This window comes from Seleniivibrio woodruffii (assembly GCF_029267515.1).
In the GTDB taxonomy this organism is placed as follows: Bacteria; Chrysiogenota; Deferribacteres; order Deferribacterales; family Geovibrionaceae; genus Seleniivibrio; species Seleniivibrio woodruffii_A.
Map to the genome: position 1 here is coordinate 57,049 of NZ_JAJUIS010000007.1, position 57,671 is coordinate 114,719.

Genomic DNA, 57,671 nt, shown 5'->3' on the forward strand with positions numbered 1-57,671 from the left:
ACCGGTATAATCACAGCCCGTCTTCTGGCGGAGAAAGCTAAACCTCAGGCTGATGTCGTTTGGGGACTTGCCGCTACAAGCCTTCTTGTGCTGGACAGCCAGAAGATGCTTGCTCCATATGCCCCCAAAGGTGTTGAAAAGGTTCTTCCCCAGTTCAAAGATAACAAAAAAGTTCCCGCATGGGTCGGTATCGACGCATGGATGACAGCTTTCACAGTGAACAAGCCTGAGCTTGCAAAACGTAACCTGCCCATCCCCGCCAGCTATTCCGACCTGCTTAAACCAGCATACAAAGGGCTTATCACAATGCCTAACCCCGCTTCATCCGGTACCGGCTATCTGACAGTAAACGCTTGGATGCAGATATATAAAGAGAAAAAAGCATGGGACTACATGGACAAACTTCACCAGAACATCGCCATGTACACTCACTCCGGCTCAAAACCTTCTAAAATGGCTGCGACAGGCGAATATCCCATCGGAATTTCCTTCGGCTACAGAGGCATAACAGAGATGAAAAAAGGTGCGCCCGTGGCGGTTGTTTTCCCCAAAGAGGGGTCCGGCTGGGATCTTGAGGCGAATGCACTCATGAAGAAAAAATCCATCAGCCCCGACGCGAAAAAATTCCTCGACTGGGCGATATCATCCGAAGCCATGAGCGAATACAACAAAAACTTTGCTATCATCACCGTTAAAAACAGCAATCCCGTTCCCGCAGGATACGTTGCGGAACCCCTCAGACAGATTATCAAAAACGACCTGCACTGGGCGGCACAGAACAGGGAGAGAATCCTTAAAGAATGGTCTGAAAGATACGACGCCAAGAGCGAACCCAAGAAATAACACTCCTACCGCGGGGAGGGTCTGAACGCCCTCTCCGCAACCCCCAAAAAACCGACGGAAAAAAATGGAAAACGAATATCTTAAAACCTGTAACATAACAAAATCGTTCGGCGGAAAAAGAGTGCTGAACGATGTTTCATTTACCGCAAAACGCGGTGAGTTTATCTGTCTGCTCGGTCCTTCAGGCTGCGGAAAGACAACCCTTCTGCGCATCATAGCGGGGCTTGAAAAATCCGACAGCGGCACTGTGTTCTTCCGCGGTGATGATTTCACTCCGGTTCCCGCATCCCGCAGAAACTTCGGCATTGTTTTTCAGTCATATGCGCTGTTCCCGAACCTGACAGTTACCCAGAACATAGCATACGGGCTTAAAACAAGGGACATAGGCAAAAAAGCGGCGGATGGAGTCGTTAACGAGATGCTTGAGATAACAGGACTCCACGGCGAAAAGGATAAATATCCCTTTCAGCTTTCCGGCGGTCAGCAGCAGCGGGTGGCTCTGGCACGGGCTTTGGCTCTTAAACCCGGTATACTCCTGCTGGATGAACCCCTCTCGGCACTTGACGCCAAGGTGCGCGAAAAGCTCCGCAAGGAGATACGCGCCATCCACGACAAAATGAATATAACCACTGTGATGGTCACACACGATCAGGAGGAGGCTATCACGGTTTCAGATAAGATAGCTGTCATGAACGGCGGAATAATCGAGCAGTTCGGCACGCCGGACGAGCTGTATTTCACCCCGAAAACCGAGTTCATAGCGGGATTTGTAGGTATGATGAACTTTCTGCATCTTGACGGCAGAAAGGTGGGCATCCGTCCCGAACAGATAAATGTGAGCACGTTCAGCGACGATGGCATAAACGCCGTCGTAAAGGATATTGAATTTCGCGGGTCATTTTTAAGACTTTTTCTGAAACTGGAGAACATAAAAACCGATTCACCGCTGGTGGTGGATGTCAGTTCGTGCGACCCCGCCATGAAGAGACTCAGGGCGGAGAGCCTTATAAAGGTGCAGATACCGGAATCTGCCATCAGTTTCTAGGGCGCTCCGATGAAGGCAAAAACCGTTACGTCGGTTCTAATAGGGCTGATAATACTCTATTTTCTGCTGTTCTTCTTCCTGCCGCTGGTAAGCATCGGCAGGCTTGCGTTCTATAACACGGACGGGGTTTTCATCGGGTTTAAAAACTTTGCTGAATATTTCACGTCACCCAACATGATATCGTCTTTTAAGAACTCTTTCGCTGTTTCAGGTATAGTTACTGTTGTCACTTTTCTGCTGGCGTTCTTTTATGCGTTCAGCATTTCCCGCATCCATATGCGGGGCAAGTACGTTCTGCGTTACATATCAATGATTTCACTGTTCACGCCGACCATGCTCCACGGTATCGCTCTGGTGTATCTTTTCGGGCGGCAGGGACTGGTTTCAAACCTGTTCATGTCGTGGCTTAACGCCAAGATGAATACGAATCACGTTTTCCCGTTCGAGATTTACGGCGCGGCAGGCATAATTATTTCCGAGGTGATATACACCTTTCCTCATGCGTATCTGATACTCTCCGTCTCTTTTGCCATGAGCGATTACAGGCTTTACGAAGCGGCGGAGACGATGGGCGCTGGCAAACTGCGTAAATTTTTCACTGTGACACTGCCGTCCGTCAAATACGGAACCATATCGGCGCTTACGACTATCTTTATACTGAGTTTCACCGATATGGGCGCGCCAAAGATTGTTGGCGGTCAGTACAACGTTATGGCGGTGGATATCTATAAACAGGTGATAGGTCAGCAGAATTTTTCCATGGGAGCGACTGTTGCCGTGCTTCTGCTGGTTCCGGCACTGATAGCGTTTTTCATCGACAGGCTCATCCAGCAACGGCAGGGGGCGACCTTTTCGTCAAAGTCAGTGCCCTATGTCATAAAGCGCAGTCTCTTCTCGGAACTGCTGGCGGCGGCTTACTGCTGGGGCATTGCGCTTCTGATACTGTTCGTTATCGGTACTTCGGTGTTTGTGTCGTTCATGAAGTTCTTTCCGTATGATATGACACTGACACTGAAACACTATATGTTTAAGTATGTTGCGGGTGACTTCTCGTCATATCTGAACAGTCTGAAGGTGGCTCTTGGAACGGCTGCGGTCGGAACGGCGGTGGCGTTTGCGGCGGCATACACAGCGGAGAAGACAAAAGCGAAGGACGTTTTCCGCAAGGTTCCCTATGCGCTGGCGATAACTACTCTGGCGGTGCCGGGGCTTGTTATAGGTCTGGCATACATACTCTTTTTCAACAGCCCTTCGAATCCGTTCTCGTTCATTTACGGCACCCTGACTATACTGGTGCTGGCAAACATAATCCACTTCATCGCGGTTCCTGTTATGTCCATAACAAGCTCGCTGAAAAAGCAGGACAGGGAGTATGACAACGTGGCGGAATCCATGGGCGTTGCGCCCGTTAAGACGCTTTTTCGCGTTACTCTGCCCCTGTCGCTGAACGCAGTGATGGAGACTTTTTTCTATTTCTTCGTGAACTCAATGGTGACGATATCGGCAGTGATATTCCTTTACGGGCAGGACACTAAACTTGCCACCATAGCCATCGTGAGCATGGACGATGCGGGGGACACAGCCGCCGCAGCCGCAATGGCGAGTCTGATACTCTTCACCAATATGGGTGTGAAAATAATCTATGACATAGCCGCGGGGATGATACGGAGAAAAACCGCCCGCTGGCAGACAATACAGAGGTAGATATGGATCTGAAAGCAGTTATCTTCGACTGGGCCGGAACCGCAGTGGACTACGGATGCTTCGCACCCGTTGCCGCCATGATGTCCGTTCTGGGGGAAGAGGGAATAACCGTTACGCCCGATCAGGTACGCCTGCACATGGGTATGAAAAAACGCGACCACATAGGTGAGCTGTTCCGTATGGAGGAGGTCGCCGCGCAGTTTGAAAAGGTACACGGGCACAGAGCTTCGGAAACGGAGATAGATGTTATTTACGAAAAGATAGACAGACGGCTCACCGACAGTCTGCCTGAATTTTCATCACCCATAGAAGGTTTCCTGAACGTCGTTTCGCAGATACGGGCGATGGGGCTTAAAATAGGTTCCACCACCGGATACACAAAGAGCATGATGGAGGTTGTGGCGGCGAACGCAGCGCGTCAGGGTTATGCGCCCGACCATATCGTCGCCTCCGATGAGGTGCCCGCGGGCAGACCCGCGCCGTGGATGTGCCATGAGAATATGCGGGTACTGAATGCCTTTCCAGCGTCCTTCTGCGTTAAGGTGGGGGATACTGTGGCGGACATCAAAGAGGGACTGAACGCCGGAATGTGGTCTGTGGGGCTTGTCATGGGCGGAAGCGAAATGGGGTTTTCTGAGGAAGAAGTACAATCCGCCGACCGCTATCTGCTGATGAAAAAAGCGTATGAAACAGCCGAAAGGCTTTATGAGGCGGGAGCGCATTACGTCGCTGTATTCAACAGTGAACTGCCCGCTGTATTTAAAAAGATAGACGCGCGGATCACCCGCGGCGAGACCCCTTCGGCTGCCGGCAGAAGTCTTGTCACCGAGGGCGAATCAAATACATCCGTTCTGCGCTCGTTCCGCAATGCGGAGCTTTCCGCTGAATCGGCGGAACTGGTGAAGAGGGACGACGCGGTATTCTTAGGTCAGGCGCTTTCGTCTCCCTGTCTGGATCTGGCAACTGAATGCAAAGGTTCCGGATTTACCCTGACAGGCGGCAGAAAAGTTCTGGATTTCCACGGAAACGGCGTACATCAGATAGGGTTCGGCAATGAACACGTTATCGAAGCGGTGGCAGAGCAGATGGATACCCTTTCCTTCTGTCCCAGAAGATACACCAATGAAAAGGCTGTTCTGCTGGCTGAAAAACTTACGGAGCTGACGGGGATGGAAAGGGTTCTTTTCGCTCCAGCCGCAACCCTTGCTGTCAGCAGTGCCATAAAACTTGCCATGAAGATCACGGGGAAAACGAAGATACTCTCAACATACGGCTCCTTTCACGGGGCGAGCCTCGACGCTCTCTCTGCGGCGGGTGATTCAGGATTTCTGAGCGGTATCAGAGGTTTTGACATAGGTGAAAATTTCCTTCCATACGACAGCTACAGGTGCATATTCGGCGACTGCTCCGCCTGCGGGCATAAGTGCCTTGAGCTGCTGGAAAAACGCATAAAAGAGAATAACAACGTTGCCGCCGTTATGCTTGAGGCGGTACGCTGTACCACCGTCCACGTTCCCGACAGGGCATATTTCGAAAAGCTGGACAATATCTGCCATAGATACGGCGTGCTGAAAATATTCGATGAGACCGCAGCCGGACTGGGAAGGTCGGGTAAATGGTTTTCATATCAGCATTTCGGCATAGAACCGGATATGGTTGTCGCCGGAAAAGGGCTTGGCGGCGGGGTTATGCCCCTTGCCTGTCTGATGGCACGAAAAGGTCTGGACGGTGCTCAGGATATCTCTATCGGTCATTACACCCATGAGAAAAATCCCGTTGCGTGTGTTGCCGGACTTGCGGCAATAGATTTTATGGAGAAAGAGGGTCTGCCGGAAGAGGCGGGCGCGAAAGGTGATAATTTCGGCACTGTGCTGAACGCACTGCACAAAAAATACTCACATGTGATAGGCGACGTGCGTCACCTTGGACTGATGGCGGCGGTTGAGATGGATAAAAACGTGAAAGAGCGGAATTTCATCGCGGAATATGTGATGTACGAATCGCTGAAAGCGGGACTGAGCTTCAAAGTGTCAGCAGGAAGTGTACTGACACTTTCACCGGCACTCACAATCACGGAAGGCGAACTGGGGCGGGCGGCTGAAATACTCGATTCCGCTCTGGCTCAGGTAAGGATATAGGAGAGGCATATGCACGGATTTGATAATAACTATCTTCTTTTAACCCCCGGTCCGCTCTCAACAACGCAGAGCGTCCGCGCAGCTATGATGTATGATGTCCCAACCAGAGACAAAGAGTATTTTGCAATGATTCAGGATATCCGCAGGGAGCTTGTTCAGCTTGCGGCGGGCGGCGATGAAAAATATACGGCGGTGCTTGTTCAGGGGTCAGGTACCTATGCGGTTGAGTCCATGCTGTGCAGCGCGGTGAGCGTCAACGACAGACTGCTCATAGCCGTAAATGGTGCATACGGGCAGCGCATGGCTGAGATAGCGAAAAAAGCCGGACTGACTTTTGAGACAGTAACCTTTGAAGAGGATGAACCCGTTGACGTTAAGGCGGTTTCGGATATGCTCTGGAAGGGTGATTTCACACATCTGGCGGTGATACATCTTGAGACCACAACGGGGATACTTAACCCCGTTAAGGAGCTTGGCAGGATATGTGCGGAATCGGGCACGGTTTTTATGGCAGACTGCATGAGCAGTTTCGGTTCGGTGGAATTTGATATGAGAGAATGCGGGATGTCCTTTATGGCGGCATCTTCAAATAAATGTCTTCAGGGCGTTCCGGGTATAGGGCTTGTGGTATGCCGAAGGGACGCAGTTGAAAAGTGCAGGGGAAACAGCAGGTCGGTTTCACTCGATCTTTACGACCAGTATGCGTTCATGGAATCGTCAAAAGGCGGGTTCCGGTTCACCAGCCCCACACATGTCATACTGGGACTTAAACAGGCATTGGCGGAACTTTCAGAGGAGGGCGGCATAGCTGCCCGCAGCGCCAGGTACAGGGAGAATCAGCGTATTCTCTCGGAAGGTGTTAAGGAACTCGGTTTTAAACTGTTTCTGTTGGAGGAAGTTCAGTCACCCGTGATAACGACAATAGAGTACCCGTCAGGCGGTTTCGATTTCGAGAGAATGTACGGGTATCTCAAGGACAACGGTTTTTATATCTATCCCGGCAAGCTGACGAAGAAAGAGACGTTCAGAATCGGCACTATAGGCAACGTTTTTCCCGACGATATCAGAAGACTTCTGGGGCTGATAGAGCATTGGCTTGAGGCATAAAAAAAGGCGGTCGCAATGACCGCCTTTATTGTTTTGTTTACGCTTCTGAGGGTGCAATATCTCTCAGGAGAATCTCGATTATCTCGGCGGCAGTGATGCCGTCTCTGCCGTCTTTAATGAAATCTCCTATCTTTTTCAGTGTGTCGCCGGCTGTGATGAGGTAATGCTCAATATAGCCGTTTTTGTAGATTGTGGGCAGACCGATGTTAGCCACCAGAGCGTTGCAGAGGCATTTTCTGCCGTCTGTCTCCTCTTTCAGTCCGCCTTTTGCGATGTATGCGTCAACAGGTTCAGCCGCGCAGCGGTATCCTATTGAACCGTCGGCTTTTTTATAGAGTGAGCGCAGGTAGCCGAGGTTGCATATTCTGGGTCTTTTAAGGTATGTTTCAAGTTCGGAAAGTGTATCCTGTATTCTTGCCACCTTGAAAGGGAATCCCGTGGGGGATGCCTTGGGGTCTGTGAAGACATCGGGGATGCGCTGGATTATAGCTTTTTTGATGCTGTCCACAAAGCCGGACTCTTTGCACATGGCGAAGATTGTTCCCACCTGAATACCCTGTGCACCGGCGGCTATGGCGGCTTTCAGTTTTCCGGGTTCGCCCCATGAACCGCCCAGCCAGAAGGGAACGCCGAGTGACTGCACTTTTTCCAGTTCAACCTCGTCCTTTTCCGTGTAGATGGGTTCGCCCTTTGCGTCGAGCTCCATTCCGCCTCTGGGGGGAGCGTTGTGTCCGCCTGCGGAGTTATGTTCTATGACAAGTCCGTCAACGGCCGGTTTTGTCTTTTTAACCATGGTTGTTGCCAGAATGTTTGACGACACTATGGCGTAGAATTTGGGTCTTGCAAGCTCTTTGAGATGTGCGCCCATTATCATTTTCGGGCTGAATGTTATTCTGTAGTCCTCGTCCTTATCCGCTCCTGCAACGTTGAGGCGCAGGCTTGCATCCTCGCCTTTTGCAAAGCTGTCCAGAACGGCGGGTATCTCTCTGGGTATCCCCGCACCCATGACGATGTAGTCAACTCCGGCGAGCATTGCACCGTATATAGAGCTGAGGTTGGGGAGGATAACTTTTTCCATCAGGTTTATGCCGATGGGGTTGCTGTGACCCTCTTTTGCGAGATACACCTCACAGAAGTTCGCAGCCACAGTGAGTTCCTGCAGCTCTCTGGAAGGTGTCATGGTGTACATCTCCACCTGTTTATATGGAGCGGACTCTTCTTTTCCGCCCTCAATGAAGTAAGTTTTTATGATTCTTTCCGCGATCTCTCTGACAGGGAACGCGGCAAGCGCTTTGCGCATCTGTCCGTCACTGTCTCCGTTCTGAAGTCTGCGTACCAAAATAACGTCCATCGCAGTGCCGGAGACAACCCCTATTTCACCGCTTTCCCCCACGGCTCTTGCCAGACGCCAGTCGGAAACACCTGCGCCCATGCCGCCCTGTAAAATTCTGTACTCTTTCATCCTTGCCTCATATGTTAAACGGCATCTGCCGCCGTACTATTTAACCCCATAACATTATCGTATAGTAACGGTACATGCAAGAGACTTATTGCCGATACTTTAAAAATAATTTGTTTTGCTTACTATTTCCCTTCTGTATTTTTGAATCTTTTGATATATAATGCAGTATCAACAGACGGAGAGTAATATGCAGGTTAATCTGGAAGAGAGCAACAACATCACCATCGAGCGGGAGGGAACTTCCGACAGCTTTATAATGTGTATTGATTCCAGAGTGACGGTGAAACTTTCCAAGTCAGAAATGAGGCTCATGCACGCGCTCATCGGTGCCCAGCTTCAGGATAATCCTAAAATGGGTAAAGACGCTTTAAAAAAAGTTATGTCCGACGCTCTTTCCGCCAACAAACCCAAGGTTCAGGAAGTTCTGAGAAGAATGAAGCAGGAGGACATCGCCTTTGTCGTTTGGTACATGGGCGATCTGCGCCTTGCACACGAAATTCTCTCCAATATGTCAAAACGCTCCGCGGAAGACGTTCAGGAAACTGTGCGCGAAGCTATCGAACGCCGCATCCGCAAGGAACGCTCAACAGGCAACACCGTATTTGAAAGCCAGATGAACGAATACGGGAAAAACGTTGTAACCTCTTTTCTCAAGCAGGTGTTCGACACGGACAATCTCGCAGTTTAACGAAGCGCAGCAGATTTAATAATATATATAAGCTCAGTCTTTTCCGCTTTGGAATAGCCTTCCCTGTCCAGAAATTCTGAAAATTTATCCAGTACGTTTCTGCACTTCTGAATTTTTCCATTCTGGGCATAGAACGAATAGGTCATTGCCACCATGTCCGTTTCATGGATGAATACGCTGAAAAAACGGTCGAACAGGGTCTCGGGACTGAATATCTCCGGCATGAAATAGTGCAGACTGTTCATCAGTTTCAGCATATTCATAAAGCTGACGTCCGTTTCTCTGCGTTTGCTCTCCACAGGCAGAACGTCTGTTATTCCGTCAAAAAATCTTCCTTTGAAAAGAGTTTCCGCCTCGGCAATGCTTATAGCCGCCGAAATGTATTCGCCGCGGGAATAGCTTTCTGAAGCAGTTTTTATCAGCAGGTTAAACCTTTCCGAATCGCATTTTATGTTGTGAATTTTGAGCATTCCGTTCTGCAGGGTAATATAGTTTTTCGGATCAATCCCGGAAAATGTGTCCGCCAGCAGTTTTCTGAAACGTGACAGCAGATTGTCCAGACTTCGCCGGGCGTTTTCCCTGCTGCTTTCCGACCACAGAAAAACCTGCATCTGTTCCTGATCTATGGTGAAGCCCGGACTGGAGAGAATTATGGCGAGCATAGTGCGGAACTGTACGCTTATGTCGGAGCAGTCCAGCGTATTCTGCCCGAAAGATATGGACAGGTTGTCCAGAGCTGTGATGTGCATCACAGGAATGGGGCGCGTGTTTTTGTCGAATGCAGTGTCCAGCTTCTGAAAGGCAAGATCAACTGAGAAAGCCGAAACGGACGGTTCGTTCGCCGTATATATGCAGGTGTTCAGCAGCACTTCTGGCATAAGTCCGCTCAGGTGGGTGTAACCTATCTTTTTCATCAGCTTTATGCAGAAGATGGCGTGTTCCCTTGCGCGCATTTTATCCCCTATGTTGTTGAACAGATAGGAAAGGTATGAATGTGCGCAGGCGGCTGCATTATCGTTGACAGGATTTTTTTCCTGATTCGCCGCTTTGGTCAGGTGGAGGATCGCCTTCTTGTGGTTGCCGATAAATGTGTATGCGGCTCCTGCGGCTGCTTCACCGAAAGCCGTGAAAAAGTTATTAACTTCGCAGCTTCTGGCTTTTAACGACGCTTCAGCTACGGAAGCTGCGTTTTCGTCACATTCGTATGCAAGTATCATTGCCTTAAACCCAAGAAGAAGTGCCGCCATGTGTTCCGGAAGGTTTTTGATATTACTGTCTGTGAGTCTGCTGAGAATTATTTCAGCCAGTTCCGTATCGCCTCTGGAAAAAGCATATTCCAGTTCGCATATGTCCGCAAAGGCAGTGAGTCTGAAGCTGTGTTCCATATGAAGACGGTATTTTCTCTGCACAAGATTCATTATCAGGTGCATAAGATGGAACTGACCGGTCATGGCGAGAAAATGGTTGAGAAGGTTGAGCATGGACAGTTTAAGAAATCCTTCCTGCTTAACTGTTATTATCTTCTGAAAAGTTATGTTGCAGTATTTTTCAGCCAGTTTTTTTTCACAGGCGGTCATGTGTGCGGAGATAAAAAGGGAATAAAGGTGCAGTTTGAAACTTTCGGCATTGTATTTTTCAGCCAGAGCAAGCGATCGGCTGAGATATTCAGCCGCGAGCTGTCCGCTTTTGAAATTGAAGCATCCAAGCCCGTATGCGGCGCAGACGATCATCTTCATGGGATCTTCCAACTCGTCACAGGTTTCTGTCATCATAGACTTTATTCTGACGAAATATTTTTCAGCCTCAGTCAGATTACCCTCTATGGCCGAATAATAGCTTAAAAGCCCGCAGGCGGATATTATTGTTCCTGCTCTGTTACCGTACATTGTGAATGTGTCCAGCGTATGAAAAAAGATGTCTCTCGTCTTTTCCGGAGCAACAGCCAGAAGAAGCTGACCGAAAGCCAGAGGTATCCATGCCCTGTTTCTGAAAACGTCTGCGGGCACAGTGGAAAAGATATCGGCAAGATGTCTCTTTGTTTCGATGAGGATTATTGCAGGAAAGTTTTTTTGAAGATATTCCTCAAGTTTGTCAAAATTTTCAGCAGATATCATATATTCGATTACCGCTGGGAGGTTCTGTCTTTCCGCTTCATATCCGGCTGCCAGTTCATAAAATGAATGGCGCTCAAATACCGACAGGCGCGTTACGGCTTCGTTTTTCAGCCATTCGCGGAACAGCCTGTTGAATCTGAACAGGTCGTTCCTTTTTTTTATGACCAGCACGGTTTCCTCGTGCAGTTTCTGCATCAGCTTTCCGGCAGATCCGGTGGAATCCGCCAGACTGAGAAGCTGTGTGCTGAAAGACGGCAGCAGTGAAAGTTTCTGCAGGAGATGGTATTCTTCCGGTGAAAGTTTTTTTACCGCTGCGCTGAATATCCCTTCGCAAGCCTCCATGGCAAAAGCAGTTGCCGAGAAGGTGTCCTCCTCTGTTTTTGCCATGGAGCAGATCACAGCCTCAGCGTACGATATGATCCCCTCGGTGATTTCGTATATCCTTTCCAGCGAGCGGAAGGTTGCTGTGTCCTGCAGGCAGGCGACAGACAGTTCTTTAAATTCTTCCTGTGTAAGTTTCAGATAGCTTTCGTCTATGATGTAAGTTTCCCTGTTTAGACGTGCGTATTCTGCCGGAAATCCGTTGGTTTTGTGCGTACAGACAGCAAAAGACAGACTTCCTCCGGCAAGCTGCAAAGCGGACATCAGAGCGAGGTAGGTTACGCTTTTTATTTTTAATATGTGGATGTCGTCAATGATAATAAGTGTTCTGATTCTGGAGTTTTTTTTGTACGCTCTCAGAAGAAATGACAGAAGGTTTCCGACCTCAAGCGGGGTGATGCCTGTCTTTTCAGCCTGTTCCATGTGTTCTGAAACGAAATCGGGCTGTGACTGACGCATTGCCTTGTAAAGATTCCGGCAAAAATATTCAGGGGTTTTGTCTTTTTGGGTAATCTGGTAATATACTGTTCTTTCGAAATATTTTGCTCCGATACTCAATGCGAACCCGGTCTTTCCGGTTCCTTCGCCCGCTGTCAGCAGAAAGATATTTTTTGTCTGCATGTGCGGAGACAGTGCGGCAAGTTTTGAAACTCTGTTTAAAATAATGTTTGCTGCCGGTTTATTTTCATTCATATAATACTAGTAACAAAAGAATATAGAGGTGACAAGGTATTTATTTAAGATTTATTTAAGATGTGTGTGGTATCTTTAATTAAGATAATATCCGGCGTAATTGCAGGTACTCCGGAAAAGGCTCAAAGAGCCTGTTATCCCTGAATTCAACTCCTATCTTGTTTCCATTTGAAATCCCCTCCGTAACACCCCTTCGGAGGGGTTTTTCTATGTCCGCCTTGACATATTCCGATTTATCGTTCAGAATCATCATGCAGTCTGACAAGGGTGCAGGCAGAAAAAGGGAAACCGGTTGAAATCCGGTGCTGTCCCGCAGCTGTAAACCTGACGAAACCCCGAACTATTGTCACTGTGCCCATGGCACGGGAAGGCAGGGGGATTAGGACGACGGTGAGCCAGAACACCTTCTTTGCCTATGAACTTTACGAGGATAGAGGAACCCCGTTCCACGTTCAAGAACACCCTGTACAGTTGAATAATATTTTCGGAGGCGTTGATGCGTACATTCATTGTGTCCGTAATCATGCTCCTGCTGGCTGTTTCAGGTGCTTTTGCAGCGGAGATGAATATGGAAAAAGAGAAAACGAAAGAGAAAAGCGCGGTTGTTATTGCCGCATTCGGAACCACCTATGAATCCGCACTGGATTCTCTTCTTAAAATCGAAAAGGATGTTAAGGCGGTCGTGGGCAAAGAAGTTCCCGTTCGTATGGCATTCACATCGAACATAATCAGAAAAATATGGCACGAAAGAAAGAACGACCCGACCTATAAGGCGGAACACAAAGAGGTTCCAGAATATCTTTACAATGTGAAGAACGTCCTTGGGACAATGGCGGATCTGCAGAACGAAGGATACCGCAATATCGTCGTTCAGCCCACCTATCTCACCTCCGGCGAGGAATACAGCGACCTTAAAGCATACGTTGAGGGTCTCGACGGCATCAAAACACTTAAAGACAAGTGGAAACCATTTAACAGACTCGCTGTCGGAAAACCCATAACAGGTGACTACGATTATCACGAGGACCTTAAAGCCTTCGCAGAGTCCCTTAAAAAAGACGTTGATCTTGCGGCATCATCCTCATCCGCACTGGTTTATATGGGACACGGCAACGAACATCTTTCAACAGGTATATACTATGAACTGGAAAAACTTCTGAACGAAACGTATCCCAAAACAAAAATTTATGTGGGTACGGTGGAAGGTCATCCCGATCTGGGCGACGTTGTGAATAAACTGAAAGCAGATAAAGTTAAAAAGATAACTCTGAAACCCCTTATGGTTGTCGCAGGCGACCATGCCAACAACGACATGGCAGGGGACGAAGAGGACTCTTGGAAAATCATCTTCACCAAAGCGGGAATCAAGGTTGCGCCCGTTCTGGAGGGGCTGGGCGAAAACCCCGCGGTCAGAAAAATTGTTGTGGACAATATGCTGAAAGCTGCGGCTGAAGCAGATATAAAGCTGAAATAACAGCCTGTTTTGCAGACATAGCGCCGGAGTGCCCTCACACTCCGGCGTATTACAAAGAGACGGAAATGAAAAGTGAACTTATTATAATAGGTGCCGGGCTGGGGGCGAAATCAATCACTCTGGAGGGGCTTGAAGCGCTGAAAAGTGCGGACAGCGTCCTTTATGACAGGCTGATACACCCTGCCGTTCTGGAGATGATACCCGAAAATGCTGAAAGCGTCAGCGTCGGCAAGGATCCTTATAACAAACACTGCATCAGGCAGGAAGACATAAATACGGCTATCGCTGAACACCTGAAACGCCACAGACGTGTTGTGAGGCTTAAAGGCGGCGACAGCACTCTGTTTGCCCGTTCTCTGGAAGAGACTGAAACTGCGGAAGCCTGCGGGGCTTCATCTCGGATAATCCCCGGTGTAACGTCTGCCTCCACACTTGCGGCGAAGATTTCAAAAGCTCTCACCGACAGGCGAAAGGTGTCAGGCTGTGTTTTTATAACAGGACATTCGAAGAACGGGGACTGCCCGTACAGCTTTAAGGCGCTTGCGGAACTTGGGTTGACAATTGTTGTCTATATGGGTGTTAAAAACGGCGGGTATATAGCAGAACAGCTTATTTCAAACGGAATGAACGGGGGCACTCAGGTTGTTATCGGCAGCAAACTTGAATCAGACGGCGAGCGGCTTTGCATAACCACACTCGCGTCTCTGGGCGACGTGCTGGCAACGGGCGAATATGACCACCCCGCAACCATCATCATTGGTGACGTTTCCGGCTAGAGCATATTGCATAAAGGAATAAGAGACTGCTTCACCCTTTTGGGGCTCGCAGAGACGTGATTCTTGCTCTGTCTTCGCTGGAAGCACTAGCCGAAGGCGAATGGGTTCATTTTTAATTATTTGACGAATAAAGCGACGACACGATCTCGTTTTCACTTGATTTTAGTATGTATTTATAGAGAAAAACGCTCTAACCGCAGCACGCGGCGCAGTATTGTTTTTCGATGTTGCCAAGGTATCTTTCGCATTGTTTGGTGACGTCGTATCCGAGCAGCACTCCGAGTATGAAATCCTCTTTTTCATCGAAGCTGTTGAGAGGCTTGTCCCCGAAGCTCTTTATGATGCTTATGCACGGGCAGTCGCCGAAAAAGAAGTTAACTCGACCCTCTTTTGCGGGCGTTTCGTGCCAGTTTATACCGCTTTTTTTCAGCTTCATGCGGCAGACCTCAGACTCTTCTATACGCGCAGTGTAAAGCACAAGACGGCGTATTCCTTTTTTGTATTCATAAAGAAGATGTGAAAAGAGTCTGTTCTCCCCGTTGCTCATCAGTTGGCTCTCCTTGATTCGGCATGAAGCAGGCATCCCTTGCAGTCATCCTTGCAGCCCATAGCTTCTTTTATGATGCAGCTTACTGATTCGGGGCTTGTTCTGTCGGTGCAGATGAACGGAATGTCGTGTCTGCGGCATATGTTCTTTGCCTTGTTTATCATGTTGTGGCTGGAAAGTGTTGTAAGAAAGACCACGCAGTTGGTGCATTTGATACTGTTTTCAAACGAGTTGCTCATTTCGTTGAAGACCTTTGCCTTGCATCCTATCTGCTTACATGCAGCCAGATATTCGTTTTCTCTTCTCTGAAGACCGCCTATTATACAGACTTTCATATGCATCTCCTTGCCTGACGAATAATGATATTGATACTTAATATCAATAAGGGGCAAAAGTCAACAGGAATTTTCTATTTATTTTGTCTCTTTTGCAGATTAGTATATTCCATGACAATTTCACCAGAGGGAAGTATGCTGGAATTAATAAAGAGAACAAGATCTTACAGACGTTTTGATAATTCGCGCAGACTGGACGGAAAGTTTATGTCTGAGCTTATTGATGCTGCTCGGCTGGCGCAGAGCGCTGCGAACGCGCAGCCTTTGAGATACGTTACTGTATGCGGTGAAGAGATGTGCGCGAAGATATATCCGGAGCTTCGCTGGGCGGGCAGGCTGAAAGACTGGGACGGTCCGGCGGAGTCCGAACGCCCCGCTGCATACGTTGCCGTCTACGCGGATACTCAGGCACCAGCAGTTGCAAATCCTGTTGTGGATTCCGGTATAGCCATGCAGAACATGTGTCTTTATGCAATGGAAAAGGGCGTTGGAAGCTGCATGATAGGCAACTGTATGAAAAAGGAGATTAACGCGCTTCTGGGCGTTGGCGAAAGGTATAATCTGCTGTGGGTCGTCGCGTTCGGCTATCCTGTGGAAAACGTAGTTCTGACGGATTGCACAGGGGACGTTGCTTATTACCGTGATGCCGAAGGGAACCACTTTGTGCCGAAATATAAGAGTGAGGATGTTTTGCTGGGCAGCCTTTGATGGTTGCCTTTGAAAGGCAAAGGGGAAATGAAGCGGACGTCAGACGTATACCCGTCTCTGCGAGGAGCGCAGCGACGCGGCAGTCTGTGCTGTTCAGACCGTTTCTGGCATAAGCTCTCGCGATGACGACTATGGGTTTCAGGATGGAACAAAAAGCGCCGTTATTGTGACAACTCTTTCAGTGCCAGACGGAAGAGTTCGTCGAACGCCGCATCCGGTTTATATACTTTGCCGACTGCTTTCCGGCAGTCGTTGACTGAATATCCGAGGTTTGTAAGCGCACTTACCAGATCTTCCGTCCCGCCTGCCGTCTGCGAGCCTTCCGGCTGCGTGGCAAGCTGTCCGAACTTGTCTTTCAACTCAACTATTATTCTTTCCGCTGATTTTCTGCCTATTCCGGGGATGGTGGCAATGAGTGATATATCGTTCTGAACGACTGCATTCATAAACTTTCTGGCTTCCATAGCGGAGAGTATCCCCAGAGCTATTTTGGGTCCTATCTTTGAAATCGTATTCAAAAGCAGAAACAGCTTTTTCTCTTCAATGGTTGCAAACCCATAGAGCGCAACAGCGTCCTCGCGCATCACGAAATGGGTGAAAAGTCCTGCTTTTTCACCGGTTTGGGGCAGTGTGCGGTATGTTGCGGCTGAGATTGATATCTCGAAAGCAACGGTGCCTGTGTCTATGACCGCCGTTGCGGGGAGTTTTTCAACAAGTATGCCTTTAACGCTGTATATCATGATACGAACCTCCCCGTAAGGTTGAGACCGAGACATATTCCGCAGGCAAGTGCGTCGGTTGCGTCCATGGGGACGTTGCCTATCTTTCGTCCGAGAAGTATCTCCACCATATGCTTAACCTGCGATTTGTCGGCTTTGCCGTAGCCGACCACCGCCTTTTTTATCTGCAGTGCGGTGAACTCCCGCACTTCAAGTCCGCTTGAAAGAAGTGTTGCTATTATTGCTCCGCGTGTTTGTCCCAGTAGCATCGCACTCTTAACGTTCACCGAATAGAAAACGTCTTCCACCGCGGAATATGAGGGTTTGAACTCGTCTACAGCCTCACGCACACCGGAACATATTACCGCAAGTCTCTGAGGAAGGGTTTCTTTAGAGTCGGTGCGTACAATTCTGTGGGCGACATATTCTACCTTTCCGGGCCATACCTGCACAATGCCTATACCGGTGCAGTTCAGTCCGGGGTCAACCCCCATGACGATTTCAGGCATTATTCTTCCATTGCCGCCATAGTTGCTTCGTCCGCGTCGAAGTTGGAGAATACCTCCTGAACGTCGTCGAGGTCTTCAAGCGCGTCTGTTATGTTAAAAAGTTTTCTGAGGTCTTCTGCGCCGAGCGTAATCGTGTTCTTAGGCTTCATCGTTACCTCAGAGTAGTTTATCTCGTATTTTTTCTCTTCAAGGGCGGTTTTGACGGCGAAGTATGAACCCACTTCGGTGACAACCTGAAAAACGTCACCTTCGTCTTTAACGTCCTCAGCCCCGAGTTCAAGAGCCAGTTCGAAGAGCGTTTCCTCGTCAGCTTTGTCTTTCGGTATCTCAATTATACCTTTTGATTCGAATATCCATGCCACGCATCCTGCTTCGCCCATGTTTCCGCCTTTTTTGTTCATGGTGCTGCGCACTTCCGCAACTGTGCGGTTTCTGTTGTCTGTAAGGGCTTTAATAAGGATGGCAACGCCGCCGGGTCCGTAGCCTTCGTATGTAATCTCTTCGTATGCGCTATCGTTACCTTCTCCTGTACCTTTTTTAATGGCACGGTCAACGTTGTCTTTGGGAAGGTTACATTCTTTCGCTTTGTCAAGCGCCAGACGCAGACGGGAGTTCATAACCGGGTCTGCTCCGCCCTCCTTAACGGCAACGGCTATCTCTTTTGCAACTTTTGTGAAAGCCTTACCTTTTTTTGCGTCCTGTGCTGCTTTGCGGTGCTTAATGTTTGCCCACTTGCTATGTCCTGCCATCTGATCCTCCGGTATATCTAAGTAAATTTGTGTTATTTGATTTTTTGGGAAAAGAATTATAACCAAAAAAGTGCGGATAAGTATATTTGAAAATGGAATGGAAAGCAACAAAAAGGCGGAAACCCGAAGATTTCCGCCTTAAAGAGTTTATTTCGTCGTTTTGAACCGCTGGATGAGCCCCTGAAGCTCGGAAGCGAGCTGGCTGAGCTGTTCCACAGCCCTTGCCGTTTCCTGCGAAGCGTTGGAGTTTTCTCCGGTTACATGGGAGATGTTCTCAATGCTGTGCGCCATCATCTCGGTTGCCGAAGCCTGTTCGTCCGTTGCGCGGGCTATCATGCTGACCTCGTTTGAAACATTTTCAACATTGTTCATGATGACATCCAGCGCGGCTTTGGCTTCCTCAGCCTTTTTGGTTCCGTTCTCAACCTGCATAACGCCTTCGTGCATACCGGCAACAGCTCCGCCTGTGTCAGCCTGAATTGACTGAATCATATCAGCTATTTCCTGCGTTGCCTTGACAGTCTTTTCTGCAAGTTTTCGAACCTCGTCTGCAACAACAGCGAATCCGCGTCCGTGTTCGCCGGCTCTTGCGGCTTCAATGGCTGCGTTGAGCGCCAGAAGGTTTGTCTGGTCTGCGATGTCGTCGATAACCTGAATTATCTGACCTATCTGCTCGCTGCTTTCGCCCAGTTTCCGGACTGTAACGGCTGATTCGGAAACGGTTTCCGCAATCTGTTCCATCATGTTTCTGGTTTCTTCCACCAGAGTGTGACCTTTTGAAACGGATGCACTCGCCTCTTCGGCGCTTTTTGAAACGTTCGCCGCGTTGTGTGCAACCTCGACAACGGTGGAGCTTACCTCTTCAACCGCAGATGCTGTGGCTGCAACCTGTTCGGACTGCTCTACAGCTCCTCTGGCTATGGTTTCCGCATTGCTGGAAAGCTCTGCGGATGTGGATGCTATTGATGAGATGGAATCCGTGACAACCATCAGTGCGTCGTTAACGTCTGCCGTCATTTTGTTGGTTGCTTTTTCAAGTTCGCCGACTTCATCGTCGCTCGATATTTTCATGCGTACTGTAAAGTCGCCGGCAGCTATCTGGTTAAGCGCAGTGCTTACCCCCTGAAGCCTGTTGAAGATATAGCGCGAGTTTATGAGATAAAGTATTATCAGTATCACTATAGTGACGGGAAGAAATACGAGGAACGATACGAAAAGGTTTTTATATATGGCCGAGTAAACGGGTGCTGTGGGGAGATAAACTTCGAAAGCCCCGTGGAGTTCTCCCGCTTTCCAGTTTTCCATTTTAACGCCGGTGGGGTCAAGCCCCTCGCTGTTGCCCCAGAGAGCCTGCGATGTCGCAGGATCTCCGTGGCATTTTAAGCAAACCTGTGTAAGCCTGATGGCTTTGTAGTATCTTAACTGTTTGTTCTCTTTATCGTGGTAAACAAATTCCGGACCGGACCCTTTTCCTGTGTCCAGCTTGTCAAGTTCTTTCAGCGCCATAAGGTCTGTTGCGTCCGGTTCGTTAACAGGGTTTCTGGGGGAAATCTTGGGTACTTTGAATTTAAGTCCCGCTTCCTCCGACTTCAGTTCCATAGCCTTCATAGACCCAACAATGGGTACTGTCAGCAGAAGCCTGTTAATATCGTGTTCAAGTTCGTCCGTCTTGTAAATATCCGCTGCTGATGCCAGCCCCATAAACTCCCTGACACCTTCAGCAGCAAGCACGAAACTCCTTGCCTTGGCAACCTCAGCTTTGAACATATTGTTCTGCAGCATGAAGAAGTTGACTGTAAATAAAACAGCCATTCCGGCAAAAACCGTAATCGCTACGTATAGCAAAATCTTGACTTTTAGTTTCATTAATTCACCATAAATTGAAATTTTTTCACATGAATAAAAGTATTATATATATTTACTCATATTTAACAAGTGTTTTATATCCCTTCTGCTATTCTGGGAGCCAGTTTAGATTCCTTTCTGGTGATGTATTTGTTAAGTGCATCAAGATATGCTTTTGCACTTGCAACGACAACATCGGTATCCGCTCCCCTTCCTTTGATAGAGTATCCGCACTGTTCGAATTCGGCTGAGAGTGTAACCTCGCCCTGTGCGTCCTTTCCTTCAGTAAGAGCCTTGATGTTGTAACTTTTCAGCCTGCCTGGAACTCCCGCGATCCTTTCGATGGCTTTCATAACCGCGTCTACAGGACCGTCACCGATGGACGCATCTGTAATGAACTCGTGGGAGGCGGTTTTCAGCCTTACTGTCGCCGTGGGGATGGCTGTGTTCCCGCTGAACATGTTAATTCTATCCAGATCGAAATGTTTCGTTGTCTGGGCAGACTGGTTGAGAACGATGTTCTCAATGTCTTCATCAAAGACCTCTTTCTTTTTATCGGCTAAAACTTTGAAAGCATCAAATGCAGTTTGCATAGCTTCGTCGTCCAGTTCGAAACCAAGAGCTTTCAGCCTCTGAACGAAGGCGTGGCGACCGGAGTGTTTGCCCAGAACAAGGCTGTTTTCGGGATAGCCGACACTTTCGGGTGTCATTATTTCGTAGGTTATTCTGTTTTTCAATACTCCGTCCTGATGTATGCCCGCTTCGTGTGCGAATGCGTTCTTGCCGACGATTGCTTTATTGGGCTGAACGTGTACGCCGGTGATGGCTGTAAGCATTTTGCTGGAACGGTATATCTCCTTAGTGTTGAGACCGAATTCAACATCGTTGAAGATATCTTTTCTGACTGTCATAGCCATGATAACTTCCTCAAGAGATGTGTTGCCCGCGCGTTCTCCGATGCCGTTGACGGTACATTCAACCTGAGATGCGCCCGCCTTGATGGCTGCCAGAGAGTTTGCGGCACCCAGACCGAGGTCGTTGTGGCAGTGTACGCTTATGCGTGCCTTATCGACGTTGGGCACTTTGTTCATTATGGTGCTGATTATTTTGTCGAACTCCATAGGTACAGTGTAGCCAACTGTGTCGGGTATGTTAACGGTTTTTGCTCCCGCAGCTATAACAGCCTCAACAACGCGGCACAGATAGTCCAGATCGCTTCTTGTTGCGTCTTCTGCGCTGAATTCCACGTCTTCGCAGAGGTTCCTTGCGAATTTAACCGCGTCAACGGCTATTTCCAGAGCTTCTTCCCTGCTTTTTTTAAGTTTGTACTGAAGGTGGATGTCGCTTGTTGCTATGAAAGTATGTATGCGGGGACGTACAGCTCCTTTCAGAGCGTCCCAGCCCACTTCGATATCTTTTTTATTTGCGCGGCAGAGACCTGCCACGCCGCAGTTTTTGATGACGGCGGCAACACGGCTTACGGCTTCGAAGTCGCCGGGGGAGGAGATGGGGAAGCCGGCTTCCATCACGTCCACGCCCATTTTTTCAAGCTGCAGCGCCATCTGGATTTTCTCTTCGGTGTTCATGGAGAATCCGGGTGCCTGCTCTCCGTCTCTCAGTGTGGTGTCGAATACGATGATTTTTCTCTTTGACATTGTTCTTTCTCCTTATTTTTAAAAATTAATCTTTTTAACTATGTCTCTGCGCGGTGCACAGAGACGCGGCAGTTTCATATCCGGATCACGTCGTCGCCTATGCTCCTTGCGATGACGTCCAATCGTCTGTTATCTTCCTTTTAGTCCTGATAGCATCTGTTGTTCCTCCTTCCCTGCAAAATCGAAAAAAAAAGCCCCAACCCCGTAAGGGCTGAGGCTTTGGTTTAACATAGATGTGAAATCACACTTCCGTACCGAAAGGTTCCTCAGAGCTACCCGCGGGGTGTCTTAGTCGTTTATACGCAAATAGCAGCAGTCCGCTGAATGCGTAGCCGACGGACAGAACGAATAGGGATAGTTCGGGGATAAGCCCGATAACGAATATCGCCAGAACGAACATGACCAGTACGTTGTATGATTTTTGCTGGAACAGGGTTTTTCCGCTGTAATATTTCACGTTGCTCACCATCAGGAACGCAAGAATGTATATGGTGAATGTGAACCAAACGGGGAGGGTGATATCCTCAGGATTCCCGATGTATTCCTTAACGAAAAGCACACTGGATGCAACCACGCCGGCAGCGGCCGGAATAGGCAGTCCTATGAAATATCTTGGGTCGATCTTTTTTGTCATTACATTGAAACGGGCAAGGCGCAGAGCACCGCAGGCGACGAAAAGGAAAGCCGCCATCCAGCCGAGCCTGCCGTAAGGTTCCAGAGCCCATTTATAAACGAGGATACCCGGTGCAACGCCGAAGGACACGAGGTCGCTCAGTGAGTCGAGCTGTATCCCGAAATCGCTGGTGGCGTTCATCAGTCTTGCTATTTTGCCGTCTATACCGTCGAATACGAAAGCGACAAGGGTTGCGCTGGCCGCAAGGGTATATTGTCCGTTAAGGGATGCGATTATGGAGTAGAATCCGCAGAAAAGCCCCATGATTGTCACGAGGTTTGGCAGAACATAGTTTTTGTTCTGAACAGCGCTGTTCATGTCTTTTAAGCACCTGTATATTTGGCGAGAACAGACTCGCCTGCTTTGACAATATCGCCGTTTTTGAGTGAAATGTCAAATCCTTTCGGAACGAAAACCTCAAGGCGGGAGGAGAATTTGATTATCCCCAGCCTGTCGCCGATGGGCAGTGTTTCGCCCTCTTTTGCATAGCATACGGTTCTGCGTGCGATGAGTCCGGCAATCTGTTTAACGGTAATATTACCGTATTCGCTCTCTATTTCTATTATATTCTGTTCGTTTTCATACGATGCGTCGGGTCTGTCCGCCGGTAGAAACTTTCCCTCAACATGTTTAACGGAAAGTATCTTTCCTGTGATGGGCATACGGTTGACGTGCACGTTGAACACGTTCATGAATATGCTTATTTTTGTGACAGGCTCACCGTTGTGTTCCGACTGGAACACTTCTATAACCTTGCCGTCGGCAGGGGACACCAGAACGTCTTTAAACGGCGGGATGCTGCGCTCCGGATCACGGAAGAACCAGATGCAGAAGGCACAGAAAAGCCCCACGATAAATATTATCAGCTTGACCGGGAATATCACCAGTACAAGAAAAACAGCAAGCGCGCCAAGAACAAAAGGAAATCCCTCTTTAGCTATCAACCTTTTCACCTCAGAATTTTGCTATAAAATACCGCGGTCTTGTACCGTTTGCAAGAAATACATTTAAATGAAGATGCAAAAGTTTGGTATATCAGTGGAAATCTGTTATCCTAAAGTCTGTTTCAGCTCTATCTGACGTTTGAAAACGTACTTTATGATAAGGTTGCGGTCTGATTCCTTAGTAAAGTCGAAACGGAAGCTAACCTCTGTGCGTTCCTGTATTCTCTTTACGCGGATTGCCGTGCATGGGGCGCTGTCGAGCTCCGGCACGGCTTCGGACATATCCAGAAGAAACTGCTGGTGGTTTTCCATCCATGATGAGGTTATCAGCTTTCCGCCGCCGCCCGAAACGTCCATTATCATGCAGTCCACGCTTTTGTGAGGTATCTTCATGTTTTTGTCCGGCACGGCGGAGTAGAACATTTTCACCTTGCCCTTGATGCGTGTGTCCACGCGGTAGAACTCACGGAGTTGGTTTCTTGTTATGGATTTAGGTTTTTCAACGGTGACAAGAGTTACTCTGCCCTGTGATTTTCTTCCGGTCACAGTGGTTTCAAAGCGGAAACGCCCGCTGGTGTTAACAAATTCTATATGGGCTATTGTTCCGGGAACCATCGGAACCGGCACACCGTCCGCCGAAGGCTGAGAGATGTGTATGTTGCTGTTGTCAAAGTCTTCAACGCGGGAGTCGTAAACGCCCTGATAGCTTGCGTTTTTGACAGTGACAGTGATTCTGGTATTTACCGGCATATGGTCTTCTATATTTTTAATATCCTCTTTTTTCATTCCGTCATTCTCCGCAAAAACAAAATCCAGACCGTTTCCGTCTTGGCTTCTATGGTTATTTATATAGTCCGACATTTTATTGAGCACAAGGCTAAACATTTTTTACACTCCGTGGTGAATTCGCTGGTATATAATATAAATCGCACGGTGCACACGAATATTTAGCGGAAAAAACGATAGCGTTTAAAATCCTTTTCTAAAATGAGTGATTGAGTTATATTGTGCTTGTTCCGATAATTATTATACCCTGCAAGGGGATTCGGGTTATTTTTTTAGGAGTTATTAATGGAATGGGATATCACGGCAGACCAGATTAACGACGGAGAGCTGACTTTCAGCCTTACGGAGTTCACAAATAAGATGTTTAAGATGGTCAGCGCCGAGGTCAAAGAGTCTGAAACCGCGCCGGCAGGTGCGGAAAATCAGACCGAACCTCTTGAAAATTATTTTGTTCAGTATTACGTTTGTTTTTATAACTACATGCTCTGTCTGGCAACGGACAGATCCCGCTGGGGATTCGTTTCCCACACAAAGCGCCTGATGATAGATCAGGATATTAAAAAGCGGTTCATGGATAAAAAATATCTTATCCTGCTGGCGGAGGAACAGAAGGAGACTGTGGATATTTTTAAGGCTGTGCTGAAAAGATTCGTTTCCGACCTCATTGAGGCGGGCGTCAGCACAAACAGGCTGCCGCAGATGATTTATATGCAGCAGCTAAACTCTTTCTCGTCTATCCTGCCCAGTATTATGAAAAATGAAAAAGCAAGAAAAATGCTTGTGCGCATCGAGTTTCACAACAGCTTTTTCGGGAGTCTGAAGAGCCTTTTTAAACTTCCCATAGGTGGATGATGGCAAAAGAAAGAAACAGTGACATACGTCTTCTCAAACTGGTCAACAAGGTAACGGAGACCAGAAAGATAACAATGGGGTACATGCTTTATGCCCTTGAGATTGTGAGAACCAATACTGAGGTCACGTACAGCATCACGTTTATCCCCATAGCGAAGACAGGACCCGAAGGGAATGCGGAAAACCTTCCCGAAAACGAACTGCCTTCGGAGATCATGAACGGGCTTGAAAACGAATTTAAAAAGGACAACAGGCTTACTGCTGTTGCCGACCTTCTGACACGCACCATCCGGTTTCCCCATATCAATAAGTTCAAGCTGTCGAGTTCATACCGCGGATATGGTCTGGGAACCTATGCCATGAACGAACTTGCCGGACTTCTGCGCGGCAGTTTTCCCGATTTCGGTGTGGAATCCGTATATTTCTATTTCGATTCTAAACGCGAGGACGACGACAGAGGCGCTTTCTTCTCTTTTATGGAGAAATTCGGCTTCACTTTCAGTTTTGATGACGAAAACAACAACAAAGGACTTCTCAATATGGAAAAGGCTGAGATGCTGCGCATAAATCCGAAAAAGGATAAATGCGTCGAGCTGGAACTCGCCCCTTTCATCCGCACACTGTTCAGAGAGCGCGATGAGTTTCGTCAGGAACTTGGCAGGCTGAAAGCGGAATATAAAAAGAACAATACGTTCATGAACAGATTCGAGAAGGATCAGGCTATTAAATTTCTTACAAACGTTATTATAGCGTTGGTTCTTATAATCCTTATGCTCCTCTTTATATAATCGCAGGTGATGCACTTCGTTCTGCGGCGTCAGTCCAAACTTGCCCGCAACACGCACAAATCAGTGCGCTTTTGCTTGTCGCGTTTGAACTTCCTTGCATAACTCGTGCCTGACCCGCGATATGTTCCATTAAGTCGCATTAAAGCGTCAGCACAACCTCGGAACTGCTTGGTTCTGAACGGCAGCCATTTCTGTCTTCGCGAGGAGTGCAACGACGCGGCGATCTGCTCCCCTTAGGCATCAATATTTGTACTGAAAATTCTATGGAGTTCAGATTGCTTGGTCAACCTGCGTTTTCCTCGCAAAGACGTCATCCTTTATGAGATATGCTCTGAATAACAGCGTTGCACCCTCTGTTTTCGCGGGTAGCGCCAGCCATCACCGGCATATATACCAAAAAAAATCCCCCGTTTGCGGCGGGGGATTCTGTATATTAAATCTCATATTTTTCAGTTTTAATCGCTTAAAACTTTTTTAGCTGCCTCAATGATGGCTCTGGGGTCGAAACCGATTCTGAATGCTCCCCAGTGTTTCCCGTTCACTATCACCGGCATACTGATGTCGTTAATGACCTCTCCCGTATCTCTGGAATAGGTCTGTATGAGGAACGACTGGGTGTTTTTCGCAGCGCGCAGACCGGTGTGGTCGTTGAATATACGCTTGTCTCTGCTGTGCGCCGTGTCCGCTTCCTTGTTGCCTGTGGGCTTTGCGGAATATTTTCTGTTGTGCGTGGGTGCATAGCCGTTCACGTCAACGCAGAGTGCGAAGATTATGCCTGACTGTTCAGTGAGCACCTTATCGTAAAGGGGCTGGAACAGGGACTCAACCTTGGAATCGTATTTTGTTGTGTATTTGGCAGGGAAAACTCCCGGTATCTGTTTGTATTGCTTGTCAAAAACATCAACGCCTTTGTCAGCAAGGTCTTTAAGTACCTCTTCGAACCTTGTTTTATAGGTTTCGCCGAGGTGCAGTATCTTTTCCATCTCGCCCATGCCTATCTTGAACTTCGCCACGTTGTCCTGTATGTCCTCAATGTGGGAATTCAGGGTGAGGGTGTTCTTGTGGGACTCCTGCATCATGTGATCGACAAGATACGCCGCGTCCTTAATGGCGGTGATGTTGGTATGTATCAGAACGTTATTGTCGGTAAAGCTGTCCAGAGAACCTGTTATCTCCTGAATACCGTGACCTGTCTGTTCAAAATCGTGCACCATAGTTGCAAAGTTGGTGGATGTCTTGTCCACTACGCTTTTTGTTTCGTTTATATACTGATTGATTTTGTTTGTCTGGTCTGAGGTGTGTCTGACTTCGCCTATCATCTGGTTTATGTTGGAGGATATCTCTTCCGTTGCGGATTTAACGCGCTCGGCGAGCTTGCGCACTTCGTCGGCAACAACAGCAAACCCTCTTCCGGCTTCGCCCGCTCTTGCCGCCTCGATTGCGGCGTTCAGAGCCAGAAGGTTCGTCTGGTCTGAAATATCTTCAATAAGAGAAACTATCTCTCTGATAGTTTCGGAGTTTTTGGTCAGATTGCCTACCGTCTGCTGGAACTCGCCAAGCATCCCGCTGATGGCGTCCATGTTGCAGGTCAGCGCCTCCATCTCGTTTTTGGAGTTGACAGCCTTTGCTATGTTGTCTTCCGCAGCCTGACTGATGCTTGTTGAGTGACCGCGGACAGTTTCCACAGCCTCTGTTGAGCGGGAGCTGACTTCGAATATACGCTCGGAGAGCTCCGTCTGGTTGTTAACCTCTACGAACGTTCTGTTGGTGTTGTGTACAACCTGCGCCGATTCAACGCCAATGCTGATGCTTATCATCCTGATTTTCAGAATTAGCTTGCGCAGTTTCAGCATGAACATGTTGTACCCTTCGGCAAGGTCGCGCATCTCGTCATATGTCAGAAGCGGCATGTCCGTTGAAAGGTCGTTGCCGCCCATTCCCATCTCATTGAAAAGCTGCGCCATCCTGCGGATGGGATGCACTATGAGAACGTAGAAGAAACCGAGTATGAAAAAGAGAGCGAGTATGGTCAGCAGCATAAAGAACAGAGATGTGAAATAGCCATGTGAGCAGGCGTCCAGAATCTGCTGTTTCAGTCCGGGTTCAATATCCATGGCGGTGATTTTTGCTATTATGTTGTTTTTATACGACATAAAGGAAAAAATGGCTATCGCCTGAATGGATGTGACAAACAGTATGTTGCCGAGAAGTTTCCGGGCAAGAGTATTGAAAAATGATTTTTCGAGACTTTTGTATATTTGCATAAACATGTATTACCCCACAAAACAATGAACAGTTTTGCAAAACATGGACATAATTTAGCACATTAGTTAACTTTTGCAACCACAAAAAGTCCCGCGACCGAAAATAAAACTTGTTCGTAAGATTCTGTTATAAATGGAATTTTAGCCCTTTTGTTTCCTTTATTTTTGTATATATATTTTGTAATTCATCAAAATCAATTACTTCCACAGTTATTGAAATTGATGTGTAAGTACCTTTTGTACTTATGTTTTCTGTTATCATAGCTGTTTCGTGCCGCGTAAAGATTTCTTTGATATCTTTCTTGAAATCTTCTGTATTTTCGCCCATAGCTTTAAAGGTAAAAATAGTCGGAAATTCAATCATTTCTTTCATCGTATCACTCATTATTATTAGCCTCCAGTATCAGTACCATGCCCTGAACCGCAACTACCTTTGCGGAATCGTTTTTATTGAAATTAAACGTACTTTTAGCTTTCCAGAGTTCACCATGAATAAAAATATGTCCGGCGCCATTGTCCCAATCCGTTATTATTCCGGTCTCTCCGGTCATTCCTTCACGTCCGGTGACGGTCTTCTTGTGGAAGTCTTTAAGCAAAAGTCTGCCCAGAATTATGAAAATTGCCGCAATGGTTCCGATGACTCCGAAGATCAGCCAGAAAGATACTCCAATGCCCATGTTGCCCTCTCTTGAAAACATAAGATACATGCCGAAACCCATGCTGACCACCGCTCCCAGAGTCAGCAGCCCGAAGCTGGGCACGAAAATTTCCGCTATAAGAAGTCCCAGACCCGCCAGAATGAGCAGCAGCGCAAGTGAGTTTACGGGGATTATGTTTATTCCGGCAAGAAAAAGCACCAGCGCAGCTATGCCGACGCCTGCGAAGATGAATGTTCCCGGCATCTTGAACTCAAGGAAAATCGCCGCTATGCCTATAAAAAGAAGGAGAATCAGAATATTCGGGTCGCTGAGAAAGAATGCTGTCTTCTGCATGGGCGTGGGGTTCAGTGTGGTTATATCCCCCGCCTGAAAGCCCAGCTTCGCCGCCGCCAGTTTTGCAACCTCTGCATTTGTGTTTGCTATTGCGTCTATCAGTCCCTTTTCCAGAGCCTCTTTTGCGGTGTAGCTCACCGACTGTGTTACTGTTTCAACAGCCGCGTCCGCGTTTCTGCCCCGTTTTTCCGCAATGGACTTTATGAATGCCACTGTGTCGTTTTCTATTTTCTGTGCCATGTCCCCCTGAATATCCTTGCCGGATATGTCAACAGGGTGCGCCGCACCTATGTTGCTGCCCTCCGCCATCGCCGCATAGCCCGCCGACAGCGTTATGAACGTGCCGGCGGAACCCGCCCTTGCGCCCTGCGGCGCCACAAAGACAATCACGGGTGTTTCGGTCTCAAGAAACATCTGGACTATTTTTCTGGTTGAATCCAGCAGTCCTCCGGGGGTGTCCAGCCGGACAAGCAGAACAGCGTCTTCATCCGTCGCTTTTTTAAGTGCCTGTTTCAGGTAGTTGTGGGTATACCCGCTTATGATGCCGTTCACCTCGCAGACGAGTATCTGTTTTGCATGTGCCGTGGTGAAAACGAACAGTGCCGCGAAGAGGATAAGCAGTTTTTTCATGTCACTTCCCGTCGGTTTTTTTCAGGCGGAAAAAGCTGACCCCAAGCTCCGGAACAAACTTTCTGTAATATTTTGTCGGGAGATAGTCGTCCAGCCTGTCTATATACACAGTATTATATACGCTTTTTAATTCTTTAACAGGTTTGAGATTCTCCGCAATTTCAAGTGCGTAGTCTATCTGGTCTGTCGCCATGCAGAGGGTGCCGCCGGGTTTAAGTTTTTTAGTTAGCAGCTCTATGAACTCTGTCTTGAGCAGTCTGCGTTTCAGATGTTTTTTCTTTGGCCACGGATCAGGGAAGTTAACGTAGAAGTTGTCAACGCAGTTGTCTTCAAGAATTGACACTATAAAGGTCGCGTCGAAATGGATCAGCCTGATATTGTTGTTTTTAACCTGACGCGCTTTTGTTATGGCGCGGTTGAAGATGCGTTTCATTACCTCAAAGCCGAGGTAGTTCTGCTCCGGAGACGCCTTTGCATATTCTGAAAGGAATTCGCCGTTGCCTATGCCTATCTCGACGTTGAAAGGTTTGTCGGTATCGAAAAAATCCTTTGGCGACAGCCTTTCATATGCGGCATATTCGCCGCCGTGGCTGAATTTCTGTATTTTTTCCACCTGCGGGTAGAGGCTTTCGGAGTAAATAAACAGGTCGTTTTGAAAATTTAGCTGGATTTTAATCCTGTCTTCTGTCATTGTGTTCTTCCTTTGTAATAATTCATATAAAAAAATGCTTGTTTGAATACGGAAGTTATGCTAGCATTTTAAGCTCTCGAAATCAAGGAGGTAGGTACGATGGCCAGAAGATGTGAAATCTGCGGTAAAGGCCCCATGTTCGGTCACCAGATCAGCCACGCTCATAATGTATCAAGAAGGGTTTTCTATCCCAATGTACATAAAATCAGAGTCGTTGTGGACGGTGAAGTCGTGCGCAAAACTGTCTGCACGAAATGCATGAAAGCGGGCAAAGTTCAGAAAGCGTAAGTTTCTGACCTGCCTCAAGCGGTCCTTTTAAAATCAGAATTAACCATGAAAGCCTGCATCAGCAGGCTTTTTTGCGTTGCTGTGATCTCAGATTTATTGAAAATGATATCTTCCATAAAAACAGGTTAAGCTATCTGCTGTTTATCTTTGACAATCAAACATGATAATGATATTCATAATCAATTGTTGATTGCCTGCCATTTTTCGCAGTTGTGCGGCAAGGGCGGTTGCTGTTAAAATAATAAAATGCTTATTTTGGTCTTTTGGATATTAATGGTGTGATTGCTTTGACAATCGTCGATTCCAAGGCTAAAATGTAGCAATAAACATTCATTTTATATTATTGGTTTGAAAATGGGGGAGTGGCACCGGGTTTCCGGTCTGTGTTTTGCTGTAAACCTGTTTCAAATCGACATATTTTTAATTTCAGTCGATGCAGGGGGACGGTTGATGATTTCATTTACTACTGTTGCTGTTTTTGAGTTTGTTCATGTTCTGGGTTTTATCCTGATAGGCGATATCCTTTTTATGAACGAGCCGCGGATGAGGCTTGCTTATTACATCGTAATGGGCATCTACATAATGGTTCTGGCTTTTCTTTCCATAATAAACAGAGGCGACGGACCGGAGATAAGTGCTTGGGAATCCATTGCGAAGATGGACAGGGTGCTGTTTGATTTCAGCAAAAACAATACTGTAACCTATCTCGGCATATACGTTGTACTGTTCGGTTCATGTCTTTTTGTCGGCAAATTCGTTATAAAGTCAATCGGACTGTATTTTCCGGCATAGGAGAGTTTATGGATTGGTATTTTAAGGTATGGCGCGACTGGCAGAATTTCAGCGGCAGGGCGACAAGAACTGAATACTGGATGTTTACGCTGTTCAACGTCGTTATTATAGCGCTCATCACCATGATAGGTGTTTTCATCGACACGGACATAATTGATTTCGTATATTCAATCGCCGTGTTCATACCCGCTCTGGCAGTCACGGTGCGCAGGCTGCACGACACAGGGCGCTCCGGCTGGTGGCTTCTGCTGTTTCTCATTCCTGTGATAGGTTTCATAGTTCTGCTGGTTTTTTACTGTCAGGACAGCAAACCGGACAACCAGTACGGAAGAAACCCGAATGCTCAGGCGGAACCCTCCGAATACTGACCACTTGCGGTATTTTTGTTTAGAATGTAATATCCCTCTATGATAAAACGTCTTGCTTTATTCATCAGTATCCTTGTGGCTCTGGTTCTGCTCATTACAACGGGCATCTATTTTTCCCAGTCAAAAAGCCTTATAACCGAAGATATGAACGCTCAGGCGGATATCATTCTGCGCCTTAAAAAGAACGGTATCGACGATTTCCTCGTGCGTATGCGTTACCTTATGCTGGCGCTGGCGGAGAACTCCGCTCTGAAGGAATATTTCGAGGGCAGAACCGACAGGGAGTCCATAGAAGAGCTGTTTACAGTCTATACGGAGCGGATGAGCGACATTCAGGCGATGCGTCTTGTGGATTTGCAGGGCAATATTGTCGTGTTCTGGCGTGAGGGTGAACTCGTTTCCGCAAAGCCGGACTATAAACCTATATACGTGGGCGACAAGGAGTTTTTTAACCTTGTGAGCCGGAACCCGAAACGTGAGCCTGTTTTCTCTGATTTCGAGCGGGGGCACCTGCCGGACGCAGTGTCCTTTTGCCCCTCAATGATACGCAGTATGCTTCCTATTTTTGAGGGCGACAGGGTTATAGGCTACCTGATAGTTAATTTCTGGGGCAAAAAACTTGGGGAAACTGCAAGCCAGCTCGACGCGAAGCGCGGCTATTCCTTTATCGTGGAGATAAACGGCAGGGAGAAGGAGCGCAACGGCGTTTTCATTTTCCACCCCGACCATAAATACGAATTCGCAAACCAGTTCGGCACCGAATATTTCTTCGACACAGTTTACGGCAGGGATAATTTCAAAACCCTCTTGTCTGGGGAACAAAATATGATCCCCATGAAAGAGGGCTTCATGTTCTTTTCAACCTATTACCCGTATGAGGACAAACGGCAGGCATGGAAAATATGCACCGTTATGTATAAAGATTATTTTTTCCAGTCGCTCACAGCGCTGCGTCATGAGTTCATAGCGGTTATGCTGTTCTGTATAATACTCAGTATACTGACCGCCGCTGTTTTCAGCAAATATTTCATGAAACCGTTCGCGGAGATTAAAAAGGCAGTGCAGGCGTATAGCCGCGGCGATTTTGATTATCCGCTGGATGGGGAGTACACCGGCGAAATAGATGAGATAGCAAAGAGTATCCGCTCCATGGCGGACAGCCTTAAAATTTACATCGAAGATCTCAAAAACACACAGATGCGGATGGAACTGATGAACCGCCTTTCGGCTCTCGGCGTTATGGCGGGGGGGATAGCACACGAGCTTAACACTCCCCTCAACTCCATCATAATCCTAACTAAGCTGCTCCAGCAGGAGACGGGGGAGAGCGAAGACCTCGCCACCATAGAGCACGAGGCGCGCCGATGTGTGGATATAATAGATAACCTGAAAAAACTGGCACCGGATAAAGAGGGAAATTCCGAGCCTCTCCCCGTATATCTTAAAGAAGTCATTGAAAAGACACTGAAATATATAAACACCGACGCTCTTATAGAGACCGACCTCGACGATGTTGTGGTGTCCGGTTTCCCCACTCTTTTGCAGCAGATGGTGCTTAATCTTGTGCAGAACGGGCTGGACGCTCTGGGCGAAAACGGCAGGATACGCGTTACGCTGAAACGTTCCGGCGGGCTGGCGTTGCTGTCAGTTGCCGACAATGGATGCGGCATACCGGAGAGTGAAATAGACAGGATATTCGACCCGTTCCACACAACCAAAGCACCGAACAGAGGAATGGGGCTGGGGCTGTCGCTGGTGCACAAAATTGTCAAGAAACATGGCGGGCAGATAACCGTTGAGAGCGAAGAGGGCAGAGGAACGGAGTTTAACATCAGGCTGGAGATAAGGGATGAAAGTAGTTCTCATTGAAGACGACGCGGTTCTTAACCGCACGCTGAAAAGGGTGATTGAAAAGAGCTATACCGTGATGTCGTTCGTGTCGCCGTCAATGGCTGTGGAATATATAGCCCAAAGCGGTGCCGACGTTGTTGTATCCGACATTCGGATGCCCGAAATGACTGGGTTTGACGTGCTGGAAAAGCTGAAATCAGTCAGCCCCGAAACGATTCTTATACTGATGACGGGGCAGAGCAGTATCGACGAATCGGTGAAAGCCATAAAGTCCGGCGCGTTCGACTATATCCCGAAACCTGTGGATACCGAACTGCTTATTTACAAACTTGACCTCGTTAACGAAAAGCTGGCGCTCAAGGCGCTGGCGGACACAGCTGTGCGCAAGAGCGGAATGGTGGGCGTATCAGCGAAGATGGAAGCTGTGCTTAACACTGCGGCGAGGGTTGCGAAAACCGATACCAACGTTTTGATAACGGGAGAGACCGGAACCGGAAAAGAGGTTCTGGCGCGGTTCATCCACGAAAACAGCGAGCGGAGCAGAAGACCGTTTGCAGCCATAAACTGCTGCAATTTACAGCACCATCTGTTCGAAAGTGAGCTTTTCGGACATAAAAAGGGAGCTTTCACTGGTGCAGACAGCGACCGGAAAGGGATAATCCAGTCCGCATACGGCGGCTCGCTCTTTCTGGACGAGATAGGGGAAATGCCCCTCGATTTGCAGCCTAAGTTTCTGCGGTTTCTGGAAACTAAGAGCTTTTATCCTGTTGGATGTCCCGTTCAGGAGCAGGCGGACGTGCGCATCATAGCCGCCACGAACAGAGACCTTGCGCTTCTCTCCGAGAGAGGGGGGTTCAGGCAGGATCTTTTCTATAGGCTGAACGTTATAAATATAGAGCTTCCGCCTCTGCGTGAGCGCCGCGAGGACATTATGCCCCTCGCGCATCACTTCATGGAAAAATACAAACACATCAACACACACATCAAAGCAATAGATGAGTCGGCGGTGCAGTGCCTGCAAAGCTACGATTATCCGGGAAATATCAGGGAGCTTTCCAACATCATCGAACGCGCCATGATACTTGAACAGGGTGAGCTTCTTGGCTGCGAATCGCTGAACCTCGGCTGCCCCATTGAGGCGGATACGCTGAGTCTTGATGCTGTTATGAAGCGCCACATCCTCAAGGTTCTGGACATCGCCGGAGGCAACCGCCAGAAAGCGGCGGAGATTCTGGGCGTTGACACATCGACCGTCTACCGCAAGCTGAAAGACTACGGCATAGGCTGATACTTTCCTACACTTCCGTATAGGTTATTTTTCCCGGTTTTAGAGGGATAATTAAACATAATTATTTTTCTCGATTGGGGGCTCTATGCGAAGAGTATTTTTTGTGTTAATCGCGATTTTGCTTCTATGTGGGTGCGGAGACGGTTCATCATCAGATAATGAATTAAGCTCCGAGGTGACATACAGCGGAGCAGATGTTTCCGCCGTGGCTGACAGCAGAGGGAAAATTACAGTAACCAGCACTGTGCTTGGCATAGTTTACGAGATAGCGGTTCTGGACGATGACGGGCAGTCCGTCAGCGGCATAGAACTGACATACAGCGAAAGCGGCGGCAAGTCTGTGGTCTATATAACAGACAGCAGCGGGAAGTATGCCGACGTTATAATGATAGGTACACCATCCGAACTGTCGGCACAGTTTCCGCGAAGCAAAAAAACATCATACCGCTCAGAAAGTGCGACATCCTATAATTTAGGTGTAACCCTGAAACAGAAAGGCGGATTGCCGACCGGATTTACGTCAGATGCAGCAAACCTTAACAGTGCCTTTTTCGGCACATCGGAACGCACAGGCACAGGCTGGTCAACAGTCTGCGCGATATCATCTGAAATATCGGATACCCTTTCCTCCATAGACGGTTCAAAAATACTCCTTTTCAGCGGTCTGACAGCTGACAGCAGTTTATATATGAAAACAGGCAGTTCATGGAGCGGAGATGCGCTCACTGCCGCCATTACGCAGAAACTTGCGGAAGTTTTCGGCATGTCGTTTTCAAATGCGTTTCTGGCAAGCTATCAGATTACCTGTTACGCCCCTGACGGCGGTATCGGCGGAATAGGCGCAGTATGCGAGATAACCAAAAGCAACGATGTCTGCCAGTCAACGCCCGGCGGCGGTGAAACCAACACGGCACCTGTGATAAACGGCACACCTTCCACCACTGTAACGGCAGGCACAAACTACAGTTTTATCCCTTCGGCGGCGGACGCGGACGGGGATACGCTTACATATTCAATAGAGAACAAGCCGTCATGGGCAAGTTTTGATACGTCAACAGGAGCCCTCATAGGAACAACCACTGCCGGAGTGTTTTCAGATATAGTCATAAGCGTTACGGACGGGACGGATACAGCCAGCCTTGCTTCGTTTACGATTACGGTGTCGGAGCAGACTACATCCAACAATGCACCTGTGATAAACGGCACACCATCCACCACTGCCATGTCAGGTACAAGCTACAGTTTTGTTCCTTCGGCGGCGGATGCAGACGGGGATACTCTTACATATTCAATTTCCAACAAACCTTCGTGGGCAAGTTTTAACACTTCAACGGGAGCACTCACAGGAACAACAACTGCCGGAGTGTTTTCAGGTATTGTCATAAGCGTCACTGACGGAACGGATACAGCCAGCCTTGCTTCGTTTACGATAACGGTGTCGGAGCAGACTACATCCAATACAGCACCTGTGATAAACGGCACACCATCCACCACTGCCATGTCAGGTACAAGCTACAGTTTTGTTCCTTCGGCGGCGGATGCGGACGGGGATTCGCTTACCTTTTCAGTCTCCAACAAGCCTTCGTGGGCAAGTTTCAACACTTCAACGGGAGCACTCACGGGTACGACAACTGCCGGAGTGTTTTCTAATATAGTCATAAGTGTTACGGACGGCACCAATACAGTCAGCCTTACTGCGTTCACCATAACGGTGGAATCTGTTGTGAACAATGTGCCTAAAATATCCGGTACACCGTCAACAGGGCTGTATGTCAACCAGACATACGACTTCACGCCCTCGGCATCGGATGCGGACGGCGATGATCTGAGTTACTCAATAAGCAACAAACCCTCGTGGGCTGTTTTTAATGCGACAACAGGCAGGCTTTCAGGAACAGCCACAGTGGGAACGTTCAGCAATATAGTTATCTCCGTTTCCGACGGTCAGACATCAGCATCTCTGTCATCTTTTACGATTACGGTTTCCAACCGTGCGCCGGTGATAACGGGAACACCCCAGACAACAGCCGGCCTCGGCAGTGCATACAGCTTTAAGCCTGCGGCTTATGACCTTGATGGTCAGACCCTCAGCTTCAGCATTACAAACCGCCCCGGCTGGGCTGCGTTTGACGAGGCAACAGGTGAGCTTTCTGGAACGACCACAGCGGGCATATACACGGACATAGTGATAAGCGTTTCAGACGGAATAGAGACTGTTTCTCTGCCTTCATTCAGCATATCCATAGCGAGTGCGAACCATGCACCCACCATCACCGGAACGCCGACAACTTCGCTTTACGTCAAAACAGCCTACAGTTTTACGCCGACAGCGGACGATGACGATGGCGACACACTGACATTCGGTGTGTTGAACAAGCCAGACTGGGCATCTTTTAGTACATCAACGGGAGAGCTTTCCGGCACGCCGACAGAAAACGATGTTTATCACGGGATAGTCATCTACGTTTCAGACGGTAAGTCCACCACCTATCTGGAATCTTTCGACATAACAGTAAATAACCATGCGCCGACAATAAGCGGCACTATGCCCAGATATAGATGGAACATCTATCTGCCGTTTACATCTGTGTTCACCGCTTCCGATGCAGATGGGGATACTCTCACGTTCAGCCTTCAGAATCAGCCGTCAGGCATGGTGATTAACCAGACAACTGGTCAGCTTTCATTTTTCGGTTCTACGGTTGGAACGTTTGAGAACATAATGGTTACGGTCTCCGACGGCAGAACGGGCGGCGTTGCTACCATAGGACCGTTCACTGTGGACGTGCTTAGCTGGGGATACACCAAAACAGGTGCGGTATCTTCGTATATCGACTTTGACGATAAGTATTACGATCAGGGTTTTGAGCCCGATTTTACAAGGGACGACGCAACAGATATCGTTACCGATAAACTGAACGGCGTTATGTGGCAGGATGATGCGTCAGTTAACGTTCTTTCGCTCTCAGATGCCAGCACCTATTGCAGCAACCTTGTTCTGGGCGGTTATGACGACTGGTATTTGCCGGACATGTGGACTTTCAATTCTATAATGGATTATGGCAGGTCTCCGGCGTTTGTCAGTATATTCCAGAATCTTGATGTTGCGGCAACCTACTGGACAACGAGTCAGTATACTTTTTACGCAATCCTTTTTTCTGGTAACGGTAGGATTACAAATGTTAATTCATTTATACTTCCTGCCCCTGTGAATCCTGTAAAATGCTGCAGATATACGCAGATCATTTATGGTTTTCCGGTCTTTAAACGAGACCATAACACAAAAATAGTGGATGCAAAGGGTTCTATGCTCCAGTGGGACGACGACACCACCGCAGCAACCAGCACCGCAGCGTGGAGCGATGCAGTTACCTATTGCGAGAACAAGACACTCAACGGTCTGACGGACTGGCGGCTTCCTAATATAAAAGAGATGATGTCGATTCTTGAAGTTTCCTTTGAACTTAGCAGCGAGTTTGTGAATGTCGCCTCCGCTCCTTACTGGACTTCCACGACGGATGCTGGTGACTCAAGCAAAGCCTGGTATCTCAATGCCAGCGACGGAACATCCGCAACAACCGCAAAGACAGACAATCTGAACATCAGATGTGTTCGGGGCGGTTTTTCAGAGTAAGCTATCTAAATTCAGGCGGTGCGGATCAGTTCCGTGCCGCCATTTTTGCATTTTACACATCAGCTTATTAAATTTTTTGCAATTTGCAAAAACCGGAACGAAAACAAAGCGTTTCAGACGTTATTTTTCGGCACATATGTTGCAGTCAAACATTCAACTATGGAGGTGTACAATGCGTTTTGCATTAATCTTTATTTTAGCGGCTCTCTTTGCCGTTCCCGCGTTCGCCTTTGATGCCGATTCTTCCTGCGTCAAGTGCCACGGAAACAAAGAGATGATAACCAAACTCGGCTTCCCCCAGATGTACCTTGACCCCACGGAAGTGGACAAAGAGGTAAACATGGGCGGAATAGCCTGCGAATCCTGCCACCTTGGCAACGCAGCGGCAATGGACAAGGACGAGGCACACAAAGGTATGCCCAGACCTTTCTATGCGGCTGTGGGTCCGAAATATAAATATCAGGCTGTCGGCAGAGAGATTACCAACTTTGCCCCCATCCAGCCAAAAGGCAGCGACAGAACAAAACTTCTGAACGCTAAACCAGACCCCAAAAAAGCTGAAGAAATGGGCGTTAAACAGCTCGTTCAGCTTAACTATCACGACCACGACCCCAAAACAATGGCATACAGCCCCGAAATCGCTATGAAAACCTGCGGGCAGTGCCACGAAAACGAGGTCAAAGACTATAACAAAGCCGGGATGGGTCTCCAGAAAACCCAGAGAGGCTTTACCCACTGGTCATCCGACAAACCCGGACCCCAGAACTGCGGTCCATGGTTCGGTGACAACTATGAAGAGCTGAAAGGCGAATGTGCGAGGGGGGAGGGCTTTACAAAAGCCATGTCCGCAGGTCTTGACAGAGGCTGCAACAAATGCCACGCCAGCTGTGCAGACTGCCACTATGAAGGTCACAAGGCTTCAAAAGCCCGCCACACATTCACCAAAAAGCCTGAAACGCTCACCTGCTATGGCGGCGGACGAGGCACAATATGCCACGCCGGTCCCATGGACAGAAGACGCGGCGCAGGATATATGCGTCAGGAATTTGCGTTCCCTGTGAACGAACTGCATGACGACATCCACTTTGCAAAAGGCATCCAGTGTACAGACTGCCACGAGTCAAAAAACCACTCATACGGTCACATAGGCTCCGCATCCGCAAGGAAATCATGCCAGAAATGCCACACTGAGATATATGATGCCGCTCAGAAAAGCGAACACGGCAACGTAGACTGTTCATCATGTCACGTTAAGGCTGTGGGCGCGTATCAGTACACATTCTGGGGTCCCGGCAAATCCGAAGGTATGCCTAACCTTTATACAAAATATAAAGAATACTACGGAACAAGAGACCTGCCCACTATCGTTAAACAGCCTGTAACTGGACTCTGGATACCTCTGAAACCCTATCCTATGGGTACAATGAACATCGCGAAAAAACCGAAAGTTACGAACAAACTGCTGCTCCGCGATATCCCTAAAACAACCGTTAAGGGCAACACGTCCATCGGACAGCCCGAAACTTTCGATGTTGAGCGTAAAGCGGACGAGGTGAACGATATGTACATCATCACCGGTCTGTACGGCGGTTACAAAGTTAACGATAAAATGCTCGCTTGGGTTCAGATGGACAAAATGTCCCACTCCATCGGCGAAGCGAGAGACTGCGCAAGCTGTCACTCTTCACACGAGCAGAAAGCAACCTCATGGTATACTTTCGACCTGCCAAACGCTGTTAAGAAGCCGTTCAGCGGTTCATACACTATGGTTGCAGGCAAAAAAGGCATCAAATTTGAGAATATGACAAACTCAGAAATAGTTCCCGCAGACGGCGTTGACGTTGAGGACTTCGCTCCTTTCCTTAAAAACCCCGAAGCATGGAACGTTAAGGGTATCGACTTCGAACTCAAATTTGACGACAAAAAATACGCTAAAGGCTTCGGCGACTATCAGAAACTTTATGCTGAGCTGCACAACAGGATTTCCAGCGAGAAAGACCCTGCGAAACTTGAGCAGCTTAAAAAAATCAAAGCCGTTCTTCCCCACAACGTGGCATATGCGGCAGAGATGCTGAAAAATATGAAATAAGGCATAATTAGCCTCATGCCTTTAAGGGTCTTTCACTTAGAAAGACCCTTTTTTCGTACTGAAATTGCTACCTCCTTTGTTAAAGGAGGGTTGGGGTGGATTTACATTACTGCTGAAATTAGCAAAAAACGCTTGCAAAATAAGCAGGATGGAGTATTCTTTTTTACTCTTCCGCAGATAAATCCGAACTGCGGTGGGGGTGTGAGTAAGGGTTCATGATGAACCCTGCTTGCGTAAGCATAGCTGAGGCTTTTGCCGAAGCGAAGCGTTGGCAGAAAATCCTAGGACTGGATTTTCTGCAAAACTTTACGGGATGTAGCGCAGCTTGGTAGCGCACTGGTTTCGGGTTCCAGGGGTCGGAAGTTCAAATCTTCTCATCCCGATTTGAAAAAGAGGGTGTCGGCTTTATGCCGATACCCTCTTTTTTTGTGTTGGATGGAAGATTTGGCGAACTTGTTTCGCCATCAATCTTCTCATTTTAATCCGATATGTCTAAAATTATATCTGAAATCGACATGTTGGCTTGACTTGTTTATCGAATCAACATATCTTTTGAATATGTCGAAAATCGATATGAAAATAAACATATTGGTGTAATATGTCGAATCATCCTGAAAAACCGTACAATGATATTCATCTGTTGCCGCCGAAAACTGAGATAGAGACTAAGGCTGTGCTGAAGCTGGCTATCGAGGCGAACAAGGCTCTGGCTGAGCTGAATTTCGCAACGAAGATGTTACCAGATCCGACAGTTCTGATAAACACCATACCTTTACAGGAAGCCAAAGCAAGCTCTGAGATTGAGAATATCGTTACGACTTCGGATGAGCTTTTCAGAGCATCGTTCACGGATAATGCCGATGTGGATTCGGCTACTAAAGAGACATTGCGGTATCGGCAGGCATTGAAAGCGGGATGTGAAATGTTGACCGCAAAACCTATCACGACCAATATGATTTGCGAAATATGCTCAATAATCAAGAATACTGAAATGAATGTCCGCAAGGTTTCGGGAACACAGATTAAGAATGTGGCTACGGACGAGGTTTTATATACCCCGCCAGAAGGCGAAAAGGTTATCAGGGATTTGCTTTCCAACTGGGAAAGATTTCTGAATGAGAATACTGATTTTGACCCGCTTGTGAAAATGGCGGTTCTGCATTACCAGTTTGAGGCGATACATCCGTTTCTGGACGGCAACGGAAGGACGGGCAGGATTCTGAATATGCTGTATCTGATTCAGGAGGGGCTTCTTGCTTATCCTGTGCTTTATCTCAGCGGATATATTATCAGAAACAAGGCTGACTATTACAGGCTTATCCGTGGCGTTACGGCGGATGAAAACTGGCAGGACTGGATTATTTATATCCTGCAAGGTATCCGTGAGGCATCGCTTGAGACTGTCCAGCGGATAGAGAGCATTTCTGCTCTGATGAAACAGACTTATGAGGATATTAAGCGTCTTGTACCGAATGTTCCCGCAAAAGAGATGAACGACCTGATTTTTACCCAACCATATTGCAGGGTTAAAAATATTGTTGATGCCGGCATCGCCAAACGCCAGACAGCAATGATATACTTAAAAAACCTTGAGGACGCAGGCATCCTCGAATCTGTCAAGACTGGCAGAGAGGTTTTGTTTGTGAATAAGAAGTTTTTAAATTTCCTAATAAACTAGCAATTACTTTAGCCATAAATAACAGTTCTTACTCCATTCGAAGTAATTGTGTCCGTTGATCTTGCAAAGCTCTAATCAATTTAAATGGTTTAAAGTCATTATTTTTTAATTCTCGATCTATGTAAGTTATCGCCTTATTAATTATGAATCTTGAATCTGCGTTTTTATATCTATGATAAAATTTAAGAGCGTGTCTGGCATAAGTAGTAACATGGTATGTTTTACTATTATCATTATTTAAACATTTTTCTAGTTCATCAAATGAACTTAGCAAAGAGTTAATAACGGTATCATGGGAGTCTTCTTTTTTATCTATATTTCTATCAAAGAGGTAGGTTGCATGGGTGTTTCTAATTGAAAAGACTCTTCCATTAGAATCGTTGTATGCTTCTTCTATTAAACGCCATGCATCATCGACCATGTTTTTACGATACAAGTAAATTGCATATTGATGTTTAATAAAAAAATCATTGTTTTTAAGAATTTGTTCATCGTAGAAATTTTTACCTTCTCGCCAATCTTGAAAAGCTATACACATGATATCAGCATCCCATGCTTTTCTCTTGAACATTTTGAAATTAGGGATAAGTCTTTGATTAATATTGTTATGGAATCTTCTAATAACTTTACTAAGAACGTTAGGATCAATTATTGTAATAGACATTTCTGAAAATATTTTACTTCTTAGTGAAAAATAATCCTGACTATCATCATCATCATAATAGTTCTCATCATCAACGAGTGATCTTAGATTTTTAGCATATTTATATATTTGTTTGTAATCACATTCGTTATAATAATATGCTAGTAGCATTTCAAAAGAGCATGAAATACCAGCGTATCTTGCATATGTAATTATTGTATAAAATTCTAAAAGGTCATCCGGTAATTTCTCAATAATTTGCTGTATACGTTCTTTTGCTGAATAATTAAACCAAAGCTTAAAGACTATTTCAAATAGTGAGACTTGTTCGTTTTTATATTTATATTCTGATTTGTGCATGAAATTGCATATGTTATTAACTTCTGATTGAGTAATATTACTAATGTCTATAATAGAGGTGTCTGAGGCAAGATTGTTGATACCATTAATCGTATAAGTTATTGTATCCCTTTCGGCACTTATTATTCGATAATTATTAATAGTTTTGAGAATATCAAAAGCATCTAAATTACTTGAAAGATTATCTATGAAAATATACACGATATTTTTCTTGTCTATTTCAGAAATAAATTTTTTTGCTTGATTTACAGTTAGGGTATCAAAAAAATATTTTGTGCCAAGTATTTCTTTAGATGCAGCTAGTTGCATTAACAACGTAGTTTTGCCGCTTCCTGAAAGACCCGTAATATGAACATGTTTGTATTTTAATATATCATTTAAAGCAGTATTGAAAAAAGTAAGTTTGAATAACTGGTTCTCTATGATGTCACTCCAGCGGGGGTTATCACCTTCGTAAAATAATTTAACAGGTCTGGCAGGATGTTTTTGTTTAAGAATTGATTCTAGAGAATAAGCATAAAAATACTTAGCTTCGTCAGACTTAATACCACTATCAAGAAATGTTTCTTTGTTTTTTGTGTTCATATTATATTGAAAATAGTCTAAGAGCGATCTTGTATTTCCCCTAATAATAAAATAACCATCATCTGCATATGTCTCAGCATCGAGATCATATTTTGTATCAGGCAGTATTAAAATCCAATTGTGTCCACAGGGTCTTTTTCCAAAATTATCTTTATTAATTAAATCAACAATATTAGGGTCATCTATGTTTATACCCCAAAACAATGAGGGAAATGAGAAATGTTTGATTTGTGCTGCTGTCCAAAAACTATTGTCTCTTAAAAACGCCCCAGTTAATTCATCTATTGAGAATAACATGGGAACTTCATACGAGTATGTCACAGAACCATGAAGTTTAAATAAATCAATATCTTTAGATTCAAGTTTACCATCCAGAAATGTGTCATTAAGAAATTGGTTATTAAATTTTTCAAAGATTTTTTCAAAAAGATTATCAATATTTGTGGTTAGAATACTGCGTATATTGATATTTTCTAAATTTAAGTAGATTGGATCAAAGGTGACAACTTTATATACTTCTTTTAAAAAAAATTATACTCTGTGCTCTTAGTTCTTTTGATTTGCTTTGAAAGCCAGCTTAAATTTTTATTTTTATGAATTTGCATGTCATATTCTTTACATATCTTATCAACCAGTTGTGGTACTAAAGGAAGTGATTCATTGAATTTATTTGATGCTAAAACAGAAAAGCCTGCTCCTGTGACAAGATTAATGCCTTCACTTAAACTTTTTTTGAACATTTCTTCGTTTTGTATTTTAAGCATATACAACCTCTTTTCGTGTTAACATTGCTAATATGTTAGCAGTATGGTTTTTAAATTGTCAATAAAATTGCTTATTTTTTGGCACAGATTTGGCACACTTCTGCCCCTTTCGGTCGGTTTTTGGCGGAAGGGGGGTATTGATAAATAAGGGTTTTTAGGCGTTTTGCCCCGTCGGAATTAAGTTCAAATCTTCTCGTTCCGATTTGAGTTTATCTTTTTGCAATTAGATGCATTCTTGTGTTCCGGTTATAATATGATGATTTCTCATTATCAGAAGATTCTGCTGCATTTTTCGAAACATGGAACAGCTTCATTTATCAGTATCCTGCCGCTGACGGTATCACACGAAAATATCAATATTATTGCCAAGGTTGCTCATGAGGGCATTGCTTTCAGCGTCTGCGGATTCAGATACTTTTTCATCTTCGGATTTTCCGCCGCTTTTTTCGGCTTTATAATCATTCTCTTCTTTCGCGTTTATCCTGCCGTCGCCGTCTTTGTCATATTTGTCGTATACGTCTTTGCTCACCCTGTCATAGGCAATGCTATACGTTGTTGCAGATTTTTCGCCTGAACCGTTGTTCCCGTTTCCGCCTGCGTGTGGTATGCCGGAATAGGACGACGGATTAACACCTGATACGCTCATATCATTCTCCATCGGAAGTTCATATTCATATCGGAAAAAGACTTTATTTCTTAACAAAAAGGGCTGTTCATTTACAAGCTAATCGTTACCGCGCTCCCTGCCTCGGTTGACAACCAAAGGCTTTGGTGGTTAAATATTGAGCGTAGGTATTTTATTTAATCAAGAAGAGGCGGATGAAACTTTCTTACAGGTTCAAGCTCGTTTTTGTTATAACCACCCTCTCAGTGCTGCTTACGGCGGCATCAGTTTTCATATATTACCAATACACTTATAGAATCATGATGGAGAGTATCTCAAAAAACCTCAGGGATGTTTCTGAGCTTGTTCGCATGTCTTTGGATGAAAGCGATATGGAACGTCTGCAAAGGCTGAAAGCCGCATTGGAGCCTTATATTTCATATACCGAAGATGAGATAAAATACATCCAGGGCGGTGGTGTAGTGAGTAATTTGCCGGCTGATGTTATAAAAAAACTACAGTCGAGTGACGATTTTCAGTTTCTCACAAAAAAAATATCCAGATTGATGCTGCTGACCCTCGATGCTCCTTATGCTGAGAAGCTCAAGCCTTACTCAGTGAAAAAAACGAGAGAATATTTTGATAAGGGCGGAGTTATGCCCTATCTCGTTACGATGTCAGATAAATATTCAAAACAGAGGTTTGTGCAGACGCTGGTTGCCAGCGGGTATGATAAAGTGGAAGGTGTTTGGATGGGCAATCCCATCGGGACAACATGGTACACAGCGCTTCCTGATGAGATTTTGCTTATTCCTGATGTATATGTGCACAATGAGCTGTACACGGATGCATTCTATACGGCACTGTATTCCACGGCGACAATCTTTGATAAAAATGGTAAATTTGTCGCTTGTCTGGAAATGGACTATCCTGTCGGGCAGGAACTGAATAAACTCAGAAACCTGAGAACTCTCAGCTATATCCTCATCTTCATAAGTTTCATCGCCAGCCTTCTGTTGTCGCTTTATTTTTCAAAACGCATGAGCGGTTCTCTTAAAAAGCTCACAGATGCCGCAGAGCAGATAAAGGACAACAACTACGACGTGCGGACGGATATCTCCAGAGAGGACGAGTTCGGCAAACTGGGCAGCGCCTTCAACAACATGGCGGAGGCTGTGCAGAAGACCACAACCGACCTGCAAAAGAGCAACGATCGTCTTATGTCCCTCACTGCTGACATGCACGACGGTGTGGGCGCAGTGTTAACCAGCATCCAGATAGCCACCCGCAAGGACAGCGAAACGGATATAGACAACATACACAGTCTTGCCGAACAGGGTATGGGCGAGATACGGTTTCTTATGGACGCCATGGAGTATGAATCGTCCACCTTTGAACTGCTGACAGAGGGCATAACTCTTCTCGCTGTGGATATCCTGCAACCGAGAAAGATAGATTGGGTGCTTGAAACCGAAGGTGACAACTCTGCGGAGATGCCGTTTCAGATGTATCTGGATGTTCAGCGCATCGCAAGGGAGGTATTCGCGAACGTTATCAAACACAGCGATGCAAACAGGTGTGTTATACACCTGCGCATCATCGGCGACACAATCTGGCTGACTGTGGAAGACAACGGGCACGAGCTTGAAAAACCTCTGGGAACGTCCGGCGGCAAAGGGTTGAAAAACATCCGACACAGGGTGCTGCGCTACGAAGGTGATTTTAACAGCGAAAAAACAGAGTCCGGCTTCCACGTTAAAGTGTCATTAAAAATACCTGTCTGATAAAATATCACATGATAAATCACATTTCCAAAAATGCAGATTTGATTTAAAAAGGGTTTATGGCAAAAATCAAAGTTGTGTTGATCGAAGATCAGGATGATGTTGCGGTAAATATTGTGTATGTCCTTTCGAAGGTGCCGGACATAGAGCTTCGTTCCATACATTTTTCTGCCGAAGACGCTTTCGCTGCCATAAATCAGGACGATGCCGACGTTTATCTTGTTGATCTCGGTTTGCCGGGAATGAGTGGAGTTGAGTTCATTTCTCAGGTTTCACAGAAACAACCTGATACGGATTTCATCGTCCATACGATTTCGGAAAACGGACGTGATCTTCTTGAGGCGCTCTCCGCCGGCGCTGTCGGGTATATTATCAAAGGCTGTGCAGATAATGATCTTATAGATGGAATCAGATCGGTTGCTTCCGGTGGGGGGCTTCTCAGCCCCAGAATGGCGCGGAGACTTTGCCACTATTTCAGAGAGAGCGGAGGCAGTAAGAATCCGCTCACAAAGACAGAGACGGAAGTGCTCAATATGCTGAAGACAGGCGAATCCTACGAGCAGATATCCATGAAGAAAAATGTCGCTCTGTCCACGATACAGTCGCATATCAAGAGTATATATAAAAAGCTGAATGTAAATAACCGCAGGGACGCCATTCTGGCTGGCTCGTTTTACGGGCTTTTAAACGAACAGAACTGACTGTCCTGCCGGTGTTGCTGAAACGGATGCGGCGGAGCCGGTTACTCTGCCGCCCGTACCTTTTCAAAGTCTGCCCTTTCTTCCAACATAGAGAAAACGCGGATGCCGTGAGGTTTCTGCGTTTTTTTATTTGACACTTCCATGCTAAAATATGGTGAAAAGGAGGACGTATGAATTCAAAAGGCATAGATGGCAGACATCTCAGGTTTCACATTCCTTATTTCCATCTCAACAGCACGTTCGGCGATGACTGGTTCGGGCAGAAGGCGGAGTATTTTGCAAGATTTTTCGGAACACCGACCTTTCTGATAGCCCAGACCATAATAGTTGCCGTTTGGATAGCGCTGAATGTGAGCGGTGTGACGAAATTTGACATATACCCGTTCATATTGCTGAACCTGGCGTTCAGTTTACAGGCTGCATACGCAGCACCGCTGATACTTCTTGCCCAGACGCGTCAGGCGGACAGGGACAAGGCGCACACGGAAGCGGATGCACAGCACAGGGAAGACCTTGCGGCTGCGGCGGAGAGAAGACAGATAATTGCAGAGGAGCACGCGGAAAAGATACTGGAACTGCTTGAGCAGAACACTAAACTGACCATGATAGTACAGGATTTAAGCCGGAGTGCAGAGGAGCGGCAGATACTTGCGGAAACTCAGTCGGAAAAGATACTGGAACTGCTGGAGCAAAACACGAGGCTTACGATGGTTGTTCAGGAACTTACGCAGAGTATGGAAGTGCTCACCCGCGAGGTGCGGAACAGGCTTCTTATGCAGGACGACTACACAGACTGAGGTTTATCCGACCGTATTCATGTTTTCGACGTATTTATAGACTTCCGGCGGTACTGATACGTTTTCAGGGTTGATGAGACCGATTATCTTCTGTGCATCGAGTGCACTTTTCGCCATATCGACCACTTTAATGGGCATCCTGCCTCCGTTTTTGTTCATAAATATGACTACCACAGGGGTCATGGGGTTCGCAGCATTCATCTTGCCCACCATTCCCAGCTCTTTTGTAGCCATTATCACCAGTGAACCTACGGGGTAAATTCCCACGTTTTTTATGAAAAACTCGAAAATGGATTTGTTTATGTGTTTGTCAGCCCACTGGAACATAAGTTTCAGGGCGGATGTCGCAGCTATTCCTTTGTTATATACTCTGTCGCTGGTTATCGCGTCGTAAATATCCACAACGGCGCCTATCTTGCCGAAAATGCTTATCTGTTCGTCTTTAAGACCATAGGGATAACCGGAACCGTCGTGGCGTTCGTGGTGCTCAATTATCATTTTAAGTTCTTCTTCGGGGACCCCGCATTTTTTTGCGTATTCGTATCCGAGAAGAACATGGGTCTTCATCACTTTATATTCATCCGGCGTGAGCTTGCCGGGTTTGTTCAGTATGGCATCGGGAACCAGCATTTTGCCTATGTCGTGCATCAGACCGGAGTTAGCTGCAATCTGTACCTCTCTTTTGCTGAGTCCCAGGTGAGTTGCAAGACTCGCGGCGAAAATGCTTACGTTCATAGAGTGGTGAAATGTATAATTGTCGTGCTGTTTCAGCTTGGTGATGCTGGTGAGCACCCCCCGTTTTTTCATGGTCATTTCCGCAATGCTGTCAGAAACGTGTTTGATAGCTGTGGAGTTGATCATACCGCCGCATTTTATGTCATCCAGAACCGAGCCGACGATGCGGACTGATTCCGTGTATACATCCGATGCCTGATGCAGGTCTTTCAGGTTTAGCTGACATTGTGCTGATTGTTCTTTTATCTCATTGATGATACTTGCCGATTTGCCGTCGAGAAGATCGTCGAGTTTTTGCAGTTCCTCGTTTCTGGGTTTGATGAAAACGTATTCTATGCCGTTCTGTCTGAGGCGTTCGATTACAGACGGATTGTCTATCCTGACCTTGTGAGTCAGAAAGTCGGTGCCGAGCCAGCCGCGGTCAAATTTTACAACCTCGTCACCTATTTTTAAATCATCAAGGAAAACCTTTTCCATGCACCGTCCCGCATTGTATATTTCTATATATGCCTCACTGTTCACTTATAGTAAAATATGAGCCATCGGTCAATATATATCTGACAGAATTGTTTGTCATTCCTCACTTTTGATGGGCGTTATTTTCCGAAGATACCGCCTGTTCCCCCGCTTATGAGCGAAGCGACGCTGCCCAAAGCTGATGGGAGGTCAAAAAAACTCTGTACAGCTATATATTTAGGCTGCCATTGCGGATTGAACTTATCCTTATAGCTGCGAAGTCCCTTGAAGTTATAAAACCTTTCGCCGTGGTTGAAAAGTGCGCTTGCAACCCTGTTCCAGAGAGGGGAAAAGGAGTGGGTGTCAATGCCGGACAGTGGAGCCATGCCGAGGTTGAAATAAGCGTAGCCTTTCTCTTTTCCGTGGAGCATCAGCTTAACGAACAGATATTCCATAACGCCTTTCGGTGCCGCCGAACCGTAACGCATGAGGTCTATGGACAGTTCGTCCATATCCGCCGCTGCCCAGAGGTTTGCAAAGGCAACGGGTGCATCGTCTTTAAAAACCACTGCAACCGGCATTTTTTTGATATATTCCACGTCGAAGGATCCAAGAGAAAAGCGCTTTTCCCGCGTATTTTTGTTCGCCAGCCATTCGTCGGATATCAGTTTAAGTTCCGGCAGAAGGCTTTCTGTGTCTTCGATTATTTCGAAACGGCAGTTTTCCTTTTCCATCTTTTTCAGGTTGTTGCGCGTTCCGCTCCAGTGGCTTCCTTCAAGGCTGAAATTGTTCAGAGGAACCCGCGCTTCCTCGCCTATCTTGTATATCCTGAAACCGGCGTCTATGTACTGCGGGATGTACTGTGTGCCGACTTCATAAAAAACAGCTTTGCATCCGTGGTTCTGTGCCAGCCCGCGGAAACCTATAATAAGTTCCGCCGCCTCGTCCTCGTCTGCCGCGGAAACGGGATCGCCCATGCTTACGAAGCATCGTCCCTCTATGCCGTACATGATGAACGAGCTGTGCTCATCATTGGTGAAAAACTGTTTATCCTGCAGAAGAGCCAGATATGCCGAAGTGTCGCTGTTGTTTTTCACAACGTTTTCAATCTCTTCGGGACTGAGAGCTTCATAATGTCTGACCTTTTTGGACGGCTGCATGAATTTGTACAGCAGGAGCGCTGACATAAGGCTGAAAACACCCACAAGAGTGCGCAGGAATCTGGGCGCCTGATCGTTGAACGTGAAAGTCCACCAGAGACTGCTTCGGTACTCGACGTGTTTGTATGAGAAGAAGCCGAGCCAGACGTACACCAGAAGAATAGCGAACACCGCCGCTGCCCATTCTTTTGTGAGCACCTCGTCGAAAAAGGGGCTTCTTTTGTTAAACAGCTTGCGGACAGGGAGCATCGCCGCGGCAATGGCAACTGCGAACAGGGCGGTTTCAATCTCTGCACCTTTCAGCAGTCCGAAAATGGTGCCCGCCGCCAAAAGAGCCATGGTGAGCTGATACGCAAGGTCGATGCGCTTTCTCAGTCCGCCGGAGAGTATGATAAGTCCCATTCCGGTTATGCTGGCGAGGAAATGTGAGGTTTCCACCACGGCAAGGGAGAACATCTTTTCAACAAACGAAAACCTGTCGGGGTTTATCGGTGTCGCGCCGGCGAATAGCATATATGCGCCCACTATGAAGACTATCACGGAGATAAGGTTCGGCGTGACAGCTCTGTATATTCTGTTCAGGTATCCGGCGTATGAGAGCACCTTCTCTTTCTGCCGCGCACCTTCGGTTATTCCGAGTATGATAGCCGCTGTGAGCAGAGGAAGGATGTAGTATGTTACTCTGTATACCAGCAGCGAACCTATCATGGACGGAACGGAAGCAGAGGGAAAGAAAGACAGAATTACCGTTTCAAATACAACGGCACCGCCGGGAACATGGCTGATAAGTCCGATGGTCTGGGCGAGAATGTATATCCCCATGAACTGCATGAATCCGACAGGGGCGCTGTCTGGCATGAGAACATAGAGAACGGCGCCGGCAAGTATCCAGTCTGTTACACCTACGGTTATCTGTGCAAGACCCAGAGCTGGGGAGGGGAGGGTTATCTCCTGCCCAAAGAGGGTGAACGGTTTCCGGAAAAAGACCAGAAGGAAGTAATACACCGCTATGCCAGTCAGAAAAAGAGCGCCGATGATGCGCATATTTATGAATGTATGCAGTTTAAGGGGCATCTCCGCAACAGGCGCAAGGGTCAACGCAGCGCCGCCCAAAGCGAGTATGCCAACCCAGAGTGTTGCGGATGTGAAGACGACCATTCTGCTTATTTCCGGGAAGCTGAGTCCCCATGATGAGTAGTACCTGTAGCGCAGGGAGCCTGAAGCCAGCACGGAGAGTCCGATTGAATTGCTGAACCCGTAGCTGAGAAAAGATGCCAGCACAACCTTGCGCGCAGCCAGTTTTCTGCCGAGATAGCGCAGCCCCAGAAAGTCGTATGTGGTCAGGAAAAGATAGCTTGCCGCCATGAAGAAAACCGCGAGCAGCTTATTCTGCATGGGTATTGCGTTAAGATCCTTCATGATCTGCCGCAGGCTGTATTTGTCCAGAAAGCTGTCAACAAATATGCCCGTCAGAAATAACATGGCTAAGATGAAGCCGAAAGATAATATCTGTCTGTATTTATGACTGATTTTCATGTTCTATAGTATCAAGTGTAACACTTATCTTTCCGTCTTCAAACCGGATCTTCATATTTCTGTATTTAAAGAGGTAATAAAGTCCTACTGCAGCAGCAAGCAGACCGGATGCGGCACCGACGCCAAGGGCGGCGCGAGCACCGAACATATCCGCTATCCTGCCGACAAAGGGGGCGCCTACTATTGTTCCGCCCCATGATATCGCAAACAGTATCGCCAGTACCCGTCCGCGCATATGAGGTTCAGTGAGAAGCTGGACAGCTCCAAGCGCAGTTGTTGTGAAGGTCTGGGCGGAAATGCCTATGACAGCCAGCGCCGCGCCGAACAGCAGATAGGTCGGCATTGCCGCGGCAAGGATAAATCCTGCACCGAAAACTGCCGCACCGACGAAAATAAGCGATACGCGCGGCTTGTCGCGGCTTGCGGAGAGCAGAGCGCCCACAACGGAGCCTACTGCCATTATGGTTGTCAGAAGCCCGAACTCGTGGGCACCGGAGTGGAACACCGATACAGCCATGGTGGAAATGAATATCGGGAAGTTCAGTCCGAATGTGCCTATCAGAAAGAACATGAACAGAATTGTTTTAAGGTCGGGTCTGCCGGCGATATACCGGAAGCCGTCGGCAAGACCGCTTCGTGTGAATTTCACTTTTTCGCGCAGGTGCAGTTCACTCTTTTTAATGGTCCAGAGCGAAACCAGAACCGCGGCGAAAGAGGCGGCGTTTATCAGGAAAACCCATCCTGTGCCTATCACGGATATCATGACGCCGGCAACTGCGGGACCGATCATCCGTGCGGCGTTGAAGGAGGTGGAGTTGAGCGCTATCGCATTTGAGATGTCCTTTTCCGTAACAAGCTCGGAAACGAACGTCTGCCGGGCGGGAGTGTCAAACGCTGTAACACAGCCGAATATCAGAGCAAAGATGTACACATGCCACAGCTTAACAGCGCCAAGCACCGTGAGAAGCCCCAGCCCAAGCGCCAGAAGCCCCATGGAAGCCTGTGTCACGATAAGCAGTTTCCGCCTGTCGAAATAGTCCGCCGCAAAGCCGTTGACCGGAAGCAGAAAGAATTGGGGTCCGAACTGCAAAGCCATGACGATGCCCACAGCCGTCGCATTATTGTTTGTCAGCGTCGTCAGAACAAGCCAGTCCTGCGCTGTGCGCTGCATCCATGTGCCGACGTTGGAAACAATGGCGCCAGCCGCCCAAAGTCTGTAGTTTCGCACCGCGAGGGAGCGAAAAGTGCTTTTAAACATAAGTTTTCCTTTCAGACGGATAATATACCAAACAGCATAAAACTGCAAAGTTTCTCTTCTGATGATAATTTTGCCGGAATCGTAATTCAGCTTATATAATAATTTTTCTAAATTAAATATTACATTTTCAGCATATTCCTGTGACAGACAGAGGATACACTCATTCAAAATTCCGGAGGTTTGCCGAATGAGCAAGTTCAAAAAGTTAGCGTCAATGGTGCTTCTCGCCATTGTAATGACAGTCTCACTCGTGGCGTGCAACGACAGCGACAGCGACGCTGCAACGCCCACACCCGATCCCGATACTGAAACGCCTGCAGCAAAAAGCGTTTCTTTCACAGGAGTTAAAGCTCCCGAAACAGACACTGAAAAAAGAAGCATCCTCGCTTCCGATACTGTGACAATCGACGGACAGGAATATTCCATCGGATATCACACAATCCTCAGAAGCGGCGATAAACCCAGTTCAGATTCAGAGGTTTTCGGTCAGCTCTATGATGAGGACGGAGACAAAGTGCTCAACCCTTCCGACGCTTCTGATTATGTCTCTTCCGACAACGACTTCTCTTCACTGCTTACAGGTCTTGACGGAAACCTTTACATGATATCCCACTTTGAATCGGTTCCCGCAGCTATGTATATCACAAAGCTGAAACAGGACGCTTCCGGCGTTCTTTCTGCTGAAAAAACACGCCACATCGATTTTTCCGGCGTTAAAGGCGGCTGGGTACACTGCGCAGGCAGCGTTACTCCCTGGGGAACGCACCTCGGTTCTGAAGAGTATGAACCCGACGCAAAGATCGTTGACGCAACAACGGGCAAGTTCAACGATACTTACGGCAACAGAATGGCGCTGTATTTCGGTCTGGCAACAAACCTGACAACAGCGGGCGCATACAGCACAATGAACATCTATAACTACGGATGGCAGACAGAGCTTGCAGTTCAGAACTTCAACGCTGTCACCGTGACAAAACACTACAGCATGGGACGCGTTGCGCACGAGCTTGGCTACGTTATGCCCGACAAAAAGACAGCGTATATCTCTGACGACGGTACAAACGTCGGTCTGTTCAGATTTGTTGCAGACGCAGCCGGTGACCTTTCCTCCGGTACCCTGTACGTTGCAAAATGGGCGCAGACAGATGCGGCAAACGGCGGTTCCGCTAACATAACATGGATAAGCCTCGGTTCTGCCTCCGACGCTGAGATAAAGGCTATGCTTGATTCTCACGTAACATATGCCGACATCTTCGACGAAGTTGATATATCCGGCGGCGCTGCCTGCCCCTCAACTCACAACGAGATAAACACTACATACGGACATCAGTGTCTTCAAGTCAAAACAGGTATGGAAAAAGCTGCCTCCAGGCTGGAAACACGCCGCTATGCAGCTATGCTTGGCGGTACAACGGAGTTCCGCAAAATGGAAGGTATAACTCTTAACTCAGAAACAAGAACAATGTACCTTGCGCTTTCAGAAATAGGCAACGGTATGCTTGACAACAACGCCACAAACGATGCCGGCGGTCCCAACGATATAAAAGTTGCCAAAAACACCTGCGGCGCGGTTTATGCACTTGACCTCGACACAAACTATGCTGCTACAAAAATGTATCCTGTTGTTGTGGGAACACCCGTCACAACAGACTACGGCGCTGCTGACGATTCCAAAAAATATGCTTCCGACGGCGCGTTTGCGAACAACAAATGCTCTCTGGACGGAGTTGCAAACCCCGACAACCTGACTTTTATGCCCGGTTATAAAACTCTTATCATCGGCGAAGACTCAGGCGCCGGACACGAAAACGACATGATCTGGTCTTACAACGTTGAGACAAAAACTCTCACCCGTATCCAGACAACACCCTACGGTTCCGAAACTACATCTCCTTATTTCTATCCCAACTACCACGGTTTCGGATACCTTATGAGCGTTATTCAGCACCCCTACGGCGAAGCGACAACCGGTATGCCCGCTGCCAACAGCACAGCCGACAAGAGAGCCTACACAGGCTTCATAGGTCCCTTCCCCGCAATGAACTAAACCGTAAGGTTTCCCTTTATCGGTAATAAGTTCCCCGTGATGCTCCGGCTTCACGGGGAATTTTGATTTGACTATAAGGAGAGATTGACATGAAAAAAACAGGTGTATTTTTCCTGCTGGGCGCCGTTCTGCTTTTTGTCACGGCAGCCTGCGGAGGCGGAGGAGGTTCCGCATCGCCGACGACGGAAGGTACCGTAACCTATCCTTTGCTTTCAAAATCTGTAAAGAATGAGGCGGCGTTTATCCCCTCCCAATGCTATACGGTGACTGAAGGGGAGAACGGGGAAAAATTCAATCCGTGTTACAGTTGCCATAAAAATTCTGTGGAGCCAAACTATACCAACGACGACGACCTGCAGGAAACATACACCTTTGCGGAATATGCGAACACGAACCACTGGACAAACCTGTTCGTTGACCGTACGGAAGCAGTTGTCGCACAGAGCGACAGCGAGATACTCTCATATGTCCGCCAGGACAACTATAAGTCATCCGACGGGAAGATAATCCTTGCTGAAAAGCTGAAATCCGTTCCAAAAGAATGGGATTTCGATGGTGACGGAAGCTGGGGAGGCTACACACCGGATTGTTATTTCAACTTTGACAGCGAGGGCTTCGATAAAAACCCTTCCGGAGGCTATACCGGATGGAGAGCCTATGCCTATGCACCGTTCCTCGGCACCTTCTGGCCTACGAACGGTTCGACAGACGACGTGCTCATCCGTCTCAGCGATATATTTATGAAGGACGAAGGCGGCAGTTTCAGCCTTGATGTATATAAGATAAATCTTGCCATTGTTGAATCGCTGATAAAGAAAAAGGACATCGCCATAGACCCTGTTGATGAAACGGTATACGGCGTTGATCTGGATAAAAACGGCAGCCTTGGTACTGCATCCGTCATAGAATATGACTGGCTGCCCACGGCAGGCAGATACATGTATTATGTCGGTTTGGCAAAAACAAAACTCGCGGCTGGAGAAGTGCATCTGGCAGCAGGGCTTTTTCCCGAAGGCACTGAGTTTCTCCATTCTGTCCGCTATATAAACGTCACTGACGGCGGCGACATTGACATTGCGCCACGCATGAAAGAGCTTCGCTATTCGAAAAAACTGATGTGGATGACATACAGCGATCTGGAATATGAAGCGTACGACGAATTTAAAGAGGAATATGACTTTCCCGACAGGCTTTCAGTCTATTACGGGGATATCGAATACGGACTGAGCAATCCGCAGGGCTGGGTGTTTCAGGCGTTCATAGAGGATGCCAAAGGTGATCTGCGTCCGCAGACCTATGAAGAAACGGTTTTCTGCATGGGCTGCCACACAAGGCTCGGTGCAACCAGTGATACGGTGTTTACTTACAGCCGAAAGTATGAGGATTCATCGAACAAACGCGGCTGGTTCCACTGGACCCAGAAGAGCATTAAAGGTATGCCTGAACATAAGGTGGCATACGAGGGTAAAGGCGATCAGTACGAATATACTATGTATTTGCAACAGAACATAGCGGGAGACGAGTTCAGGGACAACGACGAGGTTAAGGCGAAGTTCTTCAATGCCGACGGCACCCTTAAAACAGATATGGTGAACGCGCTGCACTCAGACGTTTCTGTTCTGTTGTTCCCTTCGTCAGCAAGGGCGCTGACGCTGAACAAAGCATACAGAACCATCGTTAAGGAGCAGAGTTTCGTTTACGGACGGGATGCCAACGTAAAGCCTGTTACGAATGTGCATAAAACAATTTCCCCGCAGGACAAACCAACGGGGCTGACGGATTTTATACTTTCCACAGCAACGTCGCTTATCTTTTGATACAAAAAAAGGGCGGTCAGCGGACCGCCCTTAATAATTCCATTAAAGAAAACTCCGCGGCTATTATGTTCTGAACCTGCTCACCAGCATGGACAGATCTTCCGTCTGCTTTTGAAGGTCTACGACGGTGTTTGAAACCTCCGTGACGGATATATTACTCTGCTCAACCCCGTTTGAAAGAACCTGCGTGTTGCCGTTTATGTTATGTATCGCCTGAACCTGTTCGGAAACTGCTGTTTCGATGTGTCTGCTTGCCTCCGTGATAGTATTCACAGAGCTTACGATGTTTTCGAACATGCTTTCTGTGTCCCTGATAACGACAAC

At 47.2% G+C, this 57,671-nt stretch carries 46 protein-coding genes, 1 tRNA gene, 1 pseudogene and 1 riboswitch (2 of these 49 only partly in view); of the genes and pseudogenes, 25 read left to right on the forward strand and 23 right to left on the reverse strand.

The features are described from left to right. The 5 genes from Q7P67_RS08810 to Q7P67_RS08830 form a co-directional block, all read left to right on the forward strand. Window positions 1-843: the 3' portion of a putative 2-aminoethylphosphonate ABC transporter substrate-binding protein gene (locus Q7P67_RS08810; protein WP_303851595.1), read on the forward strand. The gene continues 168 nt to the left of window position 1, outside the view; the window shows 843 of its 1,011 coding nt (coding positions 169-1,011); its start codon lies off the left edge, out of view; the stop codon is at window positions 841-843. Window positions 844-907: 64 nt separating this feature from the next. Further along, window positions 908-1,888, forward strand: a complete 981-nt coding sequence (locus Q7P67_RS08815) for an ABC transporter ATP-binding protein (RefSeq protein WP_303851596.1) — start codon at window positions 908-910, stop codon at window positions 1,886-1,888. A 9-nt stretch (window positions 1,889-1,897) separates the two neighbouring features. Next, entirely contained in the window at window positions 1,898-3,592 is a 1,695-nt protein-coding gene (locus Q7P67_RS08820) for a putative 2-aminoethylphosphonate ABC transporter permease subunit (protein ID WP_303851597.1), read from the forward strand. A gap of 2 nt (window positions 3,593-3,594) precedes the next feature. Then, window positions 3,595-5,730, forward strand: a complete 2,136-nt coding sequence (locus Q7P67_RS08825) for an aspartate aminotransferase family protein (RefSeq protein WP_303851598.1) — start codon at window positions 3,595-3,597, stop codon at window positions 5,728-5,730. Between the two features lie 9 nt (window positions 5,731-5,739). Further along, on the forward strand, window positions 5,740-6,837 hold the full coding sequence (locus tag Q7P67_RS08830) for a 2-aminoethylphosphonate--pyruvate transaminase (RefSeq protein ID WP_303851599.1): 1,098 nt from the start codon (window positions 5,740-5,742) through the stop codon (window positions 6,835-6,837). A 37-nt stretch (window positions 6,838-6,874) separates the two neighbouring features. Here Q7P67_RS08830 and Q7P67_RS08835 read toward each other — a convergent pair whose 3' ends face one another. After that, window positions 6,875-8,299 carry a nitronate monooxygenase gene (locus Q7P67_RS08835; protein ID WP_303851600.1) on the reverse strand — a complete coding sequence of 475 codons (1,425 nt, stop codon included), beginning with the start codon at window positions 8,297-8,299 and terminating at the stop codon, window positions 6,875-6,877. A 187-nt stretch (window positions 8,300-8,486) separates the two neighbouring features. Here Q7P67_RS08835 and Q7P67_RS08840 point away from each other — a divergent pair, with 187 nt between their 5' ends. Continuing rightward, window positions 8,487-8,987 carry a hypothetical protein gene (locus Q7P67_RS08840; RefSeq protein WP_303851601.1) on the forward strand — a complete coding sequence of 167 codons (501 nt, stop codon included), beginning with the start codon at window positions 8,487-8,489 and terminating at the stop codon, window positions 8,985-8,987. On the opposite strand, the gene Q7P67_RS08845 is transcribed toward Q7P67_RS08840, so the two are convergent. Then, window positions 8,984-12,175 carry an AAA family ATPase gene (locus Q7P67_RS08845; RefSeq protein ID WP_303851602.1) on the reverse strand — a complete coding sequence of 1,064 codons (3,192 nt, stop codon included), beginning with the start codon at window positions 12,173-12,175 and terminating at the stop codon, window positions 8,984-8,986. The genes Q7P67_RS08840 and Q7P67_RS08845 overlap by 4 nt on opposite strands. Before the next feature lie 247 nt (window positions 12,176-12,422). Next, window positions 12,423-12,602: riboswitch (cobalamin riboswitch) on the forward strand. A 69-nt stretch (window positions 12,603-12,671) separates the two neighbouring features. Between Q7P67_RS08845 and Q7P67_RS08850 the strand changes: the two genes are divergently transcribed. Next, window positions 12,672-13,649 carry a sirohydrochlorin cobaltochelatase gene (locus Q7P67_RS08850; RefSeq protein ID WP_303851603.1) on the forward strand — a complete coding sequence of 326 codons (978 nt, stop codon included), beginning with the start codon at window positions 12,672-12,674 and terminating at the stop codon, window positions 13,647-13,649. A 65-nt stretch (window positions 13,650-13,714) separates the two neighbouring features. Next, complete coding sequence (gene cobA, locus Q7P67_RS08855; RefSeq protein WP_303851604.1) at window positions 13,715-14,425, forward strand: uroporphyrinogen-III C-methyltransferase; 711 nt, start codon at window positions 13,715-13,717, stop codon at window positions 14,423-14,425. A gap of 190 nt (window positions 14,426-14,615) precedes the next feature. On the opposite strand, the gene Q7P67_RS08860 is transcribed toward cobA, so the two are convergent. Both Q7P67_RS08860 and Q7P67_RS08865 read right to left on the reverse strand, forming a co-directional pair. Further along, the gene (locus tag Q7P67_RS08860; protein WP_303851605.1) at window positions 14,616-14,972 is read right to left on the reverse strand and encodes a DUF2023 family protein; all 357 of its coding nucleotides are present in this window, start codon (window positions 14,970-14,972) and stop codon (window positions 14,616-14,618) included. Next, window positions 14,972-15,307 carry a DUF2325 domain-containing protein gene (locus Q7P67_RS08865; RefSeq protein ID WP_303851606.1) on the reverse strand — a complete coding sequence of 112 codons (336 nt, stop codon included), beginning with the start codon at window positions 15,305-15,307 and terminating at the stop codon, window positions 14,972-14,974. The genes Q7P67_RS08860 and Q7P67_RS08865 overlap by 1 nt, the downstream gene beginning before the upstream one ends. Before the next feature lie 135 nt (window positions 15,308-15,442). Here Q7P67_RS08865 and Q7P67_RS08870 point away from each other — a divergent pair, with 135 nt between their 5' ends. Further along, window positions 15,443-16,015, forward strand: a complete 573-nt coding sequence (locus Q7P67_RS08870; protein ID WP_303851607.1) for a nitroreductase family protein — start codon at window positions 15,443-15,445, stop codon at window positions 16,013-16,015. A 161-nt stretch (window positions 16,016-16,176) separates the two neighbouring features. Here the strand turns inward: Q7P67_RS08870 and ruvA are convergent, their stop codons facing one another. From ruvA to Q7P67_RS08910, 8 genes are all read right to left on the reverse strand, one after another. Then, entirely contained in the window at window positions 16,177-16,755 is a 579-nt protein-coding gene (gene ruvA / locus Q7P67_RS08875; RefSeq protein WP_303851608.1) for a Holliday junction branch migration protein RuvA, read from the reverse strand. Beyond that, a complete protein-coding gene (gene ruvC / locus Q7P67_RS08880) occupies window positions 16,752-17,243 on the reverse strand; it encodes a crossover junction endodeoxyribonuclease RuvC (RefSeq protein WP_303851609.1) in 492 nt (163 codons plus the stop codon). The genes ruvA and ruvC overlap by 4 nt, the downstream gene beginning before the upstream one ends. Then, window positions 17,243-17,992: a YebC/PmpR family DNA-binding transcriptional regulator gene (locus Q7P67_RS08885; RefSeq protein WP_303851610.1), complete on the reverse strand. Its 750-nt coding sequence runs from the start codon at window positions 17,990-17,992 to the stop codon at window positions 17,243-17,245. The genes ruvC and Q7P67_RS08885 overlap by 1 nt, the downstream gene beginning before the upstream one ends. A gap of 147 nt (window positions 17,993-18,139) precedes the next feature. Beyond that, window positions 18,140-19,804 carry a methyl-accepting chemotaxis protein gene (locus Q7P67_RS08890; protein ID WP_303851611.1) on the reverse strand — a complete coding sequence of 555 codons (1,665 nt, stop codon included), beginning with the start codon at window positions 19,802-19,804 and terminating at the stop codon, window positions 18,140-18,142. 128 nt (window positions 19,805-19,932) lie between these two features. Then, window positions 19,933-21,492: a 2-isopropylmalate synthase gene (locus tag Q7P67_RS08895; protein ID WP_303851612.1), complete on the reverse strand. Its 1,560-nt coding sequence runs from the start codon at window positions 21,490-21,492 to the stop codon at window positions 19,933-19,935. A gap of 241 nt (window positions 21,493-21,733) precedes the next feature. Beyond that, window positions 21,734-22,483 carry a CDP-diacylglycerol--serine O-phosphatidyltransferase gene (gene pssA, locus Q7P67_RS08900; RefSeq protein ID WP_303851613.1) on the reverse strand — a complete coding sequence of 250 codons (750 nt, stop codon included), beginning with the start codon at window positions 22,481-22,483 and terminating at the stop codon, window positions 21,734-21,736. A gap of 5 nt (window positions 22,484-22,488) precedes the next feature. Continuing rightward, the gene (locus Q7P67_RS08905) at window positions 22,489-23,118 is read right to left on the reverse strand and encodes a phosphatidylserine decarboxylase family protein (protein ID WP_303851614.1); all 630 of its coding nucleotides are present in this window, start codon (window positions 23,116-23,118) and stop codon (window positions 22,489-22,491) included. Window positions 23,119-23,214: 96 nt separating this feature from the next. Continuing rightward, a complete protein-coding gene (locus Q7P67_RS08910) occupies window positions 23,215-23,994 on the reverse strand; it encodes a flagellar brake protein (protein ID WP_303851615.1) in 780 nt (259 codons plus the stop codon). 186 nt (window positions 23,995-24,180) lie between these two features. On the opposite strand from Q7P67_RS08910, the gene Q7P67_RS08915 reads away from it, so the two are divergent. Continuing rightward, window positions 24,181-24,747 (forward strand): hypothetical protein, encoded by a 567-nt coding sequence (locus Q7P67_RS08915; RefSeq protein ID WP_303851616.1) that lies wholly within the window; start codon window positions 24,181-24,183, stop codon window positions 24,745-24,747. After that, on the forward strand, window positions 24,747-25,535 hold the full coding sequence (locus Q7P67_RS08920; protein WP_303851617.1) for a hypothetical protein: 789 nt from the start codon (window positions 24,747-24,749) through the stop codon (window positions 25,533-25,535). Before Q7P67_RS08915 ends, Q7P67_RS08920 begins: the two co-directional genes overlap by 1 nt. A 455-nt stretch (window positions 25,536-25,990) precedes the next feature. Here the strand turns inward: Q7P67_RS08920 and Q7P67_RS08925 are convergent, their stop codons facing one another. The 4 genes from Q7P67_RS08925 to trmB all read right to left on the reverse strand — a co-directional run bounded on the left by Q7P67_RS08925 (window position 25,991) and on the right by trmB (window position 30,112). After that, entirely contained in the window at window positions 25,991-27,799 is a 1,809-nt protein-coding gene (locus Q7P67_RS08925) for a methyl-accepting chemotaxis protein (RefSeq protein ID WP_303851618.1), read from the reverse strand. A 127-nt stretch (window positions 27,800-27,926) separates the two neighbouring features. Beyond that, window positions 27,927-28,172 carry a DUF493 domain-containing protein gene (locus tag Q7P67_RS08930; RefSeq protein WP_303851619.1) on the reverse strand — a complete coding sequence of 82 codons (246 nt, stop codon included), beginning with the start codon at window positions 28,170-28,172 and terminating at the stop codon, window positions 27,927-27,929. A gap of 4 nt (window positions 28,173-28,176) precedes the next feature. After that, complete coding sequence (locus tag Q7P67_RS08935) at window positions 28,177-29,421, reverse strand: nodulation protein NfeD (protein ID WP_303851620.1); 1,245 nt, start codon at window positions 29,419-29,421, stop codon at window positions 28,177-28,179. A gap of 1 nt (window position 29,422) precedes the next feature. Next, entirely contained in the window at window positions 29,423-30,112 is a 690-nt protein-coding gene (trmB, locus tag Q7P67_RS08940) for a tRNA (guanosine(46)-N7)-methyltransferase TrmB (protein WP_303851621.1), read from the reverse strand. 99 nt (window positions 30,113-30,211) lie between these two features. On the opposite strand from trmB, the gene rpmB reads away from it, so the two are divergent. From rpmB to Q7P67_RS08985, 9 genes are all read left to right on the forward strand, one after another. Further along, window positions 30,212-30,400, forward strand: a complete 189-nt coding sequence (gene rpmB / locus Q7P67_RS08945) for a 50S ribosomal protein L28 (RefSeq protein ID WP_132872256.1) — start codon at window positions 30,212-30,214, stop codon at window positions 30,398-30,400. Window positions 30,401-30,850: 450 nt separating this feature from the next. After that, window positions 30,851-31,192, forward strand: coding sequence for a hypothetical protein (locus Q7P67_RS08950; RefSeq protein ID WP_303851622.1), 342 nt, complete (start codon window positions 30,851-30,853; stop codon window positions 31,190-31,192). A gap of 8 nt (window positions 31,193-31,200) precedes the next feature. Next, a complete protein-coding gene (locus Q7P67_RS08955) occupies window positions 31,201-31,560 on the forward strand; it encodes a DUF805 domain-containing protein (protein ID WP_303851623.1) in 360 nt (119 codons plus the stop codon). Window positions 31,561-31,599: 39 nt separating this feature from the next. Then, a complete protein-coding gene (locus Q7P67_RS08960) occupies window positions 31,600-33,429 on the forward strand; it encodes a sensor histidine kinase (RefSeq protein ID WP_303851624.1) in 1,830 nt (609 codons plus the stop codon). Then, on the forward strand, window positions 33,410-34,699 hold the full coding sequence (locus Q7P67_RS08965) for a sigma-54 dependent transcriptional regulator (RefSeq protein WP_303851625.1): 1,290 nt from the start codon (window positions 33,410-33,412) through the stop codon (window positions 34,697-34,699). The genes Q7P67_RS08960 and Q7P67_RS08965 overlap by 20 nt, the downstream gene beginning before the upstream one ends. Window positions 34,700-34,874: 175 nt before the next feature. Further along, window positions 34,875-38,333, forward strand: coding sequence for a putative Ig domain-containing protein (locus Q7P67_RS08970; RefSeq protein ID WP_303851626.1), 3,459 nt, complete (start codon window positions 34,875-34,877; stop codon window positions 38,331-38,333). A 172-nt stretch (window positions 38,334-38,505) separates the two neighbouring features. After that, window positions 38,506-40,422 (forward strand): cytochrome C, encoded by a 1,917-nt coding sequence (locus Q7P67_RS08975; RefSeq protein ID WP_303851627.1) that lies wholly within the window; start codon window positions 38,506-38,508, stop codon window positions 40,420-40,422. 309 nt (window positions 40,423-40,731) lie between these two features. Further along, a tRNA-Pro gene (locus tag Q7P67_RS08980) sits at window positions 40,732-40,805 on the forward strand. A 215-nt stretch (window positions 40,806-41,020) separates the two neighbouring features. Beyond that, entirely contained in the window at window positions 41,021-42,100 is a 1,080-nt protein-coding gene (locus tag Q7P67_RS08985; RefSeq protein ID WP_303851628.1) for a Fic family protein, read from the forward strand. Between the two features lie 28 nt (window positions 42,101-42,128). On the opposite strand, the gene Q7P67_RS08990 is transcribed toward Q7P67_RS08985, so the two are convergent. From Q7P67_RS08990 to Q7P67_RS09000, 3 genes are all read right to left on the reverse strand, one after another. After that, window positions 42,129-44,177, reverse strand: coding sequence for an SIR2 family protein (locus Q7P67_RS08990; RefSeq protein ID WP_369696016.1), 2,049 nt, complete (start codon window positions 44,175-44,177; stop codon window positions 42,129-42,131). Between the two features lie 32 nt (window positions 44,178-44,209). After that, window positions 44,210-44,452, reverse strand: a complete 243-nt coding sequence (locus tag Q7P67_RS08995; RefSeq protein WP_303851629.1) for a hypothetical protein — start codon at window positions 44,450-44,452, stop codon at window positions 44,210-44,212. Window positions 44,453-44,792: 340 nt separating this feature from the next. Further along, a complete protein-coding gene (locus tag Q7P67_RS09000; protein WP_303851630.1) occupies window positions 44,793-45,098 on the reverse strand; it encodes a hypothetical protein in 306 nt (101 codons plus the stop codon). Window positions 45,099-45,271: 173 nt separating this feature from the next. Between Q7P67_RS09000 and Q7P67_RS09005 the strand changes: the two genes are divergently transcribed. The 3 genes and pseudogenes from Q7P67_RS09005 to Q7P67_RS09015 form a co-directional block, all read left to right on the forward strand. Beyond that, complete coding sequence (locus Q7P67_RS09005) at window positions 45,272-46,840, forward strand: HAMP domain-containing protein (RefSeq protein ID WP_303851631.1); 1,569 nt, start codon at window positions 45,272-45,274, stop codon at window positions 46,838-46,840. Between the two features lie 59 nt (window positions 46,841-46,899). Beyond that, entirely contained in the window at window positions 46,900-47,541 is a 642-nt protein-coding gene (locus Q7P67_RS09010) for a response regulator transcription factor (protein WP_303851632.1), read from the forward strand. A 170-nt stretch (window positions 47,542-47,711) separates the two neighbouring features. Continuing rightward, window positions 47,712-48,164, forward strand: a pseudogene (locus Q7P67_RS09015) (DUF1003 domain-containing protein); the annotation flags it as partial. A 177-nt stretch (window positions 48,165-48,341) separates the two neighbouring features. Here the strand turns inward: Q7P67_RS09015 and Q7P67_RS09020 are convergent. The 3 genes from Q7P67_RS09020 to Q7P67_RS09030 form a co-directional block, all read right to left on the reverse strand. Beyond that, window positions 48,342-49,550, reverse strand: coding sequence for an HD-GYP domain-containing protein (locus Q7P67_RS09020; protein WP_303851634.1), 1,209 nt, complete (start codon window positions 49,548-49,550; stop codon window positions 48,342-48,344). A 119-nt stretch (window positions 49,551-49,669) separates the two neighbouring features. Then, window positions 49,670-52,225: a bifunctional lysylphosphatidylglycerol flippase/synthetase MprF gene (mprF, locus tag Q7P67_RS09025; RefSeq protein ID WP_303851635.1), complete on the reverse strand. Its 2,556-nt coding sequence runs from the start codon at window positions 52,223-52,225 to the stop codon at window positions 49,670-49,672. Further along, window positions 52,209-53,483 carry an MFS transporter gene (locus Q7P67_RS09030; RefSeq protein ID WP_303851636.1) on the reverse strand — a complete coding sequence of 425 codons (1,275 nt, stop codon included), beginning with the start codon at window positions 53,481-53,483 and terminating at the stop codon, window positions 52,209-52,211. The genes mprF and Q7P67_RS09030 overlap by 17 nt, the downstream gene beginning before the upstream one ends. A 187-nt stretch (window positions 53,484-53,670) precedes the next feature. Here Q7P67_RS09030 and Q7P67_RS09035 point away from each other — a divergent pair, with 187 nt between their 5' ends. Continuing rightward, complete coding sequence (locus Q7P67_RS09035) at window positions 53,671-55,530, forward strand: PhoX family phosphatase (RefSeq protein ID WP_303851637.1); 1,860 nt, start codon at window positions 53,671-53,673, stop codon at window positions 55,528-55,530. 89 nt (window positions 55,531-55,619) lie between these two features. Then, entirely contained in the window at window positions 55,620-57,347 is a 1,728-nt protein-coding gene (locus tag Q7P67_RS09040; protein WP_303851638.1) for a hypothetical protein, read from the forward strand. Window positions 57,348-57,410: 63 nt separating this feature from the next. On the opposite strand, the gene Q7P67_RS09045 is transcribed toward Q7P67_RS09040, so the two are convergent. Beyond that, window positions 57,411-57,671, reverse strand: partial view of a methyl-accepting chemotaxis protein gene (locus Q7P67_RS09045; protein ID WP_303851639.1) — the end only. It continues 1,386 nt past the right edge of the window; 261 of the gene's 1,647 nt are visible here — the last part of the coding sequence; its start codon lies beyond the right edge, outside the window; it ends in the stop codon at window positions 57,411-57,413.

Excerpts from the sequence above, each read along its gene's own strand:
- Q7P67_RS08815 (WP_303851596.1), top strand. The coding sequence starts at position 908 with ATGGAAAACGAATATCTTAAAACCTGTAACATAACAAAATCGTTCGGC.
- Q7P67_RS08820 (WP_303851597.1), top strand. The coding sequence starts at position 1,898 with ATGAAGGCAAAAACCGTTACGTCGGTTCTAATAGGGCTGATAATACTC.
- Q7P67_RS08825 (WP_303851598.1), top strand. The coding sequence starts at position 3,595 with ATGGATCTGAAAGCAGTTATCTTCGACTGGGCCGGAACCGCAGTGGAC.
- Q7P67_RS08830 (WP_303851599.1), top strand. The coding sequence starts at position 5,740 with ATGCACGGATTTGATAATAACTATCTTCTTTTAACCCCCGGTCCGCTC.
- Q7P67_RS08835 (WP_303851600.1), bottom strand. The coding sequence starts at position 8,299 with ATGAAAGAGTACAGAATTTTACAGGGCGGCATGGGCGCAGGTGTTTCC.
- Q7P67_RS08840 (WP_303851601.1), top strand. The coding sequence starts at position 8,487 with ATGCAGGTTAATCTGGAAGAGAGCAACAACATCACCATCGAGCGGGAG.
- Q7P67_RS08845 (WP_303851602.1), bottom strand. The coding sequence starts at position 12,175 with ATGAATGAAAATAAACCGGCAGCAAACATTATTTTAAACAGAGTTTCA.
- Q7P67_RS08850 (WP_303851603.1), top strand. The coding sequence starts at position 12,672 with ATGCGTACATTCATTGTGTCCGTAATCATGCTCCTGCTGGCTGTTTCA.
- cobA (WP_303851604.1), top strand. The coding sequence starts at position 13,715 with ATGAAAAGTGAACTTATTATAATAGGTGCCGGGCTGGGGGCGAAATCA.
- Q7P67_RS08860 (WP_303851605.1), bottom strand. The coding sequence starts at position 14,972 with ATGAGCAACGGGGAGAACAGACTCTTTTCACATCTTCTTTATGAATAC.
- Q7P67_RS08865 (WP_303851606.1), bottom strand. The coding sequence starts at position 15,307 with ATGAAAGTCTGTATAATAGGCGGTCTTCAGAGAAGAGAAAACGAATAT.
- Q7P67_RS08870 (WP_303851607.1), top strand. The coding sequence starts at position 15,443 with ATGCTGGAATTAATAAAGAGAACAAGATCTTACAGACGTTTTGATAAT.
- ruvA (WP_303851608.1), bottom strand. The coding sequence starts at position 16,755 with ATGATATACAGCGTTAAAGGCATACTTGTTGAAAAACTCCCCGCAACG.
- ruvC (WP_303851609.1), bottom strand. The coding sequence starts at position 17,243 with ATGCCTGAAATCGTCATGGGGGTTGACCCCGGACTGAACTGCACCGGT.
- Q7P67_RS08885 (WP_303851610.1), bottom strand. The coding sequence starts at position 17,992 with ATGGCAGGACATAGCAAGTGGGCAAACATTAAGCACCGCAAAGCAGCA.
- Q7P67_RS08890 (WP_303851611.1), bottom strand. The coding sequence starts at position 19,804 with ATGGCTGTTTTATTTACAGTCAACTTCTTCATGCTGCAGAACAATATG.
- Q7P67_RS08895 (WP_303851612.1), bottom strand. The coding sequence starts at position 21,492 with ATGTCAAAGAGAAAAATCATCGTATTCGACACCACACTGAGAGACGGA.
- pssA (WP_303851613.1), bottom strand. The coding sequence starts at position 22,483 with ATGAACAGCGCTGTTCAGAACAAAAACTATGTTCTGCCAAACCTCGTG.
- Q7P67_RS08910 (WP_303851615.1), bottom strand. The coding sequence starts at position 23,994 with ATGTTTAGCCTTGTGCTCAATAAAATGTCGGACTATATAAATAACCAT.
- Q7P67_RS08915 (WP_303851616.1), top strand. The coding sequence starts at position 24,181 with ATGGAATGGGATATCACGGCAGACCAGATTAACGACGGAGAGCTGACT.
- Q7P67_RS08920 (WP_303851617.1), top strand. The coding sequence starts at position 24,747 with ATGGCAAAAGAAAGAAACAGTGACATACGTCTTCTCAAACTGGTCAAC.
- Q7P67_RS08925 (WP_303851618.1), bottom strand. The coding sequence starts at position 27,799 with ATGCAAATATACAAAAGTCTCGAAAAATCATTTTTCAATACTCTTGCC.
- Q7P67_RS08930 (WP_303851619.1), bottom strand. The coding sequence starts at position 28,172 with ATGAAAGAAATGATTGAATTTCCGACTATTTTTACCTTTAAAGCTATG.
- Q7P67_RS08935 (WP_303851620.1), bottom strand. The coding sequence starts at position 29,421 with ATGAAAAAACTGCTTATCCTCTTCGCGGCACTGTTCGTTTTCACCACG.
- trmB (WP_303851621.1), bottom strand. The coding sequence starts at position 30,112 with ATGACAGAAGACAGGATTAAAATCCAGCTAAATTTTCAAAACGACCTG.
- rpmB (WP_132872256.1), top strand. The coding sequence starts at position 30,212 with ATGGCCAGAAGATGTGAAATCTGCGGTAAAGGCCCCATGTTCGGTCAC.
- Q7P67_RS08950 (WP_303851622.1), top strand. The coding sequence starts at position 30,851 with ATGATTTCATTTACTACTGTTGCTGTTTTTGAGTTTGTTCATGTTCTG.
- Q7P67_RS08955 (WP_303851623.1), top strand. The coding sequence starts at position 31,201 with ATGGATTGGTATTTTAAGGTATGGCGCGACTGGCAGAATTTCAGCGGC.
- Q7P67_RS08960 (WP_303851624.1), top strand. The coding sequence starts at position 31,600 with ATGATAAAACGTCTTGCTTTATTCATCAGTATCCTTGTGGCTCTGGTT.
- Q7P67_RS08965 (WP_303851625.1), top strand. The coding sequence starts at position 33,410 with ATGAAAGTAGTTCTCATTGAAGACGACGCGGTTCTTAACCGCACGCTG.
- Q7P67_RS08975 (WP_303851627.1), top strand. The coding sequence starts at position 38,506 with ATGCGTTTTGCATTAATCTTTATTTTAGCGGCTCTCTTTGCCGTTCCC.
- Q7P67_RS08985 (WP_303851628.1), top strand. The coding sequence starts at position 41,021 with ATGTCGAATCATCCTGAAAAACCGTACAATGATATTCATCTGTTGCCG.
- Q7P67_RS08995 (WP_303851629.1), bottom strand. The coding sequence starts at position 44,452 with ATGCTTAAAATACAAAACGAAGAAATGTTCAAAAAAAGTTTAAGTGAA.
- Q7P67_RS09000 (WP_303851630.1), bottom strand. The coding sequence starts at position 45,098 with ATGAGCGTATCAGGTGTTAATCCGTCGTCCTATTCCGGCATACCACAC.
- Q7P67_RS09005 (WP_303851631.1), top strand. The coding sequence starts at position 45,272 with ATGAAACTTTCTTACAGGTTCAAGCTCGTTTTTGTTATAACCACCCTC.
- Q7P67_RS09010 (WP_303851632.1), top strand. The coding sequence starts at position 46,900 with ATGGCAAAAATCAAAGTTGTGTTGATCGAAGATCAGGATGATGTTGCG.
- Q7P67_RS09020 (WP_303851634.1), bottom strand. The coding sequence starts at position 49,550 with ATGGAAAAGGTTTTCCTTGATGATTTAAAAATAGGTGACGAGGTTGTA.
- mprF (WP_303851635.1), bottom strand. The coding sequence starts at position 52,225 with ATGAAAATCAGTCATAAATACAGACAGATATTATCTTTCGGCTTCATC.
- Q7P67_RS09030 (WP_303851636.1), bottom strand. The coding sequence starts at position 53,483 with ATGTTTAAAAGCACTTTTCGCTCCCTCGCGGTGCGAAACTACAGACTT.
- Q7P67_RS09035 (WP_303851637.1), top strand. The coding sequence starts at position 53,671 with ATGAGCAAGTTCAAAAAGTTAGCGTCAATGGTGCTTCTCGCCATTGTA.
- Q7P67_RS09040 (WP_303851638.1), top strand. The coding sequence starts at position 55,620 with ATGAAAAAAACAGGTGTATTTTTCCTGCTGGGCGCCGTTCTGCTTTTT.